Origin of the sequence: Xanthomonas sp. LF07-6 (genome assembly GCF_034105445.1) — a bacterium.
Lineage (GTDB): Bacteria > Pseudomonadota > Gammaproteobacteria > Xanthomonadales > Xanthomonadaceae > Xanthomonas_A > Xanthomonas_A sontii.
Window position 1 is genome coordinate 111,861 of record NZ_JAXGGI010000002.1, and the last position, 57,671, is coordinate 169,531.

Annotated in this window: 46 protein-coding genes and 1 tRNA gene (2 of these 47 cut by a window edge); 12 read left to right on the top strand and 35 right to left on the bottom strand. The window is 67.5% G+C overall.

The features are described 5' to 3' along the window. From SLW56_RS05025 to dxs, 8 genes are all read left to right on the top strand, one after another. On the top strand, positions 1 to 213 hold the 3' portion of the coding sequence (locus tag SLW56_RS05025) for a DUF6689 family protein (protein ID WP_320694441.1). The gene continues 624 nt to the left of window position 1, outside the view; only the last 213 of its 837 coding nucleotides appear in the window; its start codon lies off the left edge, out of view; the stop codon is at positions 211 to 213. A 46-nt stretch (positions 214 to 259) separates the two neighbouring features. Further along, complete coding sequence (locus SLW56_RS05030; RefSeq protein WP_320694442.1) at positions 260 to 1,111, top strand: FHA domain-containing protein; 852 nt, start codon at positions 260 to 262, stop codon at positions 1,109 to 1,111. After that, entirely contained in the window at positions 1,108 to 4,344 is a 3,237-nt protein-coding gene (locus tag SLW56_RS05035) for a protein kinase (protein ID WP_320694443.1), read from the top strand. The genes SLW56_RS05030 and SLW56_RS05035 overlap by 4 nt, the downstream gene beginning before the upstream one ends. Next, positions 4,341 to 5,060, top strand: a complete 720-nt coding sequence (locus tag SLW56_RS05040; protein WP_017915806.1) for a sensor histidine kinase — start codon at positions 4,341 to 4,343, stop codon at positions 5,058 to 5,060. Before SLW56_RS05035 ends, SLW56_RS05040 begins: the two co-directional genes overlap by 4 nt. A gap of 88 nt (positions 5,061 to 5,148) precedes the next feature. After that, the gene (locus SLW56_RS05045; RefSeq protein ID WP_017911263.1) at positions 5,149 to 5,796 is read left to right on the top strand and encodes a response regulator transcription factor; all 648 of its coding nucleotides are present in this window, start codon (positions 5,149 to 5,151) and stop codon (positions 5,794 to 5,796) included. Positions 5,797 to 5,899: 103 nt separating this feature from the next. Continuing rightward, positions 5,900 to 7,684: an acyl-CoA dehydrogenase C-terminal domain-containing protein gene (locus tag SLW56_RS05050; RefSeq protein ID WP_295915902.1), complete on the top strand. Its 1,785-nt coding sequence runs from the start codon at positions 5,900 to 5,902 to the stop codon at positions 7,682 to 7,684. Positions 7,685 to 7,796: 112 nt separating this feature from the next. After that, positions 7,797 to 8,456 (top strand): HNH endonuclease, encoded by a 660-nt coding sequence (locus tag SLW56_RS05055; RefSeq protein WP_026143548.1) that lies wholly within the window; start codon positions 7,797 to 7,799, stop codon positions 8,454 to 8,456. Positions 8,457 to 8,606: 150 nt separating this feature from the next. Continuing rightward, on the top strand, positions 8,607 to 10,520 hold the full coding sequence (gene dxs, locus SLW56_RS05060) for a 1-deoxy-D-xylulose-5-phosphate synthase (protein ID WP_017915807.1): 1,914 nt from the start codon (positions 8,607 to 8,609) through the stop codon (positions 10,518 to 10,520). A gap of 128 nt (positions 10,521 to 10,648) precedes the next feature. On the opposite strand, the gene SLW56_RS05065 is transcribed toward dxs, so the two are convergent. The 22 genes from SLW56_RS05065 to thrS all read right to left on the bottom strand — a co-directional run bounded on the left by SLW56_RS05065 (position 10,649) and on the right by thrS (position 33,844). Further along, positions 10,649 to 11,698: a TraB/GumN family protein gene (locus tag SLW56_RS05065; RefSeq protein ID WP_267099247.1), complete on the bottom strand. Its 1,050-nt coding sequence runs from the start codon at positions 11,696 to 11,698 to the stop codon at positions 10,649 to 10,651. Positions 11,699 to 11,715: 17 nt separating this feature from the next. Further along, entirely contained in the window at positions 11,716 to 12,186 is a 471-nt protein-coding gene (locus tag SLW56_RS05070) for a cupin domain-containing protein (RefSeq protein WP_295961543.1), read from the bottom strand. Positions 12,187 to 12,260: 74 nt separating this feature from the next. Then, positions 12,261 to 13,052, bottom strand: coding sequence for a WecB/TagA/CpsF family glycosyltransferase (locus SLW56_RS05075; protein WP_267099248.1), 792 nt, complete (start codon positions 13,050 to 13,052; stop codon positions 12,261 to 12,263). Beyond that, positions 13,039 to 13,830, bottom strand: a complete 792-nt coding sequence (locus SLW56_RS05080) for a polysaccharide pyruvyl transferase family protein (protein WP_017910240.1) — start codon at positions 13,828 to 13,830, stop codon at positions 13,039 to 13,041. The genes SLW56_RS05075 and SLW56_RS05080 overlap by 14 nt, the downstream gene beginning before the upstream one ends. Before the next feature lie 51 nt (positions 13,831 to 13,881). After that, positions 13,882 to 15,069 (bottom strand): glycosyltransferase family 1 protein, encoded by a 1,188-nt coding sequence (locus tag SLW56_RS05085; protein ID WP_295930342.1) that lies wholly within the window; start codon positions 15,067 to 15,069, stop codon positions 13,882 to 13,884. A gap of 52 nt (positions 15,070 to 15,121) precedes the next feature. After that, a complete protein-coding gene (locus SLW56_RS05090; RefSeq protein WP_320694444.1) occupies positions 15,122 to 16,624 on the bottom strand; it encodes a lipopolysaccharide biosynthesis protein in 1,503 nt (500 codons plus the stop codon). Continuing rightward, positions 16,621 to 17,670, bottom strand: a complete 1,050-nt coding sequence (locus SLW56_RS05095; protein ID WP_295970779.1) for a GDP-mannose--glycolipid 4-beta-D-mannosyltransferase — start codon at positions 17,668 to 17,670, stop codon at positions 16,621 to 16,623. The genes SLW56_RS05090 and SLW56_RS05095 overlap by 4 nt, the downstream gene beginning before the upstream one ends. Continuing rightward, positions 17,667 to 18,800 (bottom strand): glycosyltransferase family 4 protein, encoded by a 1,134-nt coding sequence (locus SLW56_RS05100; RefSeq protein WP_295915929.1) that lies wholly within the window; start codon positions 18,798 to 18,800, stop codon positions 17,667 to 17,669. Before SLW56_RS05100 ends, SLW56_RS05095 begins: the two co-directional genes overlap by 4 nt. Before the next feature lie 43 nt (positions 18,801 to 18,843). Continuing rightward, positions 18,844 to 19,941 carry an acyltransferase family protein gene (locus tag SLW56_RS05105; RefSeq protein ID WP_267099251.1) on the bottom strand — a complete coding sequence of 366 codons (1,098 nt, stop codon included), beginning with the start codon at positions 19,939 to 19,941 and terminating at the stop codon, positions 18,844 to 18,846. Next, on the bottom strand, positions 19,938 to 21,209 hold the full coding sequence (locus SLW56_RS05110) for a polysaccharide biosynthesis protein GumE (RefSeq protein WP_267099252.1): 1,272 nt from the start codon (positions 21,207 to 21,209) through the stop codon (positions 19,938 to 19,940). Before SLW56_RS05110 ends, SLW56_RS05105 begins: the two co-directional genes overlap by 4 nt. A 178-nt stretch (positions 21,210 to 21,387) precedes the next feature. After that, on the bottom strand, positions 21,388 to 22,848 hold the full coding sequence (locus SLW56_RS05115) for an undecaprenyl-phosphate glucose phosphotransferase (protein ID WP_148829266.1): 1,461 nt from the start codon (positions 22,846 to 22,848) through the stop codon (positions 21,388 to 21,390). Between the two features lie 309 nt (positions 22,849 to 23,157). Then, the gene (locus tag SLW56_RS05120; RefSeq protein ID WP_320694445.1) at positions 23,158 to 24,594 is read right to left on the bottom strand and encodes a GumC family protein; all 1,437 of its coding nucleotides are present in this window, start codon (positions 24,592 to 24,594) and stop codon (positions 23,158 to 23,160) included. Beyond that, a complete protein-coding gene (locus tag SLW56_RS05125; protein WP_320694446.1) occupies positions 24,591 to 25,283 on the bottom strand; it encodes a polysaccharide biosynthesis/export family protein in 693 nt (230 codons plus the stop codon). The genes SLW56_RS05120 and SLW56_RS05125 overlap by 4 nt, the downstream gene beginning before the upstream one ends. A 571-nt stretch (positions 25,284 to 25,854) precedes the next feature. After that, positions 25,855 to 25,931, bottom strand: a tRNA-Pro gene (locus SLW56_RS05130). Between the two features lie 103 nt (positions 25,932 to 26,034). After that, the gene (locus SLW56_RS05135) at positions 26,035 to 26,391 is read right to left on the bottom strand and encodes a MerR family transcriptional regulator (protein ID WP_009597860.1); all 357 of its coding nucleotides are present in this window, start codon (positions 26,389 to 26,391) and stop codon (positions 26,035 to 26,037) included. Further along, positions 26,372 to 26,671: an integration host factor subunit alpha gene (locus SLW56_RS05140; protein ID WP_003466661.1), complete on the bottom strand. Its 300-nt coding sequence runs from the start codon at positions 26,669 to 26,671 to the stop codon at positions 26,372 to 26,374. The genes SLW56_RS05135 and SLW56_RS05140 overlap by 20 nt, the downstream gene beginning before the upstream one ends. Positions 26,672 to 26,694: 23 nt before the next feature. After that, positions 26,695 to 29,073 carry a phenylalanine--tRNA ligase subunit beta gene (pheT, locus tag SLW56_RS05145; RefSeq protein ID WP_320694447.1) on the bottom strand — a complete coding sequence of 793 codons (2,379 nt, stop codon included), beginning with the start codon at positions 29,071 to 29,073 and terminating at the stop codon, positions 26,695 to 26,697. Between the two features lie 130 nt (positions 29,074 to 29,203). Next, a complete protein-coding gene (gene pheS, locus SLW56_RS05150) occupies positions 29,204 to 30,199 on the bottom strand; it encodes a phenylalanine--tRNA ligase subunit alpha (protein WP_010342858.1) in 996 nt (331 codons plus the stop codon). Between the two features lie 204 nt (positions 30,200 to 30,403). After that, positions 30,404 to 30,763, bottom strand: coding sequence for a 50S ribosomal protein L20 (gene rplT, locus SLW56_RS05155; protein ID WP_010342859.1), 360 nt, complete (start codon positions 30,761 to 30,763; stop codon positions 30,404 to 30,406). Positions 30,764 to 30,773: 10 nt separating this feature from the next. Next, entirely contained in the window at positions 30,774 to 30,971 is a 198-nt protein-coding gene (gene rpmI / locus SLW56_RS05160; RefSeq protein WP_010342861.1) for a 50S ribosomal protein L35, read from the bottom strand. Between the two features lie 380 nt (positions 30,972 to 31,351). Beyond that, the gene (gene infC, locus SLW56_RS05165) at positions 31,352 to 31,876 is read right to left on the bottom strand and encodes a translation initiation factor IF-3 (protein WP_304412340.1); all 525 of its coding nucleotides are present in this window, start codon (positions 31,874 to 31,876) and stop codon (positions 31,352 to 31,354) included. A gap of 63 nt (positions 31,877 to 31,939) precedes the next feature. Further along, on the bottom strand, positions 31,940 to 33,844 hold the full coding sequence (gene thrS / locus SLW56_RS05170) for a threonine--tRNA ligase (protein WP_017911219.1): 1,905 nt from the start codon (positions 33,842 to 33,844) through the stop codon (positions 31,940 to 31,942). A 324-nt stretch (positions 33,845 to 34,168) separates the two neighbouring features. Here thrS and SLW56_RS05175 point away from each other — a divergent pair, with 324 nt between their 5' ends. Then, positions 34,169 to 35,242, top strand: coding sequence for a LacI family DNA-binding transcriptional regulator (locus SLW56_RS05175; protein ID WP_017916114.1), 1,074 nt, complete (start codon positions 34,169 to 34,171; stop codon positions 35,240 to 35,242). 62 nt (positions 35,243 to 35,304) lie between these two features. Here the strand turns inward: SLW56_RS05175 and SLW56_RS05180 are convergent, their stop codons facing one another. Genes SLW56_RS05180 through SLW56_RS05190 form a run of 3 tightly spaced genes read right to left on the bottom strand, consistent with a single transcriptional unit; the run spans position 35,305 to position 40,660 of the window. Continuing rightward, positions 35,305 to 36,978, bottom strand: a complete 1,674-nt coding sequence (locus tag SLW56_RS05180; RefSeq protein WP_320694579.1) for an alpha-amylase family glycosyl hydrolase — start codon at positions 36,976 to 36,978, stop codon at positions 35,305 to 35,307. A gap of 8 nt (positions 36,979 to 36,986) precedes the next feature. Then, positions 36,987 to 38,462, bottom strand: a complete 1,476-nt coding sequence (locus tag SLW56_RS05185; protein WP_295910747.1) for an MFS transporter — start codon at positions 38,460 to 38,462, stop codon at positions 36,987 to 36,989. Further along, positions 38,459 to 40,660 carry a Six-hairpin glycosidase-like protein gene (locus SLW56_RS05190; protein WP_320694448.1) on the bottom strand — a complete coding sequence of 734 codons (2,202 nt, stop codon included), beginning with the start codon at positions 40,658 to 40,660 and terminating at the stop codon, positions 38,459 to 38,461. Before SLW56_RS05190 ends, SLW56_RS05185 begins: the two co-directional genes overlap by 4 nt. A gap of 309 nt (positions 40,661 to 40,969) precedes the next feature. On the opposite strand from SLW56_RS05190, the gene SLW56_RS05195 reads away from it, so the two are divergent. The 3 genes from SLW56_RS05195 to SLW56_RS05205 all read left to right on the top strand — a co-directional run bounded on the left by SLW56_RS05195 (position 40,970) and on the right by SLW56_RS05205 (position 47,139). Further along, positions 40,970 to 43,009, top strand: coding sequence for a glycoside hydrolase family 97 protein (locus SLW56_RS05195; protein ID WP_320694580.1), 2,040 nt, complete (start codon positions 40,970 to 40,972; stop codon positions 43,007 to 43,009). Between the two features lie 492 nt (positions 43,010 to 43,501). Beyond that, positions 43,502 to 46,252 carry a TonB-dependent receptor gene (locus tag SLW56_RS05200; RefSeq protein ID WP_017911225.1) on the top strand — a complete coding sequence of 917 codons (2,751 nt, stop codon included), beginning with the start codon at positions 43,502 to 43,504 and terminating at the stop codon, positions 46,250 to 46,252. 524 nt (positions 46,253 to 46,776) lie between these two features. Next, positions 46,777 to 47,139, top strand: coding sequence for a hypothetical protein (locus SLW56_RS05205; RefSeq protein ID WP_267084491.1), 363 nt, complete (start codon positions 46,777 to 46,779; stop codon positions 47,137 to 47,139). A gap of 112 nt (positions 47,140 to 47,251) precedes the next feature. Here the strand turns inward: SLW56_RS05205 and SLW56_RS05210 are convergent, their stop codons facing one another. The 10 genes from SLW56_RS05210 to SLW56_RS05255 all read right to left on the bottom strand — a co-directional run. After that, positions 47,252 to 48,862 carry an alpha-glucosidase gene (locus SLW56_RS05210; RefSeq protein WP_152235967.1) on the bottom strand — a complete coding sequence of 537 codons (1,611 nt, stop codon included), beginning with the start codon at positions 48,860 to 48,862 and terminating at the stop codon, positions 47,252 to 47,254. Positions 48,863 to 49,047: 185 nt separating this feature from the next. After that, positions 49,048 to 49,542: a DUF4189 domain-containing protein gene (locus SLW56_RS05215; RefSeq protein WP_193312565.1), complete on the bottom strand. Its 495-nt coding sequence runs from the start codon at positions 49,540 to 49,542 to the stop codon at positions 49,048 to 49,050. 4 nt (positions 49,543 to 49,546) lie between these two features. Continuing rightward, complete coding sequence (locus SLW56_RS05220; protein WP_017911227.1) at positions 49,547 to 50,638, bottom strand: type IV secretion system protein; 1,092 nt, start codon at positions 50,636 to 50,638, stop codon at positions 49,547 to 49,549. A gap of 79 nt (positions 50,639 to 50,717) precedes the next feature. After that, complete coding sequence (locus SLW56_RS05225; protein WP_051064752.1) at positions 50,718 to 51,503, bottom strand: hypothetical protein; 786 nt, start codon at positions 51,501 to 51,503, stop codon at positions 50,718 to 50,720. Positions 51,504 to 51,567: 64 nt separating this feature from the next. Then, a complete protein-coding gene (locus SLW56_RS05230; protein ID WP_017911229.1) occupies positions 51,568 to 54,039 on the bottom strand; it encodes a VirB4 family type IV secretion/conjugal transfer ATPase in 2,472 nt (823 codons plus the stop codon). Between the two features lie 169 nt (positions 54,040 to 54,208). Further along, positions 54,209 to 54,520 (bottom strand): VirB3 family type IV secretion system protein, encoded by a 312-nt coding sequence (locus tag SLW56_RS05235; protein ID WP_010340363.1) that lies wholly within the window; start codon positions 54,518 to 54,520, stop codon positions 54,209 to 54,211. After that, entirely contained in the window at positions 54,513 to 54,908 is a 396-nt protein-coding gene (locus SLW56_RS05240) for a TrbC/VirB2 family protein (RefSeq protein WP_017911231.1), read from the bottom strand. Before SLW56_RS05240 ends, SLW56_RS05235 begins: the two co-directional genes overlap by 8 nt. Before the next feature lie 73 nt (positions 54,909 to 54,981). Further along, positions 54,982 to 55,857, bottom strand: coding sequence for a lytic transglycosylase domain-containing protein (locus tag SLW56_RS05245; RefSeq protein WP_318526754.1), 876 nt, complete (start codon positions 55,855 to 55,857; stop codon positions 54,982 to 54,984). Positions 55,858 to 56,003: 146 nt separating this feature from the next. Beyond that, on the bottom strand, positions 56,004 to 57,047 hold the full coding sequence (gene virB11, locus SLW56_RS05250; RefSeq protein WP_017907223.1) for a P-type DNA transfer ATPase VirB11: 1,044 nt from the start codon (positions 57,045 to 57,047) through the stop codon (positions 56,004 to 56,006). Between the two features lie 19 nt (positions 57,048 to 57,066). Continuing rightward, positions 57,067 to 57,671 carry the 3' portion of a TrbI/VirB10 family protein gene (locus SLW56_RS05255; RefSeq protein ID WP_017911234.1) on the bottom strand. The gene runs 574 nt beyond the window's last position, so the window shows 605 of its 1,179 coding nt (coding positions 575-1,179); its start codon lies off the right edge, out of view — the gene reads right to left on this strand; the stop codon is at positions 57,067 to 57,069.

Here is a 57,671-nt window from a genome sequence, read left to right on the forward strand (position 1 = left end):
AACAGCGTACAGAGCGCCCTGGCCAATGCCGACTACACCGCCGCCACAGTCGCGCTGGACGGGTTCCGCGAGCAGGTGTCGTCGCGCGCCGGCCATGGCATCGCGCAAACCTGGAACGCCGGCATGAGCGCAGGCAACCCCGCCGGCGAACTGCTGGCCGGCGCCGCGACGCTGCGCTTCTCCATCGACTACCAACGTCTCTACGCGCCTTGAGCGCTGCGGGACCGGTCGCACCCACCGCGACGGAGGACACGCCGCGATGCCCGCGCGCCTGACTGCCTACCTGCCCGACGCGCCGGCACCGACGCTGCTGCTCGCCGCCGGGCAGACCCTGGCGATCGGCCGCGCGGCCGACAACGCGCTGGCGCTGGAACACCCTTCGGTGTCGCGCTGGCACGCGCAACTGCAGCCGCAGGCCGACGGCCACTGGCAGTTGCACGACCTGGGCAGCAAGAACGGCAGCTTCCGCGATGGCGTGCGCGTGGCCGCGCCGATCGTGCTGGAGACCGCGACCTGGCTGCGCTTCGGCGACATCTACGCCGAGTTCGCCCCGCTCAGCCCGGCCGATGCGGAACTGGCCGAGCGCCGCCAGCGCGCCCGCTGCGATCGCGCCACCGCCCTTACCCAAGGGCTCGCCCAGATCGGCGGACTCGACGATCTGCTCGGCGCCAGCCTGGACGCGGTGGTCGAACTGGCCCAGGCCGAACGCGGCCTGCTGGTCCTGGCCGAGGCGCACGGCCAGCGCGTCGCGGCCAGCCGCGGGATCGGGCCGCTGCCGCTGCAGCACAGCCTCCCCGGCAGCGAGGGCGCCCTGCACCGCGCCCTGCGCGACGGCCAGGCCACCGTGGCCCACGACGTCGGTGGCGTGCCGTGGCTGGCCGAGCGCGCCTCGGTCTGCGCCGCCGGCCTGCGCACCCTGCTGTGCCTGCCGCTGCGCGACGGCACCCGCGTGCTCGGCGCGATCTATGCCGACAGCCGCCGCGCCGGCAGCGCCATCGGCGCGCTGGACATGCAGTTGCTCGAGGCCTTCTGCGAGCGCGCCGCGCTGTGGATCGCCGCACGCCAGGCGCTGCGCGACACCGGTGCGGAACAGGGGCCTGGGCCGGCATGAGCGATGCGGCCACCGCCACCGGCCTTTACGCGCAGGAGAGCCTGACCCCGGGCGACGTGCTGGCCGGTCGCTTCCGCATCGAGCGTTTGCTCGGCATCGGCGGCATGGGCCTGGTGTACCTGGCCCACGACCAGGCGTTGGGCATCGACGTCGCGGTGAAGCTGCTGCGCCCGGAACTGGCGCAACGGCCGCAGGCCTTCGCCCGCTTCCGCCAGGAACTGCTGCTGGCGCGGCAGGTGTCCAGCCCGCACGTGGTGCGCATCCACGACCTTGCCGAACACGCCGGGCGCTGGCTGATCAGCATGGACTACGTGGACGGCGAGTCGCTGGAGGCGCGGCTGCAGCGCGAGGAACGGCTGGACGTCGACACCGCCCTGCGCATCGCCGGCGACATCGCCCGCGGCCTGCAGGCGGCGCATGCGCGCGGCGTCGTGCACCGCGACCTCAAGCCGGCCAACATCCTGCTGCAGCGTGGCGGCGATGCGCTGATCAGCGACTTCGGCGTGGCCTGCTCGATGGCCAGCAGCGGTCTCGGCGCGACCCTGGGCAACGTCATCGGCACGCCCGCCTACCTGTCGCCGGAACAGGCGCGCGGCGACGCGCTCGACCCGCGCAGCGACCTCTACGCGCTGGGCCTGATCCTCTACGAAATGCTCGCCGGGCAGGTGCCGTTCGCCGGCGGCACCCTGTCCGAGACCCTGGCCCAGCGCATGCTGCGCGAGCCGCCGCCGGTGGACCGGCTGCGCGCGGACGTGCCGGGCTGGCTGGTGCGGTTGCTGCAGCGGCTGCTGCGCCCGCAGCCGCGCGACCGCCTGCAGCACGCCGGCGAGGTGATCGTGGCGATCGAGCGCCGGCAACTGCCGCGCGATCGTCGGCGCTGGCGCCGGATCGGCCTGGGCCTGGCCGCGACGCTCGCCGGTGCTGCCCTGCTTGGCGTCGGTGCCTGGCGGTGGCAGGCGCAACGCGCCAGCGCCCTGCCGCCGGAGGTCGCCGCGCAACCGCTGCCGCGCCTGCTGGTCCTGCCGCTGGCCGGCGACCCGGGCAGCGCCGAGCAACGCCTGGCGCTCGGCAGCTGGCTGCGCGGCAGCCTCGGCGAAACGCTGACCGTGGTCGATGACGCGCGCACCCGGCAGGCGTTGCGCCAGTACGACCCCACCGGCCAGGCGCCGCTGGACGTGGCGGCGCTGCGCCGGCTCGCTTCGGCGCAGCGCGTGTTGCAGCCGAGCCTGCAACACCAAGGCGCCGACTGGCGCCTGCAGGCGCTGCTGCACCCGGCCAGCGGCGCGCCGCAACGCATCGACGGACCGACCGCCGCCGATCCGGCCGCGGCCTACGCCGCCTGGTTGCCGATCGCGTCCAGGGCGCTACTCGGCGAAGGCACCACCCTGCCCGACGACCTGCCCGCGCCCGCCGCACTGCAGGCCTATGCGCGCGGCCTGGCGGCGCGGCAGCGCGATGACAGCGCGCAGGCGCTGCAGCAGTTCGCCGCGGCCAGCGCACAGGCGCCGCAATCGGCACCATTGCGCCTGGCCGAGGTGGTCGCGGCGCAGGCCATCGGCGAGGAACAGAAGGCGCGCGAGGCACTGGATGCGCGCGCGCCCGTGGCGCCGGCACGGCCGCGCACCCTGGCGCTGCTGGCGGCGCTGCGCCTGGAGGCCGAGGACGATCTCGCCGCTGCCGACAGCGCCTGGCAGGCGTTGGCCACGGCCCGGCCCGACGACAGCGAGGTGCAGCTGCAGGTCGCACGCGTCCAGGCACAGGCCGGCCATCTGGACGCGGCGCGCGACCGCCTGCGCACGCTGGCGCAGCGCGATCCCGACGACCCGCGGTTGTGGCTGGCGCTGGGCAAGCTGGCGATCCTCAGCGGCAACGCCGCCACCGCGGTGGACGAGGACCTGCTGCGTGCGCAATTGCTGTTCCGCCGCGGCCGCGACCTGTATGGCGAAGCGGAAACGGTGAACGCGCTGGGCGTGGGCTACGGCCGGCTCGGCCTGGCACAGCAGGCGCAGGCGCAGTACCTGCGCGCCGTGGAGCTGCGCCGGCAGGTCGGCAATCGCCGCGGCGTCGCCACCAGCCTGCGCAATCTGGCCGGCACCCTCAGCATCGGCGGTGCCTTCGCCGAGGCCGAACAGAAACTGCAGCAGGCGCAGGTGCTGTACGTCGAACTCGGCGACCGCGACGGTCAGGCCGCCGCCGCCAACGAACTCGGCCTGCTGGCAGAGGAGCGCGGCGACTATCCGCAGGCGCTGCAGGCGTTCCGCGGCGCGCTGACCGCCTGGCGCGCGATCGGCGATGCGCACGGCGTCGCCGAGACGCTCAACAACATCGGCTTCGCGCATTTCCAGTTGGGCGACCTGGACAGCGCGCAGGCGTTCTGGGAACAGGCCGCGCGCGCCTATGCCGACCTCAACGACGCTACCGGCCGCGTGCGCACCGCGCAGAATCTCGGCCTGCTGGCCACCGCGCGCGGCCACTGGACCCAGGCGCAGACCTTGCTGAGCCAAGCGCTGCGCGAGGCCGAGCGCCACCAGATGCTCGAGGAGGTGGCGGTGAGCCGGCGCAACCTGGCCGAACTGGCGTTCTGGCAAGGCCAGCGCGCGGTGGCGCTGACCGAACTGGACCAGGCGCAGCGGCTGTTCCAGCAGAGCCGCGACCAGCGCGGGCAGACCGACATCGCCTTGCTGCGCGCGCAGGTGTGGCTGGCGTTGGACGACCCGGCGCAGGCGCGGCTGGCGCTGCAGCAGGTGCAGCGGCAAGCGCCCGCCTCGGTGTCCAGCGAACAGCGCGCGAGCGCGGCGCTGCTGCAGGCGCAACTGGCCGAACGCGACGGCGATGACGCCGCGGCCGCCGCCGCGCTGCGCCAGGCCGAGGCGCTGGCACGCGCCAGCGGCACCCGCCTGCTGCAACTGCAGGTCCAGGTACACGCGGCGCACGACGAACCCGCGCTCGCCGCGCTGGAGGGCGACGTCGCCCGCCTGGGCAATGCCGGGCTGCGCCTGCGCTATCTGCAGCAGGCGCTGCGCTACGGCGCGGCCGACCAGGTCGCGGCGCGCTATGCGCAGGCGCAGGCCCTGCTGCTGCGCGGCAGCCCGTTGTTCGCCGCCACCCTGCACACGCAGGCCGCGCAGCGCCTGGACGCGCTCGGCGACCACGCCGCCGCACAACGCGCCCGCCGCGCCGCGGCGCAGGCCACCGACGGTTCCGCTGTCGCGCGCGCACAGACCACGCCATGAACGACGCCGCCACGACCGCCGCCGAACGCTACCGCCTGCTGCTGCAGCGGCTGGAAGCCAACGAACGCGAATTCCGCCGCCTCGGCCGCGCCGTGGTCAAGGTGCAGGAGGACGAACGCCGGCGCCTGGCGCGCGAGCTGCACGACGGCGTCGGCCAAAACCTCACCGTGCTCAAGCACCGGCTGGCGCAACTGGGCGCGGCGCTCGGCGCGGCCGACGCCGCGTTGCGCGCGCCGCTGGAGGACGCCATCCAGCTGTGTACGCAGGCACTGGAAGACACCCGGCAGATGTCGCGCTTGCTGCGCCCGCCGATCCTCGACGACCTGGGACTGGAAGCCGCGCTGGGCTGGCTCGGCCGCAGCCAGTCCGCCGCCGGCGCCACCCCGGTCAGCGTCGAGATCGGCCCGCTGCCGACGCTGGACGAAGCGCTGCAGACTCTGCTGTTCCGCAGCGCGCAGGAAGCGCTGACCAATGCGCTGAAGCACTCGGCTGCGCAGTCGGTGCTGTTGCGGCTGGTGGCCCGCGACGGCTGGGCGCATCTGCAGGTGCTCGACGACGGCCGCGGCTGCGACCCGCAGCAGGCGCTGGTGGCCGGCGGCAGCGGCCTGAGCGGCCTGCGCGAACGCCTGCGCCTGAGCGGCGGCAGCCTGCGCCTGCAATCGTCCCCTGGCGAAGGCTGCTGCGTGCAGATCCGGGTCCCGCTGGAGGCCGATTGAACGTGATCGCCCTGCCCCGCCCCGACACCCGCGCGACGCTGCACACGCCGCGACATCCCGCCTGTCGGCGCGCTTGGAGCGCACCGGCATGAGCGCGCCGATCCGGGTCCTCATCGCCGACGACCACACCTTGGTGCGCGAAAGCCTGGTCGCCGTGCTCGACGCGATCGACGGCATCCAGGTGGTGGCGCAGGCCGCCGACGGCATCGAGGCGCTGGCCAAGGCCGAGGCGACCAGCCCGGATGTGGCGATCGTGGACATCTCGATGCCGCGGCTCAACGGCATCGACGTGGTCCGGCGGCTGTGCGAAACCGTGCCGCTGGCGCGGATCCTGGTGCTGACCATGCACGAGGAACACGAATACGTGCTGCACGCGGTGCGCGCCGGCGCCTCCGGCTATCTGCTCAAGGACAGCGCCAGCGCCGACCTGATCGCCGCGGTGCGCAACCTGCACGCCGGCCGCGGCCACTTCTCGCCGCAGGCCGCGCAGGCACTGGTGGCGCAGATGCAGCAGCCGCAGGCGCTGCCGCCCGATCCCTACCGCAGCCTGACCGCGCGCGAACGCGAGGTGTTCCACCTGATCGTGGAGGGCCGCACCACCAAGGAGATCGCGCGAGTGCTGCAGATCAGCGTCAAGACCGCCGAGAACCACCGCTTCCGCGTGCTCAACAAGCTGGGCATGCGCAATACCGCCGAACTGGTGCGCTACGCGGTCCGCCACGGCCTGCTCGACTGACCGGCGACGCGCACCGGCCGGTTCGGCGCGGCTGCGCATACTCCATACGCCATAGTATCCTGGACGCCTCGGCCGCACCGCGGCCCTCGTCACGAGCGATCGCATGAGCACCTATCAAGCCCCGTTGACCGATCTCCGCTTCGCGCTGCACGACGTGCTGCAGGTGGAGGCCTTGTTCGCCCGCCTCGGCCATGCCGACGCCAATGCCGAACTGATCGACGCGGTGCTGGAAGAAGCGGCGCGCTTCACCGGCACCGTGCTGGCGCCGCTGAACCGGGTTGGCGACGAGCACGGCTGCACCCTCGACAAGGCGACCGGCGCGGTGACCACCGCGCCCGGCTTCCGCGAGGCCTACCGGCAGTTCGCCGAGGGCGGCTGGACCGGGCTGACCGCCGCCGCCGAGTTCGGCGGCCAGGGCCTGCCGCACACCCTCGGCGTGCCGCTCAACGAAATGGTCAACGCCGCCAACCTGGCCTGGGGCAACTTCCCGCTGCTGTCGCACGGCGCGGTCGAGGCGCTCAAGCAGCACGGCGAGGCCTGGCAGCAGGAGGTGTTCCTGAAACCGCTGGTGGATGGCCGCTGGACCGGCACCATGTGCCTGACCGAGCCGCACTGCGGCACCGACCTGGGCCTGCTCAAGACCCGCGCCGAGCCCAACGCCGACGGCAGCTGGTCGGTCAGCGGCACCAAGATCTTCATCACCGCCGGCGAGCACGACTTCACCGACAACATCGTGCACCTGGTGCTGGCGCGGCTGCCGGACGCGCCGGCCGGCGCCAAGGGCATCTCCCTGCTGGTGGTGCCGAAGTTCAAGGTCGCCCGCGACGGCAGCGTCGGCGAGCGCAACGCGCTGCGCTGCGGCTCGCTGGAGCACAAGATGGGCATCCACGGCTCGGCCACCTGCGTGATGAACTTCGACGGCGCCGAGGGCTACCTGGTCGGGCAGCCGCACAAGGGCCTCCAGGCCATGTTCACCATGATGAACACCGCGCGCCTCGGCGTCGGCCTGCAGGGCATCGGCCTGTCCGAGCGCGCCTACCAGAACGCGCTGCATTACGCCCGCGAGCGCCTGCAGTCGCGTTCGCTGAGCGGCGCCAAGCTGCCGGAGAAGCCGGCCGACCCGATCCTGGTGCATCCGGACGTGCGCCGCATGCTGCTGACGGTGAAGGCGCTGACCGAAGGCAGCCGCCTGCTGGCGCTGCATGCCGCCACCCTGATCGACATCGCGCACAGCGCCCAGGACCCGGCCGAGCGCGAGCAGGCCGACGTGCTGGTCAGCTTCCTCACCCCGATCTCCAAGGCCTGCCAGACCGAGTGGGCGGTGGAGAACACCTACCACGCGCTGCAGTGCTTCGGCGGCCACGGCTACATCCACGAACACGGCATGGAGCAGTTGGCGCGCGACGCCCGCATCACCACCCTGTACGAAGGCACCACCGGTATCCAGGCGCTGGACCTGATCGGGCGCAAGACCGCGTCCAGCCAGGGCGCGGGGCTGAAGCTGTTCCTGGCGCAGATCGAGGCCTTCCTGACCGAGCACGCCGACAACCCGGCGGTGGCCGAATTCGTGGCCCCGCTGCGCGAGAAGGCCGCCGAGTGGGCGGCGCTGACCAAGCGCATCCTGCAGCGCGCCGCCAGCAATCCCGAGGAACTGGGCGCGGCCAGCTACGACTACGTGTTCTATTCCGGCTACGTGGTGCTGGCCTACTGGTGGGCGCGCAGCGTCGCCGCGGCCGAGGCCTCGGCGCATGGCGAGGCGTTCAAGCAGTCCAAGCGCGAGACCGCGCGCTTCTACTACGCCCGCCTGCTGCCGCGCACGCTGACCCACGCCGCGGCCATCGACAGCGGCGCCGCGCCGCTGATGACGCTGGCCGACGCGCAGTTCTGAGTCGCACATCCAGGTCCGGACGCGGCCCCGGCATGCACGCCGTGCCGGGGCCGCACGGCCCGCCGCGGCCGATACACAAACCGTCACCAATCGGGTATAAGCTGTCTTCCCGATGGAGACAGACACAACAACGCTTGGTCTGATCGATACCGGGGCCTGCGGCGCCTCGGCCGCGGTCCCGTCGCCTGCGGCGTCCCCTTCCCACCTGCCTTCGGTCCGGCTGCTGTCGCTGGACGCGCATGGCCGCGTGCTGGACTGGATCAACTGGCAGGACGCCGCCTGCCTGTACGCACGCGGCGCGGTCGCCTGGACCCTCGGCGAGCCGTGCCTGCACATCCACGGTGGCATCTGTCGCGCCAGCGGCGAGCGCAGCGTGCTGGAGCTGCACCCGATCATCGCCGCGCGCGGCCACGCGCATGCGCGTGCGCTCGACCCCACCCCGACCCTGACCAATACCGCGCTGTTCGCCCGCGACGCGCAACTGTGCCTGTACTGCGGCCAGCAGTTCAGCCGCCCGCAGCTGACCCGCGATCATGTGCTGCCGGTGTCCAAGGGCGGCCGCGACATCTGGGAGAACGTGGTCACCGCGTGCTTCCACTGCAATTCGCGCAAGGGCAATCGCACCCCGCAGCAGGCATCGATGCCGCTGCTGGCGGTGCCGTACCGGCCGAGCTGGATCGAGCATCTGATCCTGTCCAATCGCAACATCCTGGCCGACCAGATGTCGTTCCTGAAGGCGCAGTTGCCGAAGCGCTCGAAGCTCTCGTTGTAGCCGCGCGGCCTCACGCCGCCCTCACGCCCGCTGCGACGGATTGCCGCACCCCGGCCAAAACCGGCCATCCACGCGCCCGCGACTGAACGGGTTGATTGCGCGTGCCCGGAATGGAGAGGAAAATGACAGGTCCGCTGAACCTCCATTCCGATGATCGACCCCACCCGCTATCCGCGCCTCTCGCGCATCCAGGTCCCCGCCGAACTGCGTCGCTTCGATGAATCGGAGCTGCCGGCCATCGCCGAGGAACTGCGCGCCTTTCTGATCGAGTGCGTCGGCAAGAGCGGCGGCCATTTCGGCGCCGGGCTGGGCGTGATCGAACTCACCGTCGCCCTGCACTACCTCTACGACACGCCGGTCGACCAACTGGTGTGGGACGTCGGCCACCAGACCTATCCGCACAAGATCCTCACCGGGCGCCGCGACCGCATCCACACGGTCAAGCAGGCCGACGGCGTGGCGCCGTTCCCCAAGCGCGAGGAAAGCGAGTACGACACCTTCGGCGTCGGCCACTCCTCCACCTCGATCTCGGCCGCGCTGGGCATGGCGGTGGCGCTGCAGCGCATGGGCGACGAGCGCAAGGTGGTGGCGGTGATCGGCGACGGCGCGATGACCGCGGGCATGGCCTACGAAGCGCTGAACCACGCCGGCGGCATGGACCCGGAACCGAACCTGCTGGTGATCCTCAACGACAACCGCATGTCGATCTCCGAGGCGGTCGGCGGGGTCACCAAGATGCTGGGCCGGATGAGCGGCAGCAAGACCCTCAACGCCATCCGCGAGGGCGGCAAGAAGATCCTCGGCGACAAGAAGAGCAACCCCACCGCACGCTTCGTGCGCCGCTGGGAAGAGCACTGGAAGGGCATGTTCGTGCCGTCCACGCTGTTCGAGGAAATGGGCTTCCACTACACCGGCCCGATCGACGGCCACGACCTGCCGGCGCTGCTCGGCGCGCTGAAGACGCTCAAGACCCTCAAGGGTCCGCAGCTGCTGCACGTCATCACCACCAAGGGCAAGGGCTACGAACTGGCCGAGGGCGACCAGATCGGCTACCACGCCGTGGGCCCATTCGATCCGAGCAAGGGCCTGGTGGCCAAGCCGGGCGCCAAGGCGCCGACCTACACCGACGTGTTCGGCGACTGGATCTGCGACATGGCCGCGGCCGAGCCGGCGCTACTGGCGATCACCCCGGCGATGCGCGAGGGCTCCGGCCTGGTGCGCTTCAGCAAGGAATACCCGCAGCGCTACTTCGACGTGGCCATCGCCGAGCAGCACGCGGTGACCCTGGCCGCGGGCATGGCCGTGCACGGCGCCAAGCCCGTGGTGGCGATCTATTCCACCTTCCTGCAGCGCGGCTACGACCAGTTGGTGCACGACGTGGCGGTGCAGCAGCTCGACGTGCTGTTCGCGATCGACCGCGGCGGCGTGGTCGGCCCGGATGGCGCCACCCACGCCGGCAACCTGGACCTGAGTTTCCTGCGCTGCGTGCCGCACCTGGTGGTGATGGCGCCGGCCGACGAAGCCGAGTGCCGGCAACTGCTCAGCACTGGCCTGCGCCATGCCGGCCCGGCCGCGGTGCGCTACCCGCGCGGCACCGGCCCCGGGGTCGCCCCCGGGACCACGCTGGAGCCCTTGCCGATCGGCAAGGCGCAAGTGCGCGCGCAGGGACACACGGTGGCGCTGCTGGCGTTCGGCGCGACCCTGGCGGCGGCCGAACAGGTCGGCCGCGAGCTGGGCCTGAGCGTGGTCAACATGCGCTTCGTCAAGCCGCTGGACCGCGCCCTGCTGCTGGAGCTGGCGCAGAGCCACGAAGGCTTCGTGACCATCGAGGACAACGTGGTGGCCGGCGGTGCCGGTTCCGGCGTGGCCGAGCTGCTCAACGCCGAAGGCGTACTGCGCCCGGTGCTGCACCTGGGCCTGCCCGACGCGTTCCAGCACCACGCCAGCCGCGAGCAACTGCTGGCCGAAGCCGGCATCGACGCCGCCGGCATCCGCGCCGCGGTGCTGAAGCGCTGGCCGCAGCTGGCCACCAGCGCCAGCGCACCGCGCACCGCGGCGGGCTGACCCGTCGCGATTGCGAGCAGAGCAACGGCACGGCGGTTGGCGCATGCCGTGCCTGCTTGCGGCATTGCGCACGGTTCTCGATGCGCCTCATGCCGCTTCCGGTTGCGCCGGCGTCTCCAGCGCGTGACCTAGGGCGCGATCACCTCGGCGCCGCTGGCGCGTAGCCGATCCAGCGGCCCGCCCGGCTCCTGCAGGGTCTGCATCGGCAACGCCGCGAAACTGGAGCGGTTCTGCGCCAGCGCCCGCTCGGCCACCTGCAACCAGGCCGCCTGCGCACGCTGGCGCACATCGCCCAGGCCCAGCTTGCGCGCGATCGCCGCTTCGCCGACCGCGTCCAGGCAGACCCGGTACTGATCGTTGGCGGGCAGCGCGGCCAGCGTGTCCAGATCGCCTTCGGACCACGCATTGGCGCGCTGGCGCATCGTCTCCAGGTCGCGATCGATGACCTGCAAGGTGCGCGCGAAACAGGCACTGTCGTTGAGCGAGGTCGCCCGGAACTCCTGCAGCGCGCGCTTGGCGTCGGGCACCTTGACCTCCACCACCACCGGCACGATCGGCACCCTGGCGCGCTTGGCCGCACGCGCGATCACCGGCTGCACGACGCTGCCCAGGCTCAGGCCGGAAGTGCGCATCGCCGCTTCGTACAGCTCCTGCGCCGCGAACACCGGCCGCCAGCGTTCCACGCTGCTGTCGCGGCCCAGGTAGCGCGCCTTCAGCGGCAGCCAACGCGCATACAGCTCCGGCGGCAGCACCTGCTGCAGGGTGCGGTCGTCGGGATTGCGCCGCGCCTTGAGCAAGGACGGCAGCAGCATCAGGCTGCGGAACATGCCCAGGCCCGAGTCCAGGGTGAGGGTCGGCGCCGCGATCACCTGTTGCGATTGGGCGATCACCCGCTCCACTTCGCCCGATTCCCACTGCATGCGCTTGGGCAGCGGCGACACCGTGCCGAGGATCCACAGCACGTGGTCGCCGCGGCGCACCTGCCACAGCCCCGGGCCGGGCTGGCGCCCGCTCACCAGCACCGCCTCCAGGTCGACCACCGGCGGATGGGCTGGTGCGGCCGGCGTCGCGGTCTGCGCCTGCGCGGCGGGCATGCCCGCCGCCAGCAACGCCGCCGCCAGGCACAACGCCGGGCCGAGCCGGCGCGCGACGGCCCCCGGCGCGGTCGCTGCGCGCACCCCGCGCCGCGCCGTCATCAGTCCGCCAGCTTCGGCAGGTGCGTGGCCAGCGGGTCGGTGTCCGCCAGCAGTTCGAAGCGCTCCCACAGGAACCCCGGCGCCACCACGCAGCGCACCAGGCAGTAGTCGGCCAGCGGACGCGCGGCCTGCCAGGTGCCGGCCGCGATCACCACCGACGGCATGCCGCCGCGCTCGCTGGCATCCAGGCGGTAGCGCTGCAGGCCATGCTGCGGATCGAAGCCCAGCAGTTCCAGTGCCCCGCCCTCTTCCCATTGCCAGGTCTCGTCGGCATCGATGCGGTGCCAATTGCTGACTTCGCCCAGCGCCAGCAGGAAGCGGATCGCGGTGCAGGCCGGGCGCAACGTCTGCTCGTGCTGCACCATCAGAGCCGAGGTATGCACGCGCGCGTAGCGCCCGCCCTCCGGGTGCGGCAGCAGCGAAAGGTCGCGCACCAAGGCGGCGATTCGGAAAGCGGCGGCGCTGGACATGCGTCCAGTCTAATCCGGCGCACGGCGGTGCGGATGTCAGGCCGCGCCATTTCCGCGGCGGCGGCCGGTCGACGTCACGAGGGGCGCAGCGAGTCGCGTGCAGGCGGCATGGCGCCCAGCCGCCTGCCGTGCCGCAGGCACAGGGCGAAGAACACCAGCAGGTCCCAGCTGTAGCGCTTGAGCAGGCGCCGCGGCTCGCGCAGCAGGCGATAGATCCATTCCAGGCGCAGCCGGCGCACCCAGGCCGGCGCGCGCCGGGCGGTGCCGGACAGGAAGTCCAGCAACGCGCCCACGCCGAACGCCAGCGGCACCTGCAGTTGCGCCGCGTGCTGCAGCAGCCAGCGCTCCTGCAGCGGATTGCCGAACGCCACCAGCAGCACGTCGGCGCCACTGGCGTTGATGCGCGCGGCCAGCCCGTCGCCGGCCGCGGCGAACTCGGCATAGCCGTCGCAGGTACCGACCACCTGCTGCCCCAGCGACTGCCGCAAGGTCTGCGCCGCGGCGTCGGCCACGCCGGGCCGGCCGCCGAGCAGGAAGAAGCGCAGCGGCCGCGGGCTCTGCCGGCACAGCGCCGGAATCAGGTCGGTGCCGTTGAGATTGCCGGCGAAGCGGCGGCCGTGCACCAGCAGCGCGCCCAGGTCCATGCCGATGCCGTCGTTGACGATGCACACGTCCGGCGCGGCCAGGCGCTCGCACAGAGCCTGGCACTGCACCACGAAGTTGGTGTTGGCGAAGAACACCTGGCGGCGCTCGCCGCGCGCCAGCGCCTGCAGCAACGCGGCAACGAACTCGGTCTCGGTGCTGCGCAGGATCGGATAACCGCCCAGCGCCAGCACCTCGCCGGTCGCGCGTTCACCAGAGGTCATGCGGAAAGCTCTCCAGCAGGCCGCGTTGCACCGCGGCCAGGTCGAACACGGTATTGCCGCCCAGCGCCACGCATTCCTCCACCGTGTGCCCGGCATGCCAGCGGCCGCGGCCGGTGCCGGCATAGTAGTCGTCGTACTTGAAGCGGTCCTCGCCGTTGCCCCAGTCCAGGTACACCGACGGCACGCCGTAGGCTTCGGCCAGGATCAGCCCGTGCAAGGAGCTGGACACGACCAGGTCGGCGCCGAGCAGTTGCCGCACGAACGCGGCCGGCTGGCGGTTCGGCAGCACCAGGTGGTCCTTGTACTGCGCATACTTGTCCAACGGTTCGTTGAAGTGCGGCACCACCAGGAACGGCTGCCGTGCCGATGGCGCCAACAGCGCCTCGCGCGGGAAGAACAACGGCATCAGCAGACCCGGATCGCCGTAGACCTCCGGCACCTGCAGGCCGCGCTCGCGCAGGAACGCGCGGGTCTTGGGGCCGCGCACCGCACGCACGTCGAGCTGGCGGAAGGTATGGCGGTCGGCGGGAATCTTGCCGTTGACGCCGCTGCCCCACACGGTGTCGCCGTCGCGGGCGAAGTGCAGCACCGAGCCGATCGCGATCAGCCGCGTGCGCTTGTCGCGCTTGTCCAGCAAGGTGCGGTCGCGCTGGCCGAGCACGTTGGAGACGATGATCTTGGACAGGTGATCGCCGACGTTGATCTCGCCGTTCTTCGGCTTCCACCAGAACAGCGCCCGGCGCTCTTCGTAATCGATCCATTTTTGCAATGCGGACATCGGTCCTCCTTGGTTGCGCGGGGGGTATGGCGGACAAGCCGGGGCGTGGACTCAGGCCACGCCGTCGGCGAACAGACGGGTCTCCGGGTAGGCGGCCGGGTCCAGCACCCGGTCGGTGGTGTCGGACCAGCTCAGGCACTGACGATGGCGCACATGCGGCGCCTGCAGCGCCTGCCCGATCGCCGTGATGATCGACGCCTCGTCGCCAGGCGTGTAACCGAAGCGCGACGGATAGCGGCCGACCACGGCATTGGGGCAGACGGCCGGCAGGCCGAAGAAGTCGTACTGCAGCAGCTTCATCGAACTGTCGGCCAGGTACGCCGGCACCTGCTCGGACGCGTACGGGGCGATGCCGAAGCGGGCGTGCTTGATGTAGCGGATGGTCTCGGCGTGCTTCATCTCGCCGTACACCACCACGTTGTCGCCATAGCCTGGCGCGCGCCCCATGCCCGAGCCGATCACGTGGAAGGTGACCTGCGGGAAGGCGCGGCTGGCGGCGACGAAGAAATCAGGATCGAACAGCATCGACCCCACCGCCACCGCATGGATGCCCTCGCCGTACGGCGACGGGTCGCCCAACGTGTGCAGGTCGTGGTCCACGCCATGGCCGACGTGGTACACGTTGTGGCGGCTGGCGACCTCCTCGGCCATCGCCGGCGACACCAGCGCGATCACGTCCAGGCTCGGCGCCACGCGGTCGAATTCGCGCTCGATGTAGTCGGCGACGTTGATCGTGCTCAACCCATCGGAGGCGCGGTACACCTTGCGTGCGGTCGGGTTGATCCGCGCCGCCAGCGCGATGAACGCCACCGCGATGCCGCTCTCGAACACGATCACGTCGGCCTCGCGCATCCAGTGGATCAGCGTGGCCGGCGCGCGCGCCGCGTAGACTTTGAACATCAGGTCTTCCAGCGGCCGCAGCCAGCGCCGCCGGGTGTTGAACGGATGCAGCAGCGCGCGCCACAGATAGCAGTCCACGCCATTGTGGCGGACCACCTGGTTGGCGGTGGCGTCCAGCGGCAGGCGCAGGTCGCCCTTGAGCCGCGACAGCAGGCTGTAGCGCAGCGAGAAGAAGCGCGTGGGGCCGCGCTTGGCCAGCTCGTCGGCAATGAAGTGGATGTTGGCGCGACGCGGCGTGCGGTAGTCGTGCGCCGACAGCACCAGATAGCACGGCGCACGCCCACTGGTGGCCGCGGCCGGTGCCGATGCGGGCAGCGCCGCTGCGGAAGAATCGCTCATGCGCTCGCTCCTGTGCGGAATGAAGGAAAGGAAAGACACGGCCGGCCGACGCTCATCGCGCTCCCCGTGCCTGGCGCAACAGCGTGCGCATCTGCAGGATGGCCAACACATCGCGGCGGAACGCCGGCCACAGCGCGAACACCAGCAGGCAGCCCAGCGCCATCGCCACCGCGCCGACGATCAGTTGCAGCCACAACGACGTGCCACCCCACTGCTGTGCGGCAAAGTACGCGGCAACGCCGCAGACGCCGTAGCCGAGCACCGCGCGCAAGGCGTTGTTGAACAGTTCCCAGGCCGGGATCTGCGGCGCGATGCGCGCGATCCAGATCACCGACAGCGGCCACATCACCAACAAGCCCAGCGTGTAGCCCACGGTCACGCCCATCACGCCCCACAGCGAGCCGGCGAAGATGCAGGCGATCAGCATGACCCGCCCGACCACCGAATACACCAGTTGCTGACGCATCAGGCCCAGCGCCAGGAACACCCAGTAAGTGGCGTAGGACGCGGTCTGGAAGATGCCGCCGAGCGTCAGTACCTGGAACAGCGGCACTGCCGGCCGCCACTGTTCGCCCAGCACCAGCACGATCAACGGCATCGCCAGCGCGCAGGCGAAGGAGAACAGCGCGACGATCAGGTGCACCATCACCGTCTGCCCGCGCAGCAGGAAGTTGCCGAAGCGCGGCGGATCGTCCTGCAGCTGCGACAGCACCGGCAGCGCCACCGAGGTGGCCGGTGCGTTGATCTGGTTCAGCGGCATCATCAGCAGCTGGAACGCGCGGTTGTACAGGCCCAGCGCTTCGGCGCCGATGCGGTGGCCGATGATCACCTGGCCGACATTGCGGCTGGCATAGCCGAGCAACTGCGCCGCCATCAGGTTCCAGCCGAAGCTCAGGAAGGTGCGCATCGGCGCATCGCGCCGGTAGCCGCGCGGCAGCCAACGCGCGCAGGCGCCGGCGATCAGCAGATTGACCAGCGCCTGCACCACCTGCTGCCAGACCAGCGCCCAGTAGCCGTAGCCGGCCAGGGCCACGCCGACGCCGGCCAGCAGGCCCAGCACCTGCGCGCCGACGTCGCTCAGCGAGACCTGGCCGAAGCGCAGCGCACGGCTCAGGTGCGCGCGGTACTGCGTGGTCATGCCGTTGAGCAGGAAGGTCACCGCCAGCGCCTGCGAGATGCCGAGCAAGGCCGGCTCGCGGTAGAAGTGCGCGATCCACGACGAGGACAGGAACACCACGATCGCCAACGCCAGGCCGATGCCGCTGTTGATCCAGAACAGGTTGTCGCGCTGCTCGCGGCTGACGTGCTTGGCCTGGATCGCCGCCGAGGAAAGGCCGAAGTCGCGCAGGATCTCGGCCATGCCGACGATCGCCGTCACCATCGCCATCAGGCCGTAGTCGTAGGGCGTCAGCAGCCGCGCCAGCAGAATGATGCCGCCGAACTGCACCACCATCTTGGCCAGCTGCCCGGCCATGGTCACCGCCGCGCCGCCGGCGGCGCGCGCGCCCAGTCCGGGTTGCGGCGCTGCCGGCCGCGGGGTCTCGGCGCTACTCATGCGTCCTCCCCGCGGCGCACGGTCAGCGCCTGCAGATAGCTGCGGTAATGCTGCAGGCCGATACCGTTCCAGTCGCGCCGCGACAGGTCCGGCACGGCGTCGGCGGGCAACTGCTGCGCGTGCGCCAGGGCCTGCGCCAGTTGCGCCGCATCCAGCTCGCCCTGGTACAGCTGCACCCACTGCGCGCCGACTTCGTCGACGATGGCGGCATTGGCCTCGCTCCACGGCGCCAGCACCGGGCGCGCCAGCGACAGCGCCAGCAGCAGGGTGCCGGAGTTGTGCATCTGCCGGTACGGCAGCACCACCAATTCGGCCTCCCCGACCTCCTGCGCCAGCACCGCGTCTTCCACGTACTGAAGGCGTGCACTGATCCGCGGGTCCTCGGCGCAGGCGCGCTCGACCACGCCGCGGATCTGCGCATCGATCGGGTTGCCGGCGATGCGCAGGCTGAGCTGGGGATCGGGCAATGCGCCGAACGTCGCGATCAACGTCTCCACGCCCTTGTACGGGCGCAGCAGCCCGAAATGCAGCAGGCGCCCGGGGACACGCGGCGGTTGCGGCAGCGGCGCGTACCAGTCGCGGTAATGGCCGTGCAGGATGGTGTCGGTGGCCGGCGCGCGTGCGGGCGTGGTCGCATTGATGCGGATCCAGCGCGCGGTCTGGCGGTCGATCCAGCGCAGCAGCAGGCGTTCGCGCCAGCCCTTGTCCTCGTGCGGCGCCACGTTGTGCAGGGTGCGCACCAGCGGCACGCCGGCCAGGCGCAGGCGCAGCAGCAGAACGGCGACACAGAACTGCTTGGCCAGCGTGCCGAGCGCCGTGCGATGCCGCAGCAGGTACTCCGGCCAATGCAGATGCAACACGTCGTAGCGCGACAGCAGCGCCGCGCGCATCGAGAAGAAGCGCAGTTGCACCTGCGGCGGCAACGCCGCGTAGAGCTGGGTCAGATAGGGATTGGTGGTCGCGGTCGGGCGCTCGGTGGACAGCAGCACGGTGACTGCCGGCGCGGCCTGCTGCGACGTGCCATGGCGCTGGCTCTCGCCGCTCATCGGCCGCCCTCCGCGCCGCCCAGCGCCAGGCGGTATTCGTCCAGATAGGCGCCGACCACACGATCCCAGTCGTAGCGATGCGCGTAGGCCATCGCCGCTGCGCGCTGCGCGGCGAAGTCCGCATCGGTGCCGGCGGCGAAGGCACGCACCGTGGCCGCGGCCGCCTGCGCATCGGCCGGATCGACCAGCACACCCTGCCCCGACTCGCGCTGCAGGCGCGCAAACGGCGGGATGTCGCTGAGGATCGGCAGCAGTCCCGCGCTCATCGCTTCCACCGCGGCCAGGCCGAATCCCTCGTGCCGCGACAGGCACACGAAGTACTGCGCGCTGCCGAGCAACTGCGCCAGTTGCGCCTGGGTCGGCGCCACCTGCAGGCGCACCCGCTGCTGCAGGCCGCGCTCGGCGATCGCCTGCTGCAGGTCGGCCATGCTGAAGTCGTATTCGCGCCCGGCCACGATCAACTGCCAGGCCGGATCCTGCGCGGCCAGCGCGCGCACCAGGTCCAGGGTCTCCAGCAGGCCCTTGTTGACCGACCAGCGCCCGAAGTAGATCAGCGTGCGCCCCGGCACGGCGCTGCCCTGCCCGGCGAACTTGTCCACGTCCACCCCGTTCTCGATCACCCGCAGCCGCTGCGGCGCGACCACCTGCGAGAACAGCCGGCCATCGTTCTCGCTGGTCGCCACCACCCGCGCGTAGGCGAGTGCGGATGCACGGGTGAGGGTCTTGAACCAGAGCATCTTCAGGCGCGAGGCATAGGTGGTATGGAAGAAACCGCCATGGGTGGACACGATCATCGGCACACGGTGCAGCGGCCGGGTCAGGGCCAGGAAGTCGTAGAAGAAATCGATGCCGTGGATGTGCAGCAGATCCGCACCGCGCACCGCCGACAGCACCGACGGCGCCAGCGGGTAGCGCGAGGAACCGCGATACGGCAAGCGCACGATCGGTACGCCCTGGTGGCTGTCGCGCGACGCCAGGCGCTGTTGCGGATCGGTGAACACCCGGTCCAGGCTCACCACCTCGACCTGGTCGCGGCCCTGCTGCAGATGGCGGCGCGCGATATTCAGCACCACCTCCTCCATGCCGCCGACCGACGGATGGAACTGGCGCACCACATGCACCACCTTCATGCCCGGCCTCCGTCGCGCCCGTGCGCGGCCCGCAGCGCCGCCGTCATGCCGTCGCTCCCGCGACCGCACTGCGGCGCACGCCGATCATCCACGGCGCGATCCGCACCAGCACCACGCGGATCGGCACGCTGATCAGTACCGCCAGCACGCTCACCGACACCGCCCAGGCCGGTCCCCACGCATCGCCGCGGACCAGACCGGTGCGGGCGGCGACGCCGGCCATCACCGAGAACAGCAAGGTGTGCGTGCACAGGATCAGCAAGGTGTTGCGCCCGATCCACTGCAGCCAGCCCCATTGCCGCACCAGCCCGGCGACGCACAGCGCCATGGCGCTGCCGAGCAGGCTGGCGGCGAGGAACCCCAACGGGGAATCGCCGAACTTGAGCATGTTCACGTCGACGCGGCCGTTGTGCCAGGCGATCGCGAACCAGGCCGCGCCCAGCAGCACCGCCGCCAGCGCATTGCCGGCCGGCCGTGCCGGCCACCACTGCGCCCGCGTCGCGGCGAGCGCGCCGATCGCGAAGAAGCACAACGCCACCGGCAGCACGTCCAGCGAGAACGGCAGGCGCATGTCCTGCCCCGGGAACCAGCACGCCCAACCCCAGGCCAGCGGCAACGAAAGCCCGGCCAGCACCGGCAACGACAGCGTACGACGCAGCGCCAGATAGGCCAGCGTGGTCACGAACAGCGCCGGCAGGAACCACAGCGCAGGCATCACGTAGAGCTTGGGCCCGATGCCGCTGACCAGGCCCAGCAGCGGCTCCCACCACGGCCGGTCGCCCCACAGTTGCGCCTTGCTGCCGATGTGCCGGGTCAGCATCCAGTACGCGTAGGCGACGAAGAAGAACGCCACATAGGGCAACAACAGGCTGCGCGCCAGCTTGCCGACCGTGGCCAGGCTCAGCGGGCGATTGCCGAAGGCCTCGCCGACCCAGCCCGATAACAGAAAGAACATCGGCACGTGGAAGCTGTAGGCCAGGATCACGTAGGCGTGCGGAATGCCCTTGGCATGGCCGAACACCACCAGCAGGATCGCGATCGCCTTGGCCGCATCGATGCGCATGTCGCGCGGCGCGCTCGCCCGTGCGCTGCGCCCCTGCGCCGGCACGGACGCGGAGACGGCCGTGGCGGGCGCGCTCATGCCGGCACCGCCGGGATGCAGGGAGCCGGCGCCGCAGGCACTGCGGCTGACTCGCGCAGGCGGGGCGCCATCTGCCACAGGCACCCGCACACGAACCACCACAGCGCCGCGGTCTTGATCGAGAAATAGCCGTTGGAAACCAGCAGGCTCAGCGAGAAGGCGAAGATCAGCAGGTTCTTGAACAGCTGCCCTTCGATGGTGCGCATCAGCATCGCGAACGAGTACGCCAGCAGGAACGCCAGCACCAGCAGCACCGACTGCGAAGAGATGAAGTAGGCGATGCCGCTGTCGAAGTAGCGGTACGGCTGGTCCACGTCCAGCCCCATCCACGCATCGGCGCTCATCCTGCGGATCGAATCGACGGTGAAGAACACCCGCCCCAGCGTGGTGTCCTCATAGCTCTGGATGCCGGAGGCCCACACCAGCAGCCACGCCCCGCCCATCACCGCGAAGAAGATCAAGAAGCCCAGGCGCTGGTCCATGCGCAGCAGCAGCGGACTCAGCAGCGCCATCATCACGCAGGTACCGGCGGCCAGGCGCCCGTCCGAGGCCACGATCAGGAAGCCGATCATCGCCACCGAGGCGACGATCGCCAGCGGCCGCATCCAGCGCCAGAACGTCAGCAGGATCGCGGTGAAGAAGATGATGAAGTTGCCCATCGTCACCGGCTCGATGAATACCGAGGAGGCGCGCGGCAGGTTCGACGACGGCAGGAAATTGCGCGCGCCCGGGCGTGTCGCACTGACGAACAGGTTGCTGTCCTGATTCCAGAAGCTCGACGCGCTGGCGCCGCGCGCGTTGACGAAATAGCTCTTGGGGTTGACCACGTCGCCGTAAACCTTGGGCAGCGCCAGTTCGAACACCGCCACCAGCGACACCAGCAGCGCCATGCGTACGAACATGCGCGGCAGCGAGCCGGTGTAGGCCGCGCCGAGCAGCAGGAAGGCGAACGGGATCAGCGCATCGCGGAAGAACTTCGGATCCAGCGTCCAGGCCATGAACAGGCGCACCAGCATCAGCAGCGCCAGCAGCGCGATGCCGGTGAACACCATCGCCATGCGCTTGCGGTCCAGCGCGCGCATACCTAGCAGGAAACAGGCCGCATAGACCGCCAGTTCCACCGCGTAGGTCATCGCCGGGCTGACCCGGAACACCTTGGCGTTGATCACCGCCAGCACGAAGTTGTAGCCGACGGCGAACAGCAGCACCAGCTCGATCAGCAGGTTGCGGCGCTGCTCGCGCAGCGGCATGTCCGGCACGCTCAGCATGCGCACCTCGCTGCGGCGGCGGCGCGTTGCACGCCAACGCGGCCATCGGCTGCCGTCACGCGCGGCAGAAACGTGTCGCGCGCCACGTCATTCGACGCAGGCAGCACGGGAACGACGGCGACGCGGAGGCGGCGCCGGCGCTGTACACGGTCGGCGGGAAGAAAACGCATCGGGCGCATCAGTAGGCGGTCTTCTGCCCGAGCACCTTGAACGCGGTCAGCACGATGATCCGCGTGTCCAGCCACAACGACCAGCGGCGGATGTAGTCCAGGTCGTACTGGATGCGCTTCTTCATCGTGCGCAGTTCCGGCGTCTCGCCGCGGAAGCCGTTGACCTGCGCCCAGCCGGTGATGCCCGGCTTGACGTAGTGCCGCTGCATGTAATGGTGGATCAGCTTTTCGTAGTGGGTGTTGTGCTGCGCCGCGTGCGGACGCGGCCCCACCACAGACATGCTGCCGCCGAGCACGTTGAACAGCTGCGGCAGTTCGTCCAGGCTGGTGCGGCGCAGGAACGCACCGAAACGGGTCACCCGGCTGTCGCCGCGCGTGGCCTGCACCACCACGTCGCTGGGCTCCTGCTGCACACGCATGGAGCGGAACTTGTACATGTAGAACTCGCGCCCGCCCAGGCCGTGGCGGCGCTGGCGAAAGAACACCGGACCCGGCGAGCTCAGCTTCACGCCCACCGCGATCGCCAGCATCAGCGGCCACAGCACGGCCAGTGCGGCCAGGGCCACCAGCTTGTCCTGCAGCGCCTTGGCAACCACGAAGTAGGTGTTGCGGTCCACCCCGCCCTGGCGCAGGTTGATCACCGGTACGTTGCCGATCTGGTCGCCGGACTGGTTGAGCATGCCGAAGTCGAACAGATCGGGAATCAGCCGGACCTGGATCGGATAGCGGTCCATGCGCTGCAGCAGCTGCTTGATATGGTCGCGTTCGCCCAACGGCAACGAGATCCACACCTGCTCGACCTGGTGGTCGTCGAGGTAGTCGATCAGCGCGTCGGCGGTGCCCTCGCCCAGGCACTGCAGCTTCTGCGGATGGTCGGCCACCGACAGGTCGTAGTCGCTGCTGAAGTAGCCCACCACCTGCATGCCCACCCAGGGATTGCGGCTCAGGTAGTTGTGGATCTTCACCACCGGATGGCGCAGGCCAACCACGACCACGCGCTGCACGTCCACGCCTTCCGAGCGCAGCCGGTTGAGCACGCCGCGCACCAGGGTGCGCGAGAGCAGCAGCGTCGCCAGGCTGGTGACGAACCAGGTGCCGATCCACAGCCGCGAGACCTGCTGGCCGAACTGCACCACGAAGGCATGCATGGCGAACAGGGCGAACACACCGCCACAGGCCAGGCTCAACACCATCATCTCGCGCAACAGGCCGCGCCCGCGCCAGCTGCGGTACAGCGGGAACAGCGCGAAGCAGATCACCGCGTACAGCAGGGTCGTGCCAATCGCCACCCGGTAGGCCGGTTCCGGCATCCAGGTGCCGAACAGCAACCGGTGGGTGAGCAACGCGCCGCCGACCATGACGGTCAGGTCGGACACGCGCAACAGGATGTCTGCCGCGGCCGCGTACTTGGACAACATGCGCGGCGAGGAGGTCGTATAGGTGGCGCTACTCAGGTCTGCCAAAAGCATGATCGGGATTCCTATCCAAACCCGGTCGATCGGCATGCGGGGGAACATGCGACGCCGCCGGGCCTCGATTTCGCCTGCCTGTGGACCGCTGCGGCGCCTCCCTCGCCGACCCCAGGTCCACGGCAGCCCGTGATTACTTCAACAGAACAACGTCTTCGTACAACCGCGCTGGAAAATAATGGAGCACCTCATTGCCTAGCTGAACCACGTATCACCTCACTGAAGACTGTGCGTCGAACCGATGCCGTTGTGTGCGGTGCGGCACGCACCCGCGCCTCGCGCGGTGCGGCGCGCCATGACACCACGACATCACGCCGAGGCCGCCGCCGTGGCTTCGGCCTTGCGGATGAAGTAGCGCACCAGCGCCACCGCCACCGCCAGGAACAGGCCGAACACGAAGGCCAGCGCCAGGCCGAGCAGCTTCTTCGGCGAACTCGGCTTGCCCGGCACATCGGCGCGGTCGACGATCGAAATGTTGTTGGTGCCCACGTTGCCGACCACGCCGATCTCCTTGTAGCGCTGCAGCAGCGCGTCGTAGAGCTGGCGGTTGGTGTCGGCCTCGCGGCGCAGCATGGTGTAGCGGATGCTGCGGGTCTGCAGGTCCAGTTCGTCGTTCTTCAGCGCGGCGATGCGGTCGGCCAGCAAGGTTTCCTGCTGACGCGCCGACTCGTAGTCGTTCTTCAGCGCGCTGCGGATATTGGCGACCTCGTCGGCGATCTGGCGCTTGGTCTCGGCGATCTGGTTCTGCAGGCGCTGCATCTCCGGGTAGCCGGGCTGGAACGTCGCCAGCTTCTGCTGGTAGTCGGCGGTCATCTTGGCCTGCTCGGCGCGCAGATTCTGGATCAACGGGTTGCTGACCACCTGCGGCAGGCCCATGCCGTCGCCGATGCCGGCCTGGCGCCAGGCCGCCTCGGCCTTGATCCGCGCATCCTGCGCCGCGGCCAGGCGCACATTCAGTTCGCTCATGTTCTGCGTCGGCAGCGAGGGCTTGTCCTCGCCCATCGACACGATCTGTTCCTGGCTGGAATAGTCGACCGCGTTCTTCTCCGACTCCTCGACCTTGTCGCGCAGCTGCGCCAGGCGTTCGGACAGGTAGCGCGCGGCGAACGAGGACGCCTGCAGCCGGCGTTCCTGGGTCGAGGCGATGAACATCTTGGCGTAGGTGTTGGCCACGCGCGTGGCCAGCACGCGGTCGGGCGAATCGAAGTTGATCCGCACCAGGCGCGAGTCGCGCACCGGCTCGATGGTCAAGGCGTCCAGCACCGGACCGACCAGCGCGTTCTCCGCCGCGGCGGCACGCGCCTGCGGCGTCGGCGCACGCCCGTCGCCGTTGTCCTGCAGCTTCTCCAGGGCCTCATCGACCAGCGGTTTGAACGCCGGCGCCTCGGTCAGCTTGGCCTCGCGAATCACCTGCCGCGCCAGCGACCGGCTGCCGAGCAGTTCGTACTGCGTCTGGTAGAAGTCGCGATCCTGCGGCGATTCCACCGGCATCAGGTTGGCGACATTGGCGACGTTGAGCGATTCGCGCTCGATCTGCAGCACGCTGGTGGCGCGGTACTTCGGCGTCATCAGCAGGAGGACCAGCAACGCCAGCAGGACGACTGCCCCGGTGATACCGATGATCAGCCAACGCTGCCGGTACAGCGCATTCCAGTAATCCAGCAGGCCGATGTCGGCCGGGCTCAGCGGGGCACCCACAGGACGCGGGCGCGGCGCGGAAACGGGAGGCAAGGTGGAGGCGCTCATCGGTAGGCCCTCCAGACCATCACGAACGGGGTCAGCTGCACCACGGTGCGCAGCAGTACCAGCGCATCGGAGCGGTACACCACCACGATGTCGCCGCCGTAGATCGACGGATCCGGCGCGGCGCCCTTCTGGATATCGCGCAGATCGAAACGCGCCAGCATCTTCTGCCCGCCCACCGTGCGGAACACCACCACATTGCCGCGGCTGGCCACGTCGCTGACGCCCTTGCCCAGAGACAGTGCCTGCTGCAGGGTCAAGGCGGAGCCCTGGATGGGATAGATGCCCGGCTCGCTGACCGCACCGGTGACCGTGACCCGGTTGCCGGTGAACTCGTCGACCAGCACCGACACCTGCGGGTTCTGCAGATAGCCGTTGCGGTAGCGGTCGGCGATCTCCTTCTGCAGCGCATTGACGCTGGAGCCGGCGGCCTTCACGTCGCCGATCAGCGGCAACGAGATGCGGCCCTCGTTGTCGACCCGCACCTGCCGTTCCAGATCGTCGACCTGGAACACCTTGACCGTCAGCAGGTCGCCCGGGCCGAGCAGGTATTCCGGCTTGCCCATTGAAGCGGCAAGCGGATCGCCTGCCGGCAGGTCGGTACGCATCGCCGGCCCGCTGCTGCATGCGGACAGCAGCCCCAGGCAGAACAGGGCAAGCGCCCATTGGAAGGTCACGGAAAGTTTACCCATGCGCGATGCTGATGCCCTCTGTCGATTGGTTTTCGAAGCGCCGCACTCCCCCAGCCGGCCAGGGTTCCGTTCCCGGTCGGAGGATGATTACGGTGTCAATTCCTGCCTGGGACGAACGGCCCTGGCCAACAGCGAAGCTTCGTGTTGCAACGCACTATGGCACAGGCATCTGCCGCCACCAAGGCGTTACCCGACATTTTTTTGACGCAGTAACGTGAGGGTTCAACTACATGTCCGGCTATTCAGCGTAGCAAGGACCCGTGAACGTTCCATCGACGCGATGTTAACGTGATCAATGTCAAGGCATTGACGCTGCGCAGCTCTCAGTTCCCATGGGGCTTTCCGCTCTGGTGGGGCGACGACCTCGTCGCGGGACAGCGCAATCCCGCGCATTTTGTCTACGGCGACGCGCCAGCCTCTCTGCGCCGATACAGATCGCCCTATGTCGCGATACCGACACGCGTTGCCATCCCGGCGGGCAGCCCATTGCCGACACCGGCCGCACGCGCGCCGCCGATCCGACGCGCCCAAACAAAAAAGGCCCATGTCGCAGACATGGGCCTTCGAAAGATGGTCGGGGTAGCCGGATTCGAACCGACGACCACTAGTCCCCCAGACTAGTGCGCTACCAGGCTGCGCTATACCCCGGTGTGTTGCGTCTCCGCCGTCAAGGCGGACCCGCCTTGCGGCGAGCTGGCGATTATAGCGGGTTTGCCGCGGCCATTCCTAGCGGCAGCAGCGCCGCCATGGCTCACCGCCGCAGCAACTGCAGGACTTCTTCCAGCTCCTGCCGCACCTGCTTGATGATCTGGTTGCTCAGCGCCGATTCCTGGCGGGCACCCTCGCCTTCCAGGCGCAGGCGCGCGCCGCCGATGGTGTAGCCCTGTTCGTACAGCAGGCTGCGGATCTGCCGCACCATCAGCACGTCGTGGCGCTGGTAGTAGCGCCGGTTGCCGCGCCGCTTGACCGGTTCCAGGCTGGGGAATTCGGTCTCCCAATAGCGCAGCACATGCGGCTTGACGTCGCACAGCTCGCTGACCTCACCGATGGTGAAGTAGCGCTTGGCCGGAATCGGCGGAAGTTCGCGGTTACTGCCCGGGTCCAGCATAAGCCTCCACTCGCTCCTTGAGCTTCTGTCCGGGGCGGAAGGTCACCACCGTCCGCGCCGAAATCGGGATCTCTTCGCCGGTCTTGGGATTGCGGCCGGGCCGTTGGTTCTTGCGGCGCAGGTCGAAGTTGCCGAAACCGGACAGCTTCACCTGCCGCCCCTGCTCGAGCGCATCGCGCAGCACGTCGAAGAACGCATCGACGAATTCCTTGGCCTCGCGCTTGTTCAGCCCGACTTCGTCGAACAACCGCTCGGCCATTTCCGCTTTGGTCAACGCCATCGCCCTGCTATCCCCTGTCCTTCTCAACCACGCATCCGCGCGTCGTGTTCCCGCGCCAGCGCGGCCACCGCATCGGCGACCACCGCCTCCACGTCGCGGTCTGTCAGAGTGCGCGTGTTGTCCTGCAAAATCAAGCCCATAGCGAGACTCTTGCAACCAGCCTCGACCCCCGCGCCGACGTAGCGGTCGAACAGCACGACCTCGCGCAGCAAGGGCCCCACCGCCGCGCGCACGCTGCGCGCCAGCGCCGCCCAACTCACCGCGTCCGGCACCACGAAGGCCAGGTCGCGGCGCACCGACGGGAACCGCGACAGCTCGGCGGCGCGCGGCAGGGCACGCGCGGCCAGCGGCGCCAGGTCCAGCTCGAACGCCAGCACATCGACGTCGATCTGCATCGCCTGCAGCAGCCGCGGGTGCAGTTGGCCGATCCAGCCGATCCGCACGTCGTCGCGATAGACGTCGGCCGACCGGGTCGGATGCGCGAACGGGTGCGCCGACGGCCGGTAGTCCAGGCGTGCGCCGGAGGCCGCGGCCAAGGCGTCCAGGTCGCCCTTGAGGTCGTGGAAATCGACCTTGCGCGCCGGCAGGCCCCATTGCAGGGCGTCGGCATCGCCGCACACCGCCGCCGCCACCCGCTGGGTTTCGGTCGGCGCGGCGCCGGCTTCCGCCGCCGCGGCGAACACCTTGCCCAGTTCGAACAGGCGCACGCGCCCGGCCTGGCGCGCGGCGTTGCGGCCCAGCGCGGCGACCAGCCCCGGCAGCAGCGACGGACGCATCACCGCCAGTTCGGCGCTGAGCGGATTGGCCAGGGCCACGCGCCCGTCGTGCAGGCCCCACTGGTCCAGCAGCGCGGCATCGACGAAGGCGTAGTTGATGGTTTCCAGCAGATCGCGCGCCAGCAACTGCCGGCGCACGCTGCGCTCGTCCAGCTGGGTCTCGCTGTCCATGGCGATGCGCGTGGCGCCGCCGGGCAAGGTGGTCGGCAGGCGGTCGTAGCCGTGGATGCGCGCCAGCTCCTCGATCAGATCCTCTTCGATGGCGATGTCGAAGCGGCGGCTCGGCGCGGTGACCTGCCAGCCGTCGGCCGAGGCGACCACCTCCATGCCCAGCGCGCGCAGGATGCGCTCGACGTCGGCGTCGGCGATCTCGATGCCGAGCACGCGCAGGATGCGCGCGCGGCGCAGCGCGATCGGTGCCGGTGCCGGCAGGAATTCGGGCAAGGCGGCCTCGACCACCGGGCCGGCGCGCCCGCCGGCCAGCTCCAGCACCAGCCGCGTGGCCAGCTCCAGCGCCTGCCGCGGCAGCGCCGGATCCACGCCGCGCTCGAAGCGGTGACCGGCATCGGTGTGCAGGCCGAGCTTGCGCCCGCGGCCCATGATCGCGGCCGGGGCGAAATGCGCGGCCTCCAGGAACACGTGGCGGGTGGTCTCGGTGACACGGGTGGCGTGGCAGCCCATCAGCCCGGCCAGCGCCACCGGCCGATCGGCATCGGTGATCAGCAGGAACGCCGGATCCAGCACGGCCTCGCGGCCATCGAGCAGGGTCAGGGTCTCGCCGCCGCGCGCGTGGCGCACGCCGATCGGGCCCTGCAAGGTGTCCAGGTCGAAGGCATGCATCGGCTGGCCCAGTTCCAGCATCACGTACTGGGTGATGTCCACCAGCAGCGACAGCGGACGCACGCCGCTGCGGCGCAGGCGTTCGGCCATCCACAGCGGCGTCTTCGCCGCCGGATCCAGGTCCTCGACCACGCGGCCGCAATAACGCGGCGCATCGGCGCCCGCATCCAGCGTCACCGCCAGCGCGCGCTCGCTGCTCACCGCCGCCGGCGTCACCGCCAGCGGCAGCACGTCGCTGCCGCAGGCCGCGGCCACGTCGTAGGCGATGCCGCGCACGCCGAAGCAGTCGGCTCGGTTGGGCGTGAGCTTGATCTCGATGCTGGCGTCGGGCAGGCCCAGATACTCGATCAGCGCCTGGCCGATCGGCGCATCGTCGGGCAGTTCGAACAGGCCGGACGCGTCGCTGTCCAGGCCCAGCTCCTTGGCCGAGCACAGCATGCCGTTGGACGCGACGCCGCGCAGCTTGGCCGGCTTGATCGCGATGCCGCCGACCTGCGAACCGACCAGCGCCAGCGGCGCAACCAGGCCCGCGCGCGCATTGGGCGCGCCGCAGACGATCTGCAGCAATTCGCCCTGCCCGGCATCGACCCGGCACACCTGCAGCCGGTCGGCCTCGGGATGCGGCGCGGCCTCGACGATCCGCGCCACCACCACCTGCTGCAGGCCGTCGCCGAGCGGCACGACCTCCTCGACCTCCAGGCCGATGGCGGTCAGGGTCGCGGTGAGCTGCTCACGCGTGGCCTGGGTCGGAACGTGGCTGCGCAGCCAGTTTTCGCTGAATTTCATGGAAGGGCCGGGAATCGGGAATGGAGAATGGGGAATCGAAGACGCGGTCTACTGGGACGGAAACGGAGAGGGGAAACGAGCCTTTGCGTTGCTTTGCCCATTCCCGATTCCCGTTTCCCGACTCCCAGCCTCAAGCAAACTGCCGCAGGAACCGCACGTCGTTCTCGAAGAAGGCGCGCAGGTCGTTGACGCCGTAGCGCAGCATCGCGAAGCGCTCCACGCCCATGCCGAAGGCGAAGCCGGTGTAGCGCTCCGGGTCTATGCCGACGTTGCGCAGCACGTTCGGGTGCACCATGCCGCAGCCGAGCACTTCCAGCCAGCGGGTGCTGCCGTCGGGCTGCTGCCAGGCGATGTCGACCTCGGCGCCGGGCTCGACGAAGGGGAAGTAGCTGGGACGGAAGCGCATCTGGAAATCGCGCTCGAAGAACGCGCGCACGAACTCGGCCAGAGTGCCCTTGAGGTCGGCGAAGGTCGCGTGCTCGTCGACCAGCAGGCCTTCGACCTGATGGAACATCGGCGAATGGGTCTGGTCGCTGTCGCTGCGGTAGACCTTGCCGGCGGCGATCATGCGCAGCGGCGGCGCATGTTCCCCCATGTAGCGCACCTGCACGCCCGAGGTGTGGGTGCGCAGCAGGCGGCCGTCGCCGAAATAGAAGGTGTCGTGCATCGCCCGCGCTGGGTGGTGCGGCGGGAAGTTCAACGCCTCGAAGTTGTGCCAGTCGTCCTCGATCTCGGGGCCGTCGGACAGCTCGTAGCCCAGTCGGGCGAAGATCTCGGTGATGCGCTCCAGGGTACGGGTGACCGGATGCAGCCCGCCGCGTTCGCCGCGCCGGCCCGGCAGGGTCACGTCGATGCGCTCGGCGGCCAGGCGCGCGTCCAGCGCCGCGGTCTCCAGCAGCGTGCGGCGCTCGGCCAGCGCGGCGGACACCGTGTCGCGTGCGCGGTTGATCGCCTCGCCGGCCAGCTTGCGCTGCTCCGGCGCCAGCGCGCCGAGCTGCTTGAGCTGGGCGGTGATGCTGCCGCTCTTGCCGAGCAGCGCGACCCGCAGTTGCTCCAGCGCCTCCGGACTCTGCGCCGCGGCGATGTCCGCCAGCGCCTGTCCGCTCAGGGAATCGATCTCACTCATTGCACTCGCGCCTCACTGCTCCAGCCGAACCCGTGGCCACCGTGTCCCGCCGATGCGGAACCTCCCTACCCGGCAGGCGCCCCGTCGCCGGGGTGCCCAAAAACGCAAAAGGGGAAGGACTTGCGCCCTTCCCCTGCATGCCTGCGATGGCTCCCGCCGAAACCCCGCACGTGGACGCACGGGTTTCTGCAGGGACTCGCAAACTTATGCCGCCAGCGCGCCCTTCGCCTTCTCCGCCAGGGCGGCAAAGCCCTGCGCGTCGTGCACGGCGATGTCCGCCAGCACCTTGCGGTCGAGGGTGATGCCGGCCTTGAGCAGGCCGTTCATGAAACGGCTGTAGCTCATGCCGTTGATGCGGGCCGCCGCATTGATGCGGGTGATCCACAGCGAACGGAAATTGCGCTTCTTCTGCTTGCGGCCGATGTAGGCGTACTGCTGCGCCTTGATCACCGCCTGCTTGGCGACGCGGAAGACCTTGCGACGGGCGTTGTAGTAGCCCTTGGCGAGGTTCAGAACTTTCTTGTGACGACGGCGCGCCTGGACGCCACGCTTGACTCGAGCCATGGTTCAGTCCTCAGAGGTAGGGAAGCATACGGTCCAGACGGCCTGCGTCCTCGGCACGGACGTGGTTCGTCTGCCGCAGGTTGCGCTTCCGCTTGGTCGCTTTCTTGGTGAGGATGTGGCTACGGTTGGCGTGGCCGGCCTTGTACTTGCCGGAGGCGGTCTTGCGGAAACGCTTGGCCGCCGCCCGGTTGGTCTTGATCTTGGGCATTGCAATGTCCTTGATGGTGTTTTGTCACTGGTCAGGGCGGTGGCTGCGCCACACTTTCCGTCCGTGCCCTTACCTGCTTGTAAGCCCTTGATCCACTGAGGATCCGGGCGGGTCCTATTGCCGCGCGAGCGGCAAACCCGATGAACTGGGCCGCGCATTATGCCAGGGCTTGGAATGCCTTGCAAATCATGCGGTTCGGTGGGCGCGCATTGGCGCGCCGTGAATCGAGAATGGGGAATGGGGAATCGAAAACGGCGCCCACGGGGTCACCACGCAGCCTGCGCCGGGGCAAAAAACGCGGGGATGACCATGCCGGTGGGCGCCGTTGGCGCCCGTGCGGCCGCGCGCCCGCACTGGGCGGGGCGCGATCCTGGCCTGGGTCAGCGCTTCTTCGGCGCGATCATCATCACCATCTGCCGGCCTTCCAGGCGCGGACGCGATTCGATGACGATGTCTTCGCCCAGATCGGCCTCGATCCGCGCGGCCATTTCGCGACCGAGCTCCTGATGGCTCATCTCGCGACCGCGGAAGCGGATGTTGACCTTGACCTTGTCGCCTTCCTCGATGAAGCGGCGCATGTTGCGCAGCTTGATCTGGTAATCGCCTTCGTCGGTGACCGGACGGAACTTGATTTCCTTGATCTCGACCTGCTTGGTCTTCTTCTTGGCTTCGTTGGCCTTCTTCTGCTGCTCGAACTTGAACTTGCCGAAGTCCATGATCTTGCAGACCGGCGGATCGGCCTGCGGCTGGATCTCGACCAGATCGAGTCCATCCTCTTCGGCCAGCGCCAGCGCTTCGTCGCGGGTCAACACGCCGACCATCTCGCCGTCCGCGCCGATCACGCGCACGCGCGGCACGCGGATCTCTTGGTTCTTGCGGTTCTGTTTGTTGTCAGGGGTACTGATGTTGCAATCTCCCAGGGGAATCGGACTGGCGCGGACGGAGGCTCCGTCCGCACCAGGGTGGTGTCACGCCAACTGCTCGGCGCGCAGCCGTTCGGCGAAGGCGGCGACCGACATGGTGCCCAGATCCTCCCCCGATCGCGTACGGACCGCAATCGCGCCGTTTTCCGTCTCGCGGTCGCCCGCGACCAACAGGTACGGCACCCGCTGCAGCGTGTGTTCGCGAATCTTATAACCGATTTTTTCGTTCCGCAAATCGGCCTCGATGCGGAAGCCTTGATTTGCAAGGAGTTTCCGCACGTTGTCTACATAGTCTGCCTGCGCGTCCGTGATGTTCATGACCACGGCCTGCACCGGCGCCAGCCAGGCCGGGAACATGCCGGCGTGGTGCTCGATCAGGATGCCGATGAACCGCTCCATCGACCCGACGATGGCCCGGTGCAGCATGACCGGATGCTTCTTCTGGCTGTGCTCGTCCACGTATTCGGCGCCGAGGCGGCCGGGCATCATGAAATCCACCTGCATGGTGCCGAGCTGCCAGGTGCGGCCGATCGCGTCCTTGAGGTGGTACTCGATCTTCGGGCCGTAGAAGGCGCCCTCGCCCGGCAGTTCCTGCCACTCCACCCCGCAGGCGCCGAGCGCGGCGCGCAGGGCGGCCTCGGCCTTGTCCCAGGTGGCGTCGTCGCCGAGGCGCTTTTCCGGGCGCAAGGCGATCTTGATCTGGATGTCGTCGAAGCCGAAGTCGCCGTACACCTTCAGCGCCTGCTGGTGGAAGGCGGTGACCTCGGCCTCGATCTGCTGCTCGGTGCAGAAGATGTGGCCGTCGTCCTGGGTGAAGCCGCGCACGCGCAGGATGCCGTGCAGCGCGCCGGACGGCTCGTTGCGGTGGCAGGCGCCGAACTCGCCGTAGCGGATCGGCAGGTCGCGGTAGCTGTGCAGGCCCTGGTTGAACACCTGCACGTGGCCGGGGCAGTTCATCGGCTTGACCGCGTAGGTGCGCTTCTCCGACTCGGTGAAGAACATGTTGTCCTGGTAGTTGTCCCAGTGGCCGGACTTCTGCCACAGCGACACGTCCAGGATCTGCGGGCAGCGCACCTCGCCGTAGCCGCTGTCGCGGTAGACCTTGCGCATGTACTGCTCGACCACCTGCCAGATCGACCAGCCCTTGGGGTGCCAGAACACCAGGCCCGGGCCCTCTTCCTGCAGGTGGAACAGGTCCTGCTGCTTGCCGATCTTGCGATGGTCGCGCTTGTCGGCCTCCTCCATGCGCAGGATGTAGGCCTCGAGCTGCTTCTTGTCGGCCCAGGCGGTGCCGTAGATGCGCTGCAGCTGCTCGTTCTTGGCGTCGCCGCGCCAGTAGGCGCCGGAGATGCGGGTCAGCTTGAAGGCCTTGAGGAAGCGCGTGTTCGGCACGTGCGGGCCGCGGCACATGTCCACGTATTCCTGATGGTAGTACAGGCCCATCGCGGTGACGTCGTCGGGCATGTCCTCGATCAGGCGCAGCTTGTAGTCCTCGCCGCGCTGCTTGAACAGCTCGATGACCTCGGCGCGCGGGGTGACCTTCTTGATCACGTCGTAGTCCTGCGCGATCAGCTCCTGCATGCGCTTCTCGATCGCCGCCATGTCCTCGGGGGTGAACGGGCGCTCGCTGTAGATGTCGTAGTAGAAGCCCTCGGCGATGACCGGGCCGATCACCATCTTGACCTCGGGATACAGCTGCTTGACCGCGTGGCCGACCAGGTGCGCGCAGGAGTGGCGGATGATCTCCACGCCTTCGGCGTCCTTGGCGGTGATCAGGCGCAGGCTGGCGTCGTGGTCGATGAGGTCGCAGGCGTCGACCAGGCGGCCATCGACCTGACCGGCGATGGTCGCCTTGGCCAGACCGGGCCCGATGGACTGGGCCACGTCCATGGGGCTGACGGGGTGTTCGAATTCGCGGCGGCTGCCGTCGGGGAGCGTGATCGTGATCATGGGAGTCGGCGGAAAGGGAAACGGGGGGATGGCGTCCGCGCCACCTCGGCGGCAGGCCAGTCTGGGCGCAGGACAGAAAGAAGGCGCCACAAGGGCGCCTGCTCGGACAGCCTTGGGCGGGAACTCAAGCGAGGGCGGTGGTAGTGCTCATGTCGCACGCTCGGCCGGCGTCGCCGCGGGCCACCCATGTCCGGATCAGGTTATTGGGAAAATGGTAAACCACTCTTTCTCAAAACGATACCTTTTGGTAACCACGTAAGGCCCTCGAAGACGAGGCGCTGCCGCCATCCTCGCTGCAGCGCAGCAAGAGCTACGACAGCCGCCATGGCATGCTTCGCCGACGTTTTCCCCGCACCCGGACGCGCCGTCATCAAAGGCAAGGCCACATCGCTGGACATCGCCTATCTGGCAGGCGTGTCGCAACCCACGGTCTCGCGCGCGCTGCGCGGCAGTCCCGCGGTCAACGAGCAGACCCGGCGCAAGATCCTGGCGATCGCGCGCGAGCTGAACTACAAGGTCGACAAGCACGCCTCCAGCCTGCGCCTGCGCAATGCCGGCACCCTGGCGCTGCTGTTCTTCGAAGACCCGACCACCGACGACTCGCTGATCAACCCGTTCTTCCACTCGATGCTGGGCTCGATCACCCGCGCTTGCGCCCGCCATGGCTACGACCTGCTGGTGTCGTTCCAGCAGTTGTCGGACAACTGGCGCGCCGACTACGGCGACAGCCAGAAGGCCGACGGGCTGATCCTGCTCGGCTATGGCGACTACCTGCAGGCGCAGCAACGGCTGCAGCACCTGGTCGACCAGGGCACGCACTTCGTGCGCTGGGGCGCGGTGCTGCCCGGGCAGCCGGGCGTGTCGATCGGCAGCGACAACTTTCAGGGCGGGCACGACATCACCGCGCACCTGCTGGCGCAGGGCCGCCGCCGCATCGCCTTCCTCGGCGACGCCTCCAACCATTACCCCGAATTCCTGGAACGCTACCGCGGCCATCTACAGGCGCTGCGCGCGGCCGGCGCCGACGCCACGCCGGCGCTGCAGGTCGATGCGATCACCACCGAGCAGTCCGGCTACGAGGCCGCCCTGGCCCTGCTCGGCCGCGGCGAACGCTTCGACGCGCTGTTCGCCGCCAGCGACCTGATCGCGATCGGTGCACTGAAGGCCTTGCGCGAGCACGGCCTGCGCGTGCCCGAGGACGTGGCCCTGGCCGGCTTCGACGATATCCCGGTGGCCGCCAGCGTCGATCCGGCGTTGTCGACGGTGCAGCAGGACACCAAGCTGGCCGGTGCGGTGCTGGTGGACACCCTGCTGGCGCAGATCGCCGGACAGCCGGTGAGCAGCCGCACCCTGCCGGTCACGCTGGCGCTGCGCGGCTCGTCGCTGCTGCGCAACTGAGCCCTGCTCGGGCGCCGACGCGCCGATGGCCGGCGCACTGACGCCGACCGGCAGCGCCGCGTTCACGGCGTCGGCGCGACCCCGTCCTTGGCGGCCATCAGCCAGCGCAGCCGCGCGCGCAGGTCCGGGCGCACGATCGGCGCATCGGACAGGAACACGCGCACGCCATGTGCCGGCACCTCGGCGCGCAGCGCATCGGTCACCTCGGTGGCGCTGCCGTCGAAGCCGTCGTGCCAGGTGCCGGGCTGCAGATAGCGCCGCACTTCCAGCGTGCGCGGCGCGTCGCTCTTGTTCAGCAGCACCAGCGCGGTCTGAGTGCTGCCCGCATGCTGGAACACCCGGTAGAACACCGCCTCGTCGCCGGACAGCTGCAGATTGAGCTGCAGGCCGCGCTGCAGCGCCGGGCTGCGCTGGCGCAGCGTGGCGATGCGTCGCAGCGGCGCGAAGATCGGGCTGCTCGGCGCCGCGTTCACCCGCTCCTGGCCGAAGTAGTTGCGGTTGCCGGCATGCTCGGCGCGCCCGCGCATGAAGCCGGTCTCCGAGCCGTAGTAGATCACCGGGATGCCGCGGGCGGTGAACAGCCAGTTGTGCGCGTCGATGAAGCCGGCGTCGCTGGCGTCCAGCCGCGCCATGTCGTGGTTGTCGTAGAAGGTCATCAGCTCGTACGGATTGGCGTACGGGCCGCGTTCCAGGTACAGCGCCGGCTGCAGCGTCTCGTAGCCGCGCTGGGCGTGGCCGAAGGTCGCCGCCAGCGCCTGCTTGAGCGGGAAATCCAGCAAGCTGACACCGGCATTGTCGGCCCAGGTATGGCCGGCGATCTTGTGCGCGTTGTAGTCGAAGTCCTCGCCGAACATGAACATGCCCGGGCGCTGCGCGCGGATGCGGCGCACGAACTCGTGCCAGAAGCTGTCCGGCATCCAGCCGATGGTGTCGATCCGGAACGCATCGGCGCCCTGCCCCAGCCACTGCGAATAGGCGCCGACCAGATACTCCATCACCGCCGGGTTGCGCTCGTTGAAATCGGACAACTGCGCCAGGTTGCCGCCGGTGTTGTAGAACGCGTGCAGCGGGTTGTGCGCCGGGTCCAGCCTGGACGGCGGCAGGTTCTGGTGATCGGCGATCAGTTTGCCGTCGCGGTCGAAGACCTGGCCGAACATCGGCTGCCGCTTGGGCATGGTCCAGGCCGGCGAGCCGTGATTGCCGACAATGTCCAGCACCACCTTCAGCTGCTGCGCGTGCATGGCCTGGGTGAAGCCGGCGAAATCCAGACCGGGGCTCGGCAAATGTTCGTCGAGCTTGTAGAAGTTCACGCCCCAGTAGCCGTGGTAACCGGTCTTGCCACGGTCGCTCAGCGAGCTGCCCCAGGTGATCGGCTTGCCGCCGGTGAAGGCCTCGTCCGGGTTGTCGACGATCGGGGTGATCCACACCGCGCCGAAGCCCAGGTCGCGGATGTAGCCGGCGTTGTCGACCACGCCCTTGAAGTCGCCGCCGAGGTAGCCGATGTTGTCGCTCTCGCCCGGCGGCGCCGGGATCGGGATGTCGAAGGTGCGATGCGCGCCGCCCTGGTCGCGATGATCGTTGCCGGGATCGCCGTTGACGAAGCGATCGGTGACCACGAAGTACACCGCCTCGCTGGCGAACGGCTCCAGCGTGCCGTAGAACTCCTCCTGCGCAGGCGCCTGGGCCTGCGCCGACGCGGCGCAGGCACCCAGCAGGGCCAGCGCCAACAACGACATCCGATCGATCATGCGTTCGCTCCCGAATCCGATGGCACCCACAGCACGCACAGCGCCGCCACCAGCAGGCTGCCGCCGCCGATCGCCAGCGCGTACAGCGGCCGGCCGCCGAGCCAGTGCGTGAGCACGAAGCCCAGCACGCTGACCGCGACCAACTGCGGGATCACGATGAAGAAATTGAAGATGCCCATGTACACGCCCATCTTCGCCGCCGGCACGCTGTCCGACAGCAAGGCGTAGGGCAACGACAGGATCGAGGCCCAGGCGAAGCCCACCCCGACCATCGACAGCAACAGCCACTGCGGATCCCGGATCCACAGGAACGACAGCAGGCCGGCCGCGCCCAGGCACAGATTCAGCAGATGACTCACGCGCAGCCCGCAGGCGCGCACCAGCAGCGGAATGGCGATCGCGGCCAGTGCGGCGAAGCCGTTGTAGGCGGCGAACAGCACGCCGACCCAGTTGGCGCCCTCGTTGTAGGCGGCCGAGGTGGCATCGTGGGTACCGTAGTGGGTCTGGGTGACCGCGGCGGTGGTGTTGATCCACATCGCGAACAACGCGAACCAGGAGAAGAACTGCACCCCGGCCAGGCGCCGCATCGCCCGCGGCATGGTCTGCAGGTCGCAGACGATCGCCGCCAGCATGTGTCCGCGACGCAGGCGCGGCGCCACGCCCTGCAGCACGCCGTAAGCGATGCACAGGCCGGCCAGCACGTACAGCATGCGGTCGCCGCGGCACCAGGCGATGGCGGCCGCGCCGGCAATGCCCACCGCGCACCACAGCGCAGCGGCGCCATCGACACGGCGCGGTTGCGCGGCCGCGGTGACGACGTCGCTGCCGTGCAGGTCTTCGGGCGGATACTCGCGGGTGCGCAGTACGGTCCAGCCGATGGACAGGAACAGCACGGCGCCGCCGAAATAGAACGCGTAGCGCACCGTCGCCGGCACCTCCCCTGAGCCGGCGGTGTTGCTGACGCCCCAGTGCGCCAGCAGCCACGGCAGCATGCTCGCCACCACCGCGCCGACACCGATGAAGAAGCTCTGCATCGCATAGCCCGTGGCGCGCTGGCGCGTCGGCAACTGGTCGCCGACGAAGGCGCGGAACGGCTCCATCGAGATGTTGATCGAGGCGTCCAGCACCCACAGCGTCCCGGCTGCCACCCACAGCGTCGGCGAGTTCGGCATCACCAGCAGGGCCAACGTGGTGAACAGCGCACCGACCATGAAGTACGGGCGACGCCGGCCGAAGCGGTTCCAGGTGCGGTCGGACAGGTAACCGACGATCGGCTGCACGATCAGGCCGGTGAGCGGTGCGGCGATCCACAGTCCCGGCACCTGCTCCATGTCCGCGCCGAGGGTCTGGAAGATGCGGCTGGCATTGGCGTTCTGCAGCGCGAAGCCGAACTGGATCCCCAGGAAGCCAAAGCACATGTTCCAGATCTGCCAGAACGACAGCGCCGGCTTGGCGCGTGGCACGGTGCTCATGGGCGCTCCTCGATCGGGCCGGCCGGCGCGATCAGCAGCGCGGCGACATCGGCGGCATTGACCACGCCATCGGCGCCGCCCTGGCCACCGGTGTAGCGCGCGAAGTGCTGCAGTGCGCTCATGTTTGCCGCCGGCAGCAGCCGCGCGACGCAAGGTTGCCCGGCCTGCAGCACGAACAGCGCCGCCGTGGAGGTCTGCTCGCCGACGCTGTGCGGCATCACCAGCGGTTGCGATTGCGCTGGCGCGTCGCCGCATTGCACCTGCAGGCGTTTGACCGCGGCGGTGACGCCGGTGTTGATCGGACCATGCGCGTTGACGTAACGCAGGCTCAGCCGGTAGGCGCCATCGTGCGGCGCGGTCCAGCTCCAGTGGTCGGCACCGTCCACGCGCGCAACGTCGCCGATGCAGACGGTGGGGCTATGCAGCGACTCCCAACGCCCCACTTGCCGGGTCAGGCTCAGGCACTGCACGCGCTCGGCCAGCGGCAGCAGCGCGCCGTCGGCATGCCCCGTGTGCGCCTGCCCATCGACGTACAGCACCGTGTCCGCGGCCGCCTGCACCCGCCAGCCTTGCGCTTCGCGCCGCACCTGCGTTGGCGGCGGTGCCAGCGGTGCGAAGGCGTCTTCTGCCGTCAGCATCTGCAAGGGTGCGCTGCCGCTATGCCGCGCCACCAGGTCGACGGTGGTGGTGCTGTCCTGGGTACTGGTCTTGCCAGCGACCAGCAGGTCGCCCTGCAGTTGCGCCGGCCGGCGCAGCACGATGCGCCGGTCCTTCAGCTGCAACGCGATCTCCTGGCGCTCCCCGAACAGCAGCGGCACCAGGCTGGTCGGCAGCTTGGGCAGCACGCGGCCGTCGTCCTCCACGCCGAACACGCCCTCGATCACCATCGCCAGGTAGCCGGCCACCGACCACAGCTGCCGCGGCGAATTGACCACCGGACCGCTCAGTGGGCCGTCGTCGACATGCGCGGCCTGGCTCAGGAACTCGTAGTTCTCCATGTTCGAGCCGGCCAGCGCGGCGCCGCGCAGCAGCGAGCGCACTTCCAGGTCGATGCGCGCGCTGTCGTCGGTGTGACGCGCCGCACGCAGCGCGTAGGCGCTGACGAACGGCCAGATCGCCCGGTTATGGTAGATCGGCACGTCGCGCTGCTGCGGCCACACCACCGGGCTGCCCGCCTCCACCGCCGGATAGCGGGCCAGCGCCTGGCGCGCGCGCGCGGCCGGCAGCACGTCGGCCAGCACCGCCAGCGACAGGCCCAGCAGGTCGTAGCGTTCGTAGCGCACCGGATGCTCGGCCGTGCCGATGTAGCCGACGTAGGTGCCGCGGTCCTCGCGCCAGAAACGCTGCGCGATCGCCTGGCGCAGTGCATCGGCCCAGTCGGCATAGCGCGCGGCCGCTTGCGTGTCGCCCTGCTCCCGGGCCAGGCGCTCGCCCAGGCGCAGCGCCTGGTAATGCAGCACGTTGGTCGAGAGCGCGAAGGAACTGGCGATGAAGCCGACATCCTCGCGCGTCCAGGCCGGACAGGTCTGCTCGCGCCAGTCCAGGAACGAGGTCTCGCCGCGGTAAAGGCCGATGCGCGGATCGAACGCGAACGCGCGATCCTGGGCCAGCGTGGCCGTGAGCGCGGCGCGGGTATCGGCGGCGAAGGCCGGATCGTCCAGCAGGTGGCGCGCGGCCAGGAACCACACCACCCGGTCGCTGCTCACCGGCCAACTGCCGCCGGAGCCGGTGTCCTGCGCCACGAACAGCCCCGGCAGCGCGTCGGTGCCGCGCATCGGCGACAGCTTGAAGCGCAGCGAGCGGCGCGTGCGCTCGGGATCCAGTCGCGCCAGGGCGAGGTCCGCGGCATAGCTGACATCGCGGGTCCACACGTAGGGCCAGCGCTCGCCAGTCTGGTAGCAATCGCACGGCAACGGCTTGCCGTGATCGAACGCCGGGTCGCGGATCGCCTGCACCTGGTCGTCGTGCAGCTCCTGCTGCGCCAGCGCGAACAGCGCATCGAACAACGGACTATCGGTCTCGCTGCGCAGCGGCTGTGCCGGCACCGTGCGCGTGCCCTGCGCCGCGTGCAGCACGAAACCGCCGTCGGCGGTGGCCTCGGCCTGCGCGGTCTGGCCACGCCACTGCAATGACGTCTGTCCAGCAGACGCCGACGCCGCAGCACCCAAGGTGGCGGCCAAGCAAATCATCTTCAGCATCGAAGCGGCAGACCGGCTCGCACCGATCGACCTCCCTCCCTCTTTGCCTGCATGGTGGAAGCGCAGGCCGGCATGCCGGCACTGCGGTCGCCGCCTCCGCTTCGCGGGGCGCTGCGGACATGGTAGACGGGCGGCACCCCGGCGCGTGCAGTTGCATACGTATTCATCGTACGGGCCTCCGGCGGCCAGGAACCGCCTCGCTATAGTCGTTGCGATGCCACGGTCGCCCTGGGAGGGGAGATGCCGCTACCGCTTCACGCCTCATCGCGCCTGCGCCCGACGCGGCATCTTCCGTCGTGGCTGGGGACGCTGCTGCTGTGTATCGCGCCCGTACTGCACGCCGCACCGCAGACCGTGGCCAGCATCGCGTCGCCCGACAGGATCCTGCGGGTGTCCGTGCAACTGGACGACGGCCGTCCCAGCTATCGCGTGCAGCGCCTGGGCGAGCCGGTGATCGGCGAATCGCGGCTGGGCTTTCAGTTGCGCGACGGCGCGCTGGATCGCGACCTGGCGGTGCTGGACCAGCACAGCCGCAGCGTCGACGAGACCTGGGAACAGCCCTGGGGCGAGCGCCGCTACGTGCGCAACCACTACAACGAACTGCGCGTGGACCTGGGCGAGCGTGGCGGCCGCCAGCGCCGCTTCGCGGTGGTGTTCCGCGTCTACGACGACGGGCTCGGCTTCCGCTATAGCTTTCCGCAGCAGGCCGGCATGCAGGAAGCGATCATCGACGAGGAACTCACCGAGTTCGACATCGTCCCCGACGCCACTGCCTGGTGGATTCCCTCCGGCGCGCCCATCCACTACGAATACCTGTACCGACGCACGCCGCTGCGCGAGGTGCCGCTGGCGCACACGCCGTTCACCCTGCGCAGCCAGGACGGCCTGCACCTGGCCATCCACGAGGCGGCCCTGGTCGACTACGCCGGGATGTGGCTGCGCCGCGGCGAAGGCCAGCGCCTGCATGCGCAACTGTCGCCGTCGGCGGAAGGCTGGAAGGTGCGCCGGTCCCTGCCCTTCGACACACCGTGGCGCACGCTGCAGATCAGCGACACCGCTGGTGGCCTGGTCGATTCCAACCTGATCCTCAATCTCAACGAACCCAACGCGCTGGGCGACGTGAGCTGGGTGCACCCGGCCAAGTACATCGGCGTGTGGTGGTCGATGCACCTGAACCAGGACACCTGGGCGCGCGGCCCCAGGCATGCCGCCACCACCGCCAACACCCGCCGCTACATCGACTTCGCCGCAGCGCACGGCTTTCGTGGCGTGCTGGTCGAAGGCTGGAACCCCGGCTGGGACGGCAACTGGGTCGGCAACGGCGACGACTTCGACTTCACCCACGCCACCGCGGACTTCGACATCGATGCGCTCAGCGCCTACGCGGCGAAGAAGGGTGTGCACCTGATCGGTCACCACGAGACCGGCTGCGCGGTGGAGCACTACGAAGACCAGCTCGATGCGGCGCTGGATCTATATGCACGACTGGGCGTGGACACCTTCAAGACCGGCTACGTCTGCGACGACGGCCAGGTGGACCGGCGCAATCCCGCCGGCGGCCCGCTGTTGCGCGAATGGCACGACGGCCAGTTCATGGCCCGCCACCATCTCAAGGTGGTGGAGGAAGCCGCCAAGCGCCACCTGTCGGTAAACGCCCATGAGCCGATCAAGGACACCGGCCTGCGTCGCACCTACCCGAACTGGCTCTCGCGCGAAGGCGCACGCGGCATGGAGTACAACGCCTGGGGCGAGCCGCCGAACCCGCCGGAGCACGAAGTGAACCTGGTGTTCACGCGGATGCTGGCCGGGCCGATGGACTACACCCCCGGCATCCTCAGCCTGACGGGCCGCGGCGGACGCGCGATTCCGAGTACGCTGGCGCGACAACTGGCGCTGTACGTGACCCTGTACAGCCCGATCCAGATGGCGGCCGACCTGCCCGAGCACTACCTGCAGCACCGCGACGCCTTCCGCTTCATCGAGGACGTGGCGGTGGACTGGGACGACAGCCGCGTGCTCGACGGCGAGATCGGCGACTACGTGACCATCGTGCGCAAGGACCGCCACAGCCGCGACTGGTTCCTCGGCAGCATCACCGACGAGCACGGCCGCGTACTGCCGATCGCGCTGGGCTTCCTCGAACCGGGCGTGCGCTATCGCGCCGAGATCTACCGCGACGGCGACGCCGCCGATTACCAGCACAATCCGTTCGACTTCGTGCGCGAGCAGCGCATGGTCACCAGCCGCGATCAGTTGCAGGTGAAGCTGGCGCCCGGCGGCGGCCAGGCGATCCGTTTCGTCCCGCTGGACCCGGCGCCGGCCTCCGCTGGCACGGCGGCATCGCACTGACGCACCACCATGCGGCACGCGGCACCGCCGGCAGCACAGCGGCGGAGGCATGCACTCGCCATGCCGGATCACGGCGCTCGCCTCTGCGGCGCCGCGCCATCGTGCGCGGCAGGTCAGCGGCGCGCGGCGCGCCGCTTCCGCCAAACCATGTCGCGCCATCTGCCAGCTCGCCCGTAGTCCGCATGCCGGCGGACTCCCTGGCATCACTCTCAGTGCAGCACCCGAATGTTCATGCCAGGCGACGTCAGTTGCATGAAGCACGCACATCCTCGCCGCGGCACCGGCGTAGCGGCGCGCGCACGACATTGCGATCCTGAAAGCGCTTCCAATGCGATGCAGGCCAGTGAATACGTATGCAGCGGACGTTCGCGACGAAGCCGCGTGTCTACCATACAGCGCAATCGCGACACCGCCCTGCGGCTGCGCGACACGCACATCCGGCCGCCTCGCCGGTTCAGACATTCGCAAGACAACATTGCCTGGGAGGGAAAAATGTTGAACCACAAGCGCAACGCGCTGACGCTGGCGCTGGCCGTCGCGATGACGCCGATGCTGGCTGCGGCACAGTCCGATACCACCGCCACCACGTCCAAGGATCCGGTCACCGAACTGGACAAGGTCCAGGTGACCGGCATCCGCCGCGGCATCGAGAACGCCATCGCGATCAAACAGGACTCGACGTCCATCGTCGAAGCGATCTCGGCCGAGGACATCGGCAAGCTTCCGGACGTGAGCATCGCCGAATCGCTCGGGCGCCTGCCCGGCCTGGCCGCGCAGCGCGTCGCCGGCCGCGCCCAGGTGATCAGCGTGCGCGGCCTGTCGCCCGACTTCGCCACTACCCTGCTCAACGGCCGCGAAGTGGTCAGCACCGGCGACAACCGCAGCGTCGAGTTCGACCAGTATCCCTCGGAACTGGTCAACGGCGTGACCGTGTACAAGACGCCCGACGCCGGCCTGGTCGGCCAGGGCCTGTCCGGCACCATCGACATGCAGACCGTGCGTCCGCTGAGCTTTCCGGACCGGGTGATCGCCGTCAGCGGCCGCCTGCAGAAGAGCTCGCTCGGCAAGGCCGCCAACGTCGACGCCTTCGGCAACCGCTTCAGCGCCAGCTACATCGACCAGTTCCTGGACAACACCCTGGGCTTCTCGATCGGCTATGCCCACAGCGACATGCCCATCCAGGAAAACCAGGTCGGCCTGTACGAGCCGTGGACCACGCAGAACACCGACAGCGGCAGCCGCCCCGGCGTGGCCCCGGGCACCTACTTCTCCGACGGCATCAAGGCGCTGCGCCGCACCGGCAACAACAAGCGCGACGGCGTGATGGCGACCGTGCAGTTCCGTCCGTCCAGCAGTTGGACCAGCACCTTCGACGCATTCCATACCGAAGCCGAGCAGATCGACACCGCCAATCAGTTCGAGGTCAATCTCAGCAACTACAACGGCGGCTACACGCCCGGCCTGCTGATCACCAATCCGCAGGTCGACGCCAGCGGCAGCTTCACCGGCGGCACCGCCAGCGGCGTGTACCCGTTGGTGCGCGGCATGTACAACAAGCGCAAGGACAAGATCGACGCATTCGGCTGGAACAACGAGTTCAACCTCGGCAGCGTGCGCCTGATGGCCGACCTGAACTACTCCAAGGCCACCCGCAAGGAGCTGAACCTGGAGAACAACCTACAGCTGGTGCCGATGCCGCAGCTGGACACGGTCGGTCTCGTGGTCAAGCCGAATGGCTTCTCGCAGATCACCCCCGGCCGCGACTACTCCGACCCGAACAACCTGTTCCTGACCAACACCATCTACGGCTCCGGCTACGGCAAGGTGCCGGAGGTCGAGGACCGGCTGAAGGGCGGCCGCCTGGCGGCGACGCTGCCGGCACCGCAGGCGCTGACCTGGTTCTCGGACATCGACGTGGGCGTCAACTACGCCGACCGCCGCAAGCAGAAGACCCAGGCCGAAGGCAACATCCTGCTCGGCGCGCAGGGCGACACCAGCATCGCCAGCGACCTGCAGTACGACCCGGTCAACCTCGGCTTCGCCGGTATCGGCACCATCCCGGCCTGGAACGTGCCGGCGGCGGTCTCGCGCTACATGACCTTCAACCCGGTCACCAATCTGGACTACCTGATTCCGAAGTCGTGGACGGTGCAGGAGAAGATCACCACGGCCTGGCTCCGCGCCAACATCAACACCGACATCGGCGAGGTCGGCGTGCGCGGCAACATCGGCGTGCAGTTGCAGCACGCCGACCAGAGCTCGCAGTCCAGCTACTTCGACCAGTCCCGTCCGGCCGGCCAGAATGTGCTGCCGATCGACGCCGGCAAGACCTACAACGACTGGCTGCCGAGCCTCAACCTGGCCTTCCTGTTCCCGCACCAGCAGACCCTGCGCTTCGCCGCGGCCAAGCAGGTGGCGCGGCCGCGCGTGGACCAGATGCGCGCCGGCCTGGACTTCGGCGTGGACACCTCCACCGGCAAGCCCGGCGGCAGCGGCGGCAATCCCCTGCTCGACCCGTGGCGCGCCAACGCGCTGGACCTGTCGTACGAGAAGTACTTCGGCGAGAAGGCCTACGTGGCCGCCGCGGTGTTCTACAAGGACCTGAAGAGCTACATCTACACGCAATCGCGCGACGATTACGACTTCTCCGCCCTGCTCGCCAGCTACGTGCGCCCGCCCAACATGACCGTGCCGGTACAGACCACCGGTACCTTCTCCTCGCCGCAGAACGGCAAGGGCGGCACTCTGCGCGGGCTCGAGCTGACCGCCTCGCTGCCGTTGGACATGTTCACCGACAGCCTGCGCGGCTTCGGCATCCAGGCCAGTGCCACGTTCAACGACAGCGACATCAAGATCGTCGATCCCGAAAGCGCCTCCAGCGTGGGCTCGGCGCCGATCGACCTGCCCGGCCTGTCCAAGCGCGTGTACAACTTCACCGCCTACTACGAGCGCAACGGCTTCGAAGCACGCGTCAGCCAGCGGCGGCGTTCGGACTTTATCGGCGAGATCGGCAACTTCAACGGCAACCGCACGCTGCGCTACGTGGTCGGCGAGAACGTCACCGACGCGCAGGTCAGCTATACCTTCGCCGACGGCAGCAGCCTGGCCGGGCTGAGCCTGCTGCTGCAGGCGAGCAACCTGACCAACTCGCCCTACCGCACCTACGCCGGCACCAAGGATCGCCCGCTGGAGTACGTCGAATGGGGACGCACCTACATGCTGGGCGTGAACTACAAGTTCTGAGTCCCGCGTAGAGGCTGCAGACGACGCCCGCCGGCGCACCCGGCGGGCGTTTTCGTTGGGGCGGTTGCCGCGGACGGTTGCGTCAAATGCCGGGGTGACCAGAGAGAAAACGATGAGATCAGGATCGAGCAGCGTTGACGATCTGGTTTGCCGATCGGGATCAAGACGAGCGGCCTGGAGGGCGCACACCAGCCCCTTCGCCTGCAAGAAGATCTACAGAAAGCGATCGCGCGTGAACTGATGGAGATCTCGCCGCGTCCGCGAAGATCCCGACAAAACGCCGCGAGCGCGCGGAATGGCCGCGTCGCCGAAAAAAATCTGCACTTCAGGAGTGCATGGCCCAAGCCCTCTGCGTGCCAGAAAGCGCCATGCCTGGACATTCATTACTGAACCCCGAACTGGTCGGCCCGACCGCGCCACAGACCACGCATCCGCGCCGAATCGCTACTGCGGCAGCTGATCGACGCCAGCACCGCCATCGCCAACGATGGGTCTCAGCCAGGAGGCCGCGAGATCGAGACCAGGTGGCGTTGCTGGAAAAGCGGCGTTTCAGATCACAAGGGCTGGCGTGCAGACATGGTGACATTGCCGCGATGGACACCAGCGCAGCGATGACGGCGGATTCGTGGCCGCGTCGCCTAGCCGGCAGCGGCATCGGCATCGGCATCGGCGCAGCAGTCTGTTGTGTGGGCCAGCAAGGCAAGTCTCCGAGCTGGCTTTGGTTCCAGGTCGGCGTGATTGTCGGCGACGAGGCGTGCCGTGATTACCGGGCACGCCAAACCGCGAAGGCGGCGTGGCGTGGTCAGCGCAACATGCCTACTACGGACACTGAACTTCCAGAGCGATCCTTGTCGTCCAACAAGCGCCCACGTCGGTGGTATGCATGAGGCCTATCCGACGCAGTGCACGCCGGACTGTCTCTCACAAACACCGTCTCGGCAGTGCCGTAGCCACACAGCAGGATGCGACGCTGCCGTCGCAGGAATCATTTGGTCCCGCTCATGCGCCCTGCAGGCACACCATCGCATAGCCGGGCAAACGCAAGCGCTCTTCGACCGAGCCCGCGACCACGCCCGGCACCTGCAGCGCCTGCCAGCTGCCCTCGGGCAGCGCCACGTCGGCGGCCTCGGCGGACAGATTGAACGCCAGCAGCAAGCACTGCGCGGCGTGGCGACGCTGGAACATCAGCACGGGCTCGGCCGTCTCGTGGAAGACGATGTCGCCCTCACGCAAGGCCGGATGGCGCTTGCGCCAGGCCAGGAACTGGCGAATCGCATGCAGGACCGACTGCGGGTCGGCCTCCTGCGCCGCCACCGATTGTGCGCGATGCGCTGCCGCGATCGGCAACCAAGGCGTCCCGGTGCTGAAACCGGCTTGCTCGCTGGCATCCCATGGCAGCGGCGTCCGGCACCCATCGCGGCCCTTGAAGTTCGGCCAGAACGCGATGCCGTAGGGGTCCTGCAGCGCCTCGAACGGCACCTCTGCCTCGCCCAGGCCGAGCTCTTCGCCCTGGTAGACGCAGACCGAGCCGCGCAGCGAACACAGCATCGCGATCAGCAGCCGCGCGAAGGCCGGCGTCTCGGCACCCTGCCCCCAACGCGTCACCGCGCGTTGCACGTCATGATTGGAAATCGCCCAGCACGGCCAGCCTTCGGTCATCGCCGCTTCCAGACGCGAGACCGTCTCGCGGATGTAGGCCGCGCTGAAATCGTCGGTCAGCAATTCGAAGCTGTAGCCCATGTGCAGGTGCCCGGCGCGGGTGTATTCGGCCGTGGTCGCCAGCGAATCCTCCGACGAGATCTCGCCCAGGCTTACCGTCCCCGGATAGCGGTCGAGCAGGCTGCGCAGCTTCTGCAGGAACGGCAGGTTCTCCGCCTGCGTGTTGTTGTAGTAGTGGTACTGGAACGCGTACGGATTGTCCGGGCTGAAGCCGCGGCCGACGCGCTTTTCCGGCGGTTTGGGCGGGTTGTCGCGCAGTTGCGGATCGTGGAAGCAGAAATTGATCGCGTCCAGGCGAAAGCCGTCGACACCGCGCGCCAGCCAGAACTCTACGTTGTCCAAGGTCGCCTGCTGCACCTGCGGATTGTGGAAGTTCAGATCCGGCTGCGAGGCAAGGAAATTGTGCAGATAGTACTGCCCGCGGCGCGGCTCCCACTGCCACGCCACGCCACCGAAGATCGACAGCCAGTTGTTGGGCGGCGCCCCGTCCTCACGCGCATCGGTCCACACATACCAATCCGCCTTCGGGTTGTCGCGGCTCTGCCGGCTTTCCTTGAACCAGTCATGCTCCACCGAGGTGTGACTGAGCACCTGGTCGATCATCACTTTCAGGCCCAGCGCATGCGCCTTGGCCAGCAGGGCATCGAAGTCGGCCATGGTACCGAACAGCGGATCGACCTCACGATAGTCGGCGATGTCGTAGCCGAAATCGGCCATCGGCGACTTGAAGAACGGCGAGATCCAGATCGCATCCACGCCCAACGCCGCGATGTAGTCCAGTTTGCGCACGATGCCCGGCAAATCGCCGATACCGTCGCCATTGGCGTCGAGGAAGCTACGCGGATAGATCTGATAGATGACGGCACCGCGCCACCATGGAGCCTGAGACATGCAACGCCCCCCTTCGGGCAGAGATCGCGCGTGCGACGGGCACGCGAAACGCTGCGCTAGAGTAGCGTTGATGCAGGAATTTCAGCGGTGCCTGCATACGTATTCACACATGGCGAAAGTGATCACTTGAAAAAACGCGTCCACCATGAACAGGACTCGTTAAATCCAACACCGCAAAAAGAAAATCAATATTCCCTGAAGTAGGGCTTAGAGCAATCCGTCCCTATGACTGTGCACTCAGAACCTGAAGCCTCTTTACAGCGACGCAGCGCTTCTTTCTTCGCGGCGCTCACGGTCGCGCCACTCACTATTTTCCCCACCCCAGTTCCATCAGGACCTTGGACAACGGCAACACACTGGTTTTTGTAGGTAAAAACAACCTTGCAGTCCGAATTTCCGAGGCCAGCACACCTTTCCAACGCACCGGCCTCAGCATCCGATTCCGAAAACCTTCCAGTGCTGCTTCCGACATCTCCGCTGGACGCACGTGCGATAGCCCCCCACGTCTTGATCCACTCTCCCGTCAACCGCGCAGACCCATCCTCGCCTCCGGGGCTCGGGCCACATTGAGGACTGCCAGGAGCCACTCCCGACGGGCAGGCAGTTTGCGCCAAGGCCATCGGACTGAGCAGTAAGCAAGAAGCAAAGACTATCGCCTTCAAAACATCACCTCCAAACATATTATCAAACGACGTCCTGCGGCCTGTACCTACCGGCACCTGTTTGACCAGAAGCGTCAGAAGAAAACTGAACCTGCCTTGTGGAGTGATTAGGAGTGACGGACTGAGACGAATTGAAATCTCCTCCTCGAAACGCCGATTCGCCACCAGGTGACTGCGGCGCGCGAGGCCTACCAGACGCAGGATCCCGTCCGACCTGACCAAAGCCAGAGTAAGGAGAGAATTGGCCGAGCGTGCCCTGGAAAAATGCAGCCGCCATAGGTGGCGCAGTAATGATTAGGGTACTCAATACCAAACCGATACCACCCTGCTGCAATGACATGCTGCCGACGCCCTCAGTTGCACCACCCGACACAGCCCACTTCGCTAAGAACGCGGCACCTACCACAGCGACGACTTTCGTCGCCAAGCCAACCGTGAAGCTAAGCACCCCCAAGGAGAACACCGTGCCGATCCCATAAGTCAACCACTTTTGGAACAATGACTTTGTGGCATCAAATAGCAGGCAAAGAATGAACAATGGCCCAAAGCCGATGAACAGTGCCATTGCCAACTTGTTCAGCAACAACAACGAGCCGCCCACGATTCCAGGACCAGCCATTCCGATCCCACTGAACAACCTCGCGCGATCCTTCTCCTTCTCGATGTCCGGATTACCAGCACTGTCGATCTGATCGATACTTGTCATGGCGATTTGCATCATCGCCAGATTGTCGTCGATTGCCTCATAGGGACTCTGTGAGCTACCGGTCACCGTGAAAACGATCGCGCTGCTCAGTCCATCGGTCAGCCTCCAATACAGTCCTTTCATTCCTTCAGGCCGAGCCGCAGCCACCATGCTCATGGCCACACCAATGATCAGCGCCGACCGCAACGACTTGACGACCAACTCCATGGCCGACTCGCGCGATTGACCAGTCGCAACTTGGTAGCCCTTGAACAGAATCCAAAGCGTCAACGCGCTCAGCGCGGTCACTGCAACCCAATCGGACATGCGAATGAGCAATGACCACTGGAAGTAGTCGATTTCATCTCGCAGAAAATTGTTGATGGCTTTGAAGAACTCGTAATTAGCGTAATTCTGCAAGAAATTCATGACCGCTCCATAATGCCATGCTCATCACTGAGCCAAACCACCATCAAGCCACTTTTAACCAAGCAGCACTTAACACAGACTAATTCTCAATACTCAAAGACTTATAGTCGCCATCAGGCTTTTTCGACTTAGCCAACTCCAGTGCCCCTTTCATCACTGCTCCAGCGGCGATCGTCTGGGCCAGGTCGCTAAGGCCGGCAAACGCATCGAACAAGCTGCCACCTCCACCAGTATTGGTGGCGGAAGGCGCTTTCTTGCCGCGCATAGCGGCCCAACCACCAGCTGACTGTACTTGGGTCAGGTAGGACAAGCGCTTCTCGTAGGCAAACATCGCTGCTTCCATCTGCTGACGATCGATATCCATCAGCGCCCGCAACGCGATCAGCTTGTTCGTGTTGTCTTCCAGCAAGCCGATCTGGTTCGTGCTGATTTTCGCACGCTGCTGTTCCAGATCGCGCAGGCGCTGCAACCGCTTTTCGGTGATGTCGTACATCGCCACCATGTAATTGAACTGCGAGTTACGCGTACGCTGGATCAATTCGCAGGTCTGCTGCTGTTCAGTTGACACCGGAGTGCCAGCAGTCTTGCTAGCACAATCGGACACACCGTAGTTGTCGTCGACCTTGACCAGCTTTTCCTTCGGCTTGTCGACCTCATCGCCACTGGACTTCTGTTTCTCGGCCTTGCCGACCTCGTTATCCCCGCGGATCTTGTCCAGCTTCTGATCCAGCGTCTTTGTATTGGCTTTATTCTCGTCAATTTGCGTCTTATCGATCACTTTCCACTGCGCAAAAGCAGTAGCGGGCAACAGCGTGAGCAGCGCAATTGCAGCAACGACACCTGTACGGCTAAAGACTTTCGTCATCTTATCCATAAACACCTCAACACAGATCTTGTAGAAGATTGCCACGCGTGACTGGGCGAAGCGGTCAGCTGACCGCCGCCGCCCCCCGATTATCCGAAGACACCGACCTCGCAGGACCCGATTTTCCGGAGCCCTTGCGACGTGCGTAGAACTCGTTCAACCACTGCTCGGGCGTCAGATCGTCCGGCGCGACGCCGTGCTCCTTGGCCTTGCGCTCCAGCACCTGGTGCATGATTTCGATATTGTCGGTCGACGCCGAGATGACCGACAGCGCATCGTCCATGCCGCGCAGATTGAGCTGGCACACCGACGATCCATGGCCCTGCTTGACCAGGAAGCAGCGCGAGCGCTCGTCCAGGCTGACCACGACCTGGTACTCGGCCTCGGTGAGCTTGAGGCCGTCCATGTAGTCTTCCTTGCTGGCATTGGGATTGGGCAGCAGGATCATCGTCGCGGTCTGTTCGACCAGCGCCGCGGAAATGTCGCTGGCAAGCGCATCCTCCGGGCTCTGGGTGGCGAAGATACCCAGGCCGTTCTGTTTACGGATGGTCTTCTGCTTGTTCTTGGCGAATTCCTTCAGGCCGCCCTTGCCATCGAGGATCTTCCAGAACTCGTCCATCACGTAGATGAGCGGCCGGCCGTCGATCAGGGCTTCCAGCCGATGCAGCAGATAGTTGATGACCGGAACCCGCACTTCCGGATTGTCGATGACGTCGGTGTAGTCGAAGCCGATGATGCTGGCCTTCTCCAGGTCGATCGTATCGACCGGATTGTCGAACACCCAGCCGTGCGAGTTGCCGGCCGTCCACTTGCGCATGCGCGCGTACAGACCGTCGTCGCCCATGTTGGGCAGGCTCTTGCGGAAGTTGGTCATGCTGCGCAGATGCATGGGCGTGTCGAGCATGCCCTCCACGCCGCGGAAGATGTCCTCCTCCTCGCGCGAGGTGTACTCGATCTTGCCTGCGAGGACCTTGATCAGGTCGGCCAGGAACTGCACGTTCGCCTCGGTGCGCTCGCACTGGAACGGGTTGAAGCCGGTGGGCTTGCCGTTCTCCAGCGCCAGGTAATTGCCACCGCAGGCACGCACGAAGATCTCGGCACCGCGGTCCTTGTCGAAGAAGAAAATGGTGGGAATCGGATCGAACTTCTGCACCTGGCTGAGCAGAAAGTTGATCAACGCGGTCTTACCGGTACCGGACTTGCCGATCACCATGGTATTGGCGATCGCCTTCTCGCCGAGCGAGTTCTCCGCCGGATGCGTCGCGTGGAAATTGAAGTAGTACGGCTGGCCGTTGGTGGTCTGCAAGGTGGTGACGCACTCGCCCCACGGATTGTTCTCGCGCTTGCCCTGGGCGAAGTTGTGCAGCGGCGACAGACCGAGGAAGTTCAGTGAGCTGACATTGGCGATACGCGTGCGGTAGCGCCAGTTGCCAGGCAACTGCGCGTAAAAGGAGGAAGCGACCGCCAGATCCTCCTTGGTCGAGACGAAACCGGCATTGGACAGTTCCGCGCGGGTGGTCGCCACCTGCTGCGAAAGCTTCTCCTGCGTATCGGCGTAGATGGCAATGGTGAAGTGATATTCGCCCAGAACGAAGTTGCCAGACGACAACTGATCCATCGCCAGGTCTAGCTCGTGGATCTGGCTGACCGCCTTGTCGCCGGAGGACACCATCATGCCCTTGGTGCGATCGAGCACCTTCAGTGCATCGTGCCGTCCCATCGGGCTGAAGGAGTGGGTCACCACATACTCGAAGTCGAGATACTTCAGGCCATTGAGGATGCCGGGATAGGTTCCGTCGGTGTACTCCTTGATGTTCAGAATGGCACCGAAATGATTGACACCCTCCGGGGTCTTGATCACGAAGTCGCCGGTCTTGTTGGCGAACATGTGCTTGCTGACCGGCAGATAGGCGGGCACCGGCGCCTGCAGCACCGGTACCGGCTCGTCGATGCGATTGATCAGATAACCGAAGAACTCCAGCGTCTCGGAGAACACCACGCCATTGGTGGCCTCGTACATGCTAAGCCGGTACGGCGAATAATCCTTCAGCACGGCTTCGACGTTGCCTGCCAGTTCGAGAACCTTGGCGATCGCCTGGTCCTGCTCGGACTGCAACTGCGGAATGCTCGACGACTTGTCCATGAGACGCTTACCTGTCACCACCGGGCGATAGATCATGGTCATGTACAACTCGTTCTGCATGATCTTCTGCGACGACAAGGCGCCGTAATACTGGTCCGACAAATCCTGGTTGAAGGCCTGCTGGAACTTGCCCTCGTTCTTGATGCGACGACGGCGGCGCACATCGTGCACCCAGAACGCCACATTGGCGAAATCCGGAGCACGCAGCGTCTGCAGCATGCGATTGAAGGTGTTGTGACGGTGTTCGATCTCCCACTCTTCGCGGCCCACGAACGGAAGCCCGCCCAAGTGCCAGACCAGCATGAAATCTCCTCCCGTCGTCTTCAGCACGGACGGCGCCACATGCGTGGAGATGGAAATGAACTCGCTGATCGAAGTATCCGGGATGAACATAATGAAGTGACTCAGAATCCGTTTCGTCTTGCCAAGGCCCGGCGCGCATACCCCGGGAACTGCCGACCTCGCTCAGACAAGCCATCGCGCGTCGACACGAAAAACCGAACAACCCCATGCACGACACAGGCGTCGTGCATGGGGTCGAGACCCGATGCCGGATTCCAAGCTAGCGCTTGGCGCCCGGCACCTCTTTCCTGTACTCATTCGGCGAGAACACCCACATGCCGGAATAGCGCTGCAGGTTGCGCACGCGCATCCGCATCATCCAGCGCAACCCGAGCATGCGGAAGATCATCTCGTCTCGCTTGGTCATCTGCTGCATGACGAAGACGATGACCGGAATGAGCAGCAGCAGCCACATATCGAAATAGATACCCATCAGGAAGCCGCCACCCGCGCCGATGAAAAACGGGATGTACGGCACCCCGAAAAACATCGCCGGTCGGGTGCAACCCCGGAAAAGCACGTTCTTATGCATAGTGCAGAACGTGCTGGATCATATCGATCGCCGCAGTGGCCGTGCACTGCTTCTGGCCGGTGTCGCCGATCAGCATCTTGGCCAACTGGCCGGCCGCGCCGATCAGCACGCCACCTAGCAGCACCGGCGCCACTTCGGAAACGCGCTTATGCGCAAACGCGATCTGGTAGCCGGCGAAGACGACCGCGATCGTCACCACCACGATGGACGCCATGTTCAGGATATTGTTGGTCTTGCCGAGGAAGTTGCAGACCTTGGTATCGGCACCGGCATAGTCCTGCGCCATCGCGAAGCTGGACGCGAGCAGGGCCACGGTGAACACCGCCGCCTGCAACGCCGCCGTGCCGATGACCTTGGCGTTCGACTTCATCTGATTGTTCTTGAACATCGTGAGTATCTCCTTGACTGGAAAACAGGGGGTGATCAAAAAGCCATTTGCATGGCCGCGCTACTGCATCTGGCTAGAATACGAAGGCCCCGTCGCCAGGCGTCGGCGGCGGCGTACTTGCGCCAGGAACGGTCGCTCCCGCCACGGCCTGAGGCGCGTGTGCGGAAACGTGCGGAGCTGGGGACGCTCCGCCACCTGCAGGAACCGCCACTCCTTTGCCGGCGCCTGTAGGTCGTATTACGTAGAGATCGGAATCTGCAGCGGACAGTTGCGCCGCTGGTGCGGCCGCAACTGTCCCAGCGGTCTGCTGCGTTGGCGCCGCGACGGCAGCCTGAGGGCGCAGAGATGGCTGACCTTGCGCGGCCAGGCCGCTGGCAAGCTGGTTCGCCGCCGAGTCGATGCGCCGCGACACGATCGAATCGACTTCGCGCACCGCCGCGGCCTTCACCGAGTCGTTGAGCGCACGACGCACGCTTCCGGCCGGGATCACCGGGATCGCACCAGCGGTGGACGCGGCGAGCGCCCTGCCCTGGTTGATCGACGCGTAGACCTTCTGCACGTAACCGTGGCGGTACCCGGTCTCGAAGTTTCCGGAGTAGTAACAGCTGAACGACTTGCCCCAGTTACCGCCGGAGCGGCTATAGCACTCGGCCAGGATCTTCGAGGCGGCCTGCAGATTGGGACAGGTCTTGAATGCTTTTTCGTAGGTATCCAGGCCGTACTTGATCAGGTTGTAGCGGTTGACCTGCCCGAGACCGAGGGAGAAATTGTAGCCCTTCTCTTCCAGCATCCGCGCCGTGGCCACCGCTTCGGACAGGTTCTGCGGCTGACGCACCAGGCGACCGCCGACCACACCGATCGCGAACGGATTGTGCGACGACTCGACGCGCACAACGTGCTGCATGACTTCAGCCGGAACCGCCATTTCGGGACAGCTGAGTAGTTCCATGCCTGGCAACATGCCGTGGTTACTCCCTATGCATCGGCGTCGTGGCAAATCGCCCAGAACGCCGCAGATGTAGCAAATCAATCGTGTTGGAAGAAAAATTCAAAGTCAATCGGCGCCGCTTCGCCCTATCACCTTAATGAACATATTCATCCCCCACCCGACTGCATGCGTTCCGGATCGAAATCGATACCGGTGATATAGCGCCGGCCCGCGTGCGATTTGATGTGGACAACGATGTCGATGGTCATCATCAACAACCGCTTGATGACGGCGAACTCCAGGCCCGACCCTTCGGCCGACGCCTTGACCATCAGCGCCAACTGATCCCAGGTCTGCCCGATGCTGCCAGCATGACAGCTGGTGATGGAACCGGGATGACCGGAAGCGCAGTTGCGGATGAAGTAGAACGACTCGTCGCCGCGCAACTCCGCAAGAATGATGCGGTCGGGCTTCATGCGCAGGCATGCTTCCATGCAGCTCTTCGCGGTGACGTTGCTCGTGCTTTGTCCGCCTTTCGAGTAGAGCAAATGCACGGAATTGGGTTGGCTGATGAAGAGCTCGCGCGCGTCCTCGATCGTCACCAGCCGCTCTTCGTGCGGGATGTGATTCACCAGCGACTTCATGAAGGTGGTCTTGCCGCTACCGGTGGCGCCGGCAACGACGACGTTCTTCTTGAACAGCACCGCCTTCTTGAAGAACTCGGCGTAATCGCGCTGCCGCCGCAGCTCGAGAAGCTCGCGATCCTGCTCGCTCAGACCCGACTGCACCTCCAGGATCTCCTGGAAGAAGCCGTCTTCCTTGTACTGCTCCAGGGTCTTGGTGTGCTTGGACGGCAGACGGATGGTGATCGACACCTTGCCGGCGTCGCAGGCCGGCGGGATCACGAACTGCGCGCGCTGTCCGGTGGGAAAGGTCAACGACACCACCGGATCGGCATCGGTGATGCGCTGGCCGGTATTGCTCTCGTTGACCACCGCCGTACAGAACTGCCGCGCGCGATCGAACGTCAGCGACGGGATATCCATCCGCTGCCAGCCACGCAGGGTCTCCAGGTACAGCTCGCCAGGACGGTTGATGCAGATTTCCGTGACGTCCGGCGAGTTGAGGTAATCCAGGATGCCCAGTACCGAGTACTGGTAATCCAGGAAGTCCGTGGAGATCTGCGCGGTCGGAGAGTCGTCGAACGTCACGTCGCTGTCTCGATCTCTGTCAACGCGGCAGCACGGCCGTGAAGTCGACGTCCTTGGCCACGTAGACGTTCACGATGGTGCCCTGGTTGATGGTCACGGTGGCGGGACGGCGGCGATCCAGGGCCTGGTCGGCCAGACGCTGGATGGACTGCGCCGTGTTGCTCTCGTACGGCTGCTCGGTGACGATGCCGGAATTGAGGCCGGTCGTCGTGGTCTTCGGGCCATGCTCGGCCGCCGCCCACTTGAAGGCGTCGCTGAGCAAGCTGATCATCAGCGCGGACGAGATGCGGCTCGCCCAATGCGCACTGTATTGACCCGGGTGGCCGGCGCTGCCGAGGTTGTCGACGCCGGGACCAACCAGGGTCACATCGATGCCGGTAGGGGTGGTGATGCGATCCCAGACGACCTGCATGCGCGGGCCGGTCGGTTCCCCGGGACCGTACTGGCCGAGGATCTTCGATCCCTTCGGCAGCAACAGGCGGCGGCCGTTGATGGAGTACACCGGCTCGGTGATGATGCAGGAGGTGAAGCCGGGGAAATCGGTGATGATCCGCGTTTCCAGCACGCAGCGGATGTAAGTGCCACGCACCAGCAGACCGTCCGGGTTGGCGATCGGCTTGGCAG

Bases quoted from the DNA above. Each gene is read 5' to 3' on its own strand.
- SLW56_RS05030 (WP_320694442.1), top strand. From the start codon at position 260: ATGCCCGCGCGCCTGACTGCCTACCTGCCCGACGCGCCGGCACCGACG.
- SLW56_RS05035 (WP_320694443.1), top strand. From the start codon at position 1,108: ATGAGCGATGCGGCCACCGCCACCGGCCTTTACGCGCAGGAGAGCCTG.
- SLW56_RS05040 (WP_017915806.1), top strand. From the start codon at position 4,341: ATGAACGACGCCGCCACGACCGCCGCCGAACGCTACCGCCTGCTGCTG.
- SLW56_RS05045 (WP_017911263.1), top strand. From the start codon at position 5,149: ATGAGCGCGCCGATCCGGGTCCTCATCGCCGACGACCACACCTTGGTG.
- SLW56_RS05050 (WP_295915902.1), top strand. From the start codon at position 5,900: ATGAGCACCTATCAAGCCCCGTTGACCGATCTCCGCTTCGCGCTGCAC.
- SLW56_RS05055 (WP_026143548.1), top strand. From the start codon at position 7,797: ATGGAGACAGACACAACAACGCTTGGTCTGATCGATACCGGGGCCTGC.
- dxs (WP_017915807.1), top strand. From the start codon at position 8,607: ATGATCGACCCCACCCGCTATCCGCGCCTCTCGCGCATCCAGGTCCCC.
- SLW56_RS05070 (WP_295961543.1), bottom strand. From the start codon at position 12,186: ATGTCCAGCGCCGCCGCTTTCCGAATCGCCGCCTTGGTGCGCGACCTT.
- SLW56_RS05075 (WP_267099248.1), bottom strand. From the start codon at position 13,052: ATGACCTCTGGTGAACGCGCGACCGGCGAGGTGCTGGCGCTGGGCGGT.
- SLW56_RS05080 (WP_017910240.1), bottom strand. From the start codon at position 13,830: ATGTCCGCATTGCAAAAATGGATCGATTACGAAGAGCGCCGGGCGCTG.
- SLW56_RS05085 (WP_295930342.1), bottom strand. From the start codon at position 15,069: ATGAGCGATTCTTCCGCAGCGGCGCTGCCCGCATCGGCACCGGCCGCG.
- SLW56_RS05090 (WP_320694444.1), bottom strand. From the start codon at position 16,624: ATGAGTAGCGCCGAGACCCCGCGGCCGGCAGCGCCGCAACCCGGACTG.
- SLW56_RS05095 (WP_295970779.1), bottom strand. From the start codon at position 17,670: ATGAGCGGCGAGAGCCAGCGCCATGGCACGTCGCAGCAGGCCGCGCCG.
- SLW56_RS05100 (WP_295915929.1), bottom strand. From the start codon at position 18,800: ATGAAGGTGGTGCATGTGGTGCGCCAGTTCCATCCGTCGGTCGGCGGC.
- SLW56_RS05105 (WP_267099251.1), bottom strand. From the start codon at position 19,941: ATGAGCGCGCCCGCCACGGCCGTCTCCGCGTCCGTGCCGGCGCAGGGG.
- SLW56_RS05110 (WP_267099252.1), bottom strand. From the start codon at position 21,209: ATGCTGAGCGTGCCGGACATGCCGCTGCGCGAGCAGCGCCGCAACCTG.
- SLW56_RS05115 (WP_148829266.1), bottom strand. From the start codon at position 22,848: ATGCTTTTGGCAGACCTGAGTAGCGCCACCTATACGACCTCCTCGCCG.
- SLW56_RS05120 (WP_320694445.1), bottom strand. From the start codon at position 24,594: ATGAGCGCCTCCACCTTGCCTCCCGTTTCCGCGCCGCGCCCGCGTCCT.
- SLW56_RS05125 (WP_320694446.1), bottom strand. From the start codon at position 25,283: ATGGGTAAACTTTCCGTGACCTTCCAATGGGCGCTTGCCCTGTTCTGC.
- SLW56_RS05135 (WP_009597860.1), bottom strand. From the start codon at position 26,391: ATGCTGGACCCGGGCAGTAACCGCGAACTTCCGCCGATTCCGGCCAAG.
- SLW56_RS05140 (WP_003466661.1), bottom strand. From the start codon at position 26,671: ATGGCGTTGACCAAAGCGGAAATGGCCGAGCGGTTGTTCGACGAAGTC.
- pheT (WP_320694447.1), bottom strand. From the start codon at position 29,073: ATGAAATTCAGCGAAAACTGGCTGCGCAGCCACGTTCCGACCCAGGCC.
- pheS (WP_010342858.1), bottom strand. From the start codon at position 30,199: ATGAGTGAGATCGATTCCCTGAGCGGACAGGCGCTGGCGGACATCGCC.
- rplT (WP_010342859.1), bottom strand. From the start codon at position 30,763: ATGGCTCGAGTCAAGCGTGGCGTCCAGGCGCGCCGTCGTCACAAGAAA.
- rpmI (WP_010342861.1), bottom strand. From the start codon at position 30,971: ATGCCCAAGATCAAGACCAACCGGGCGGCGGCCAAGCGTTTCCGCAAG.
- thrS (WP_017911219.1), bottom strand. From the start codon at position 33,844: ATGATCACGATCACGCTCCCCGACGGCAGCCGCCGCGAATTCGAACAC.
- SLW56_RS05175 (WP_017916114.1), top strand. From the start codon at position 34,169: ATGGCATGCTTCGCCGACGTTTTCCCCGCACCCGGACGCGCCGTCATC.
- SLW56_RS05180 (WP_320694579.1), bottom strand. From the start codon at position 36,978: ATGTCGTTGTTGGCGCTGGCCCTGCTGGGTGCCTGCGCCGCGTCGGCG.
- SLW56_RS05185 (WP_295910747.1), bottom strand. From the start codon at position 38,462: ATGAGCACCGTGCCACGCGCCAAGCCGGCGCTGTCGTTCTGGCAGATC.
- SLW56_RS05190 (WP_320694448.1), bottom strand. From the start codon at position 40,660: ATGCTGAAGATGATTTGCTTGGCCGCCACCTTGGGTGCTGCGGCGTCG.
- SLW56_RS05200 (WP_017911225.1), top strand. From the start codon at position 43,502: ATGTTGAACCACAAGCGCAACGCGCTGACGCTGGCGCTGGCCGTCGCG.
- SLW56_RS05210 (WP_152235967.1), bottom strand. From the start codon at position 48,862: ATGTCTCAGGCTCCATGGTGGCGCGGTGCCGTCATCTATCAGATCTAT.
- SLW56_RS05215 (WP_193312565.1), bottom strand. From the start codon at position 49,542: ATGTTTGGAGGTGATGTTTTGAAGGCGATAGTCTTTGCTTCTTGCTTA.
- SLW56_RS05220 (WP_017911227.1), bottom strand. From the start codon at position 50,638: ATGAATTTCTTGCAGAATTACGCTAATTACGAGTTCTTCAAAGCCATC.
- SLW56_RS05225 (WP_051064752.1), bottom strand. From the start codon at position 51,503: ATGACGAAAGTCTTTAGCCGTACAGGTGTCGTTGCTGCAATTGCGCTG.
- SLW56_RS05230 (WP_017911229.1), bottom strand. From the start codon at position 54,039: ATGTTCATCCCGGATACTTCGATCAGCGAGTTCATTTCCATCTCCACG.
- SLW56_RS05235 (WP_010340363.1), bottom strand. From the start codon at position 54,520: ATGCATAAGAACGTGCTTTTCCGGGGTTGCACCCGACCGGCGATGTTT.
- SLW56_RS05240 (WP_017911231.1), bottom strand. From the start codon at position 54,908: ATGTTCAAGAACAATCAGATGAAGTCGAACGCCAAGGTCATCGGCACG.
- SLW56_RS05245 (WP_318526754.1), bottom strand. From the start codon at position 55,857: ATGGAACTACTCAGCTGTCCCGAAATGGCGGTTCCGGCTGAAGTCATG.